Here is a 57,671-nt window from a genome sequence, read left to right on the forward strand (position 1 = left end):
CCGCGCCTCCGGATCGCGGATCGAGCGGTAGCCGGGCAGCTGGTCGGCCTTCTGCCCGTGCTCGCGACCGCCCTGGCCGTTGCCCTGCCCGGTGAGGGTGCCGTAGCCGGAGCCCGGCCGCCCGACCAACCCGAGCACGAGCGCGAGGTTGATCGCGGCGGTCGCGGTGTCGGTGCCGTCCACGTGCTGCTCGACCCCGCGGCCGGTCAGCACGAAGGCGCGACCGGTGGCGAGGCGGCGGGCGGTGCGGCGGAGCAGCTCGGCCGGCACGCCCGTGACGGAGGCGGTGCGCTCCGGCCACCAGGACGCGACGCTCCTGCGCACCGCGTCGAACCCGGTCGTGCGCGCGGCGAGGTAGTCGCGGTCGGCCAGCTCCTCAGCGAGGACGAGGTGGGTGAGGCCGAGCAGCAGCGCGAGGTCGGTGCCGGGCGCGGGCTGCAGGTGCAGTCCGGCACCGTCCTCGGTGAGCCGGGCGGTGGCGGAGCGGCGCGGATCGACGACGATCAGCCCGCCGCGCGAGCGCGCCCCGGCCAGGTGCGCCAGGAACGGCGGCATGGTCGCCGCGACGTTCGAGCCGAGCAGCAGGATCGAGTCGGCCTCGTCGAGGTCGGTCACCGGGAACGGCAGCCCGCGGTCGACGCCGAAGGCCCGGTTGCCGGCGGCGGCGGCCGAGGACATGCAGAACCGGCCGTTGTAGTCGATCCGCGAGGTGCCGAGCGCGATCCGGGCGAACTTCCCCAGCTGGTAGGCCTTCTCGTTGGTCAGCCCGCCGCCGCCGAAGACCGCGACCGCGTCCGCTCCGTGCCGTTCCTGGGTCTTCGTGACGGCCGCTGCGACCGCGTCGAGCGCCTCCGCCCAGGTGACCTCGGTGAAGGTGCCGTCCGACCCGCGCATCAGCGGCGCGCGCAGTCGCTGCCCGCTCGCGAGCAGCTCCGCGGCCGTCCAGCCCTTCGCGCAGAGCCCGCCCCGGTTGGTCGGGAACTCCCGCCCCGCGATGCTCACCGGCGTCGGGCCGTCGACCCGGGTCAGCGTCATCGCGCACTGCAGGGCGCAGTACGGGCAGTGCGAGTCGGTCGGGGCGGGAGCGGCGGTCATCGTCAGATCCGGGTCCCGGTCTTCGCGGCCAGGCGGAGGTAGACGCCCGCCGTGATCGCGAGCATCACGGCGTAGGCCGCGACGAACCAGCCGAGCGCCGTCGTGTAGTCGCCGAAGGTCGTCTTCGAGTAGCCGAGCAGCTGCGGGATGACGAAGCCGCCGTAGGCGCCGATCGCCGAGATCAGGCCGAGGGCCGCGGCCGCGGTGCGCTGTGCGCCGACTCCGTCGTCGCCCTTCTGCCGGGCGCGCAGGGCGAAGACGGTCGGGATCATCCGGTAGGTCGCGCCGTTGCCGATGCCCGCCGAGGCGAACAGCACGAGGAAGCCGACGAGGAAGAGCCAGAAGCTGCCGAGCGGCAGCGTCGCGATGACGAAGAGGATGCCGGCGCCCATGGCGACGAACGCGGCGATCGTCACGGGTGCGCCGCCGAAGCGGTCGGCGAGCCGGCCGCCGTAGGGCCGCGAGAGCGAACCGACCAGGGCGCCGAGGAAGGCGAGCGTCAGCGTCGCGGAACCGACGGAGAACTGCGAGAACTCGGGGAAGGTGTCGGCGATGAGCTTGGGGAAGACGCCCGCGAAGCCGATGAACGAGCCGAAGGTGCCGATGTAGAGCACCGCCAGCAGCCAGAGGTGCGGCTCGCGCAGCGCGGCGAGGGAGGCGGCGACGTCGGCCTTCGCGGTCGAGAGGTTGTCCATCCGCTTCCAGGCCCCGATCATCGCGACGATGATCAGCGGCACCCAGATGAGGCCGGCGAGCGGCAGGTTCACCGTCGCCGCGGCGCCGATCGTGACGGCGATCGGCACGATCAGCTGCGCCACCGAGGCGCCGAGGTTGCCGCCCGCGGCGTTCAGGCCGAGTGCGTAGCCCTTCTGGGCGTGCGGGTAGAAGAAGGTGATGTTGGCCATCGAGCTGGCGAAGTTGCCGCCGCCGAAGCCGGCCAGCGCCGCGACCAGGAGCATCACGCCGAAGGGCGTGTCCGGGTTCCCCACCGCGAGCGCGAGTCCGATGCTCGGGATGAGCAGCAGGCCGGCCGAGACGATCGTCCAGTTCCGCCCGCCGAAGCGGGGGACCATGAAGGTGTACGGGATCCGCAGCGTCGCGCCGACGAGGCTCGGCATCGAGATCAGCCAGAAGATCTCGCCGGTGCTGAAGTCGAAGCCCGCCGCGGGCAGCTGGACGACCACGACCGACCAGAGCTGCCAGACGACGAAGCCGAGGAACTCGGCGAAGATCGACCAGCGCAGGTTGCGGCCGGCGACCTGTCGCCCCTCCGCCTGCCACTGCGCGGGGTCCTCGGGGTTCCAGCCGTCGATCCAGCGGCCGGGGCGGCGGGTGAGGCCCGACGGGGCGGTCGTCGCGGGGCCGGTGGTGGCGGGGGCGGTGGTGGGCGGTGCAGCAGTCATCGGATCCTCCGGGGAGTGGGCGCGGGCGCGCCGAAGAGAGTGCGGGGCGAGAGAGCGGGGAGCGTGCGGGGAGAGAAGGACAGAGAGAAGGTCGAGCGGCCGGGCGCTTACGCGCTGCGGCCGAAGAGCTCGGAGACGATGTCGACCAGCTCGCGCGCGGGCGGGTCGACGGCGGTGAGCAGCGGGGCGGTGGCGAGGTCGGCTCCCGCCGAGGCGGCGAGCGAGGCGAAGTAGCCGGGGGCGAGGAGGTAGGTGGAGACGAGCACGCGGGCGCCGGGGTGGGCGGCGCGCTCGGCGGCCACCGCCTCCGGGACGCGCGGCTCGGCGGCCGAGATGAAGGAGACGGCGACGTCGCGGCCGAGCTCGGCGGCCAGGAGGCGGCCGGTGGCCCAGCAGTCGGCGACCGCGCCGGAATCGCTCGAGCCGGCCGCGGCCAGCACGACGCGGTCGCCGTCGGCGAGACCGGCCTCGCGCAGGCGGCGGGCGAGGACGCGGGCGAGCCGCGGGTCCGGGCCGAGGGCGCCGGTGACGCGGACGGGACGGTCCGCCTCCGCCGCGGCCTCGGCGAGGTCGACGTGCACGTGGTAGCCGGCCGAGAGCAGCAGCGGCACGACGACGGCCGGGCGGTCGGGCTCGAGCGTGCCGAGGGAGGCCGGCACGTCGGGCTGCTGCACGTCGACGAAGGAGTCGAGGACTTCGGCCGCGGGGTTCGCCTCGCGGACCGCCTGGACCAGCGCGGCGACCGCGGTGCGGCCGTCGTCGTCGGAGGTGCCGTGCGAGGCGCAGACCAGCGCTGTCCGCTGGGCGACCTCGATCACTCCGCCCGTCTCCCGCACGCTCCAGGTGGCGAGGTGAAGCCGCGGCGAGGTGTAGCAGACGCCCGTCTCGAGGTCGAAGACGTCCTTGTGCAGGGGCGAGGCGATCGTCGCCCGCTGCACGCCGTCGACCGCGCGGGAGCCGACGATGCCGCGGGAGAGGACGGCCGCGCCGGTCGCCGGGTCGAGGTTCGAGACGGCGAAGACGCGGCCGTCGGGGAGGAGGAACAGCGCGAGCTGCACGCCGCCGACGAGCGCGGCCTCGCCCCAGAGCGGCTCCAGCTCGAGCCGGTTGCAGACGGGGACCCAGGTCGCGGCCGGCGCGGTGCCGGCCGGAGCGCTGCGGGCCGTCGTGGGGCCGGCGGTGACCTGCTGATCGAGGAGGGTCATCGTCCCGCCTTCCGAGGAGGAGTGCTGCCCGCGGCCGGTCGGCGGCGGTGAGGCCCACGGTAGAGAGCCCACGTTTCGCGGGAGCACCCCTCCGGAGTCACGGGCGTAACGAAGCCCTCACGATGCCGGTCCGCTGTCGTGAGAGGTCGGTCACACGACGTTACGCAGGGGCAACGGGGGCGAAACCGCGCCTGCCTACGGTGGAGCCCATGACATCCCGAGGTGCGTTCCCCACCGGCCCCCGACGCGTGCTCGTCGTCGGCGCCGGCCCCGCCGCCCACCGCCTGGTCGACGCGCTCGTCGCCCGGGCCGGCGCCACCGCCCTCGAGATCACCGTCTTCGGCGAGGAGGCGCACCACCCCTACGACCGCGTCGCGCTCTCGAAGCGCCTCGAGGGCGCGACCGACCTCACTCTCGGCGACGGCTCGCTCTGGGAGTCGGCGACCCTCGTCACCTCCTCCCGCGTCGTGGCCCTCGACCCCGAGCACTGCCGCGTGCAGCTCGCCGACGGCCGCTGGTTCGAGGGCGACGAGATCGTGCTGGCCACCGGCTCCTCCGCCACCGTGCCGCCGATCGAGGGCGCCGAGCACGGCCGCGTCTACCGCACCCTCGAGGACGTCGACGGCCTCGTCGCCGACCTCGCCGCCTTCCGCGCTCGCCGCGGCCGCCCGGCGAGCGTGGTCGTCGTCGGCGGCGGACTGCTCGGCCTCGAGGCCGCGGGCGGCGCGCACCGGCTCGGCGCGCGCACCGCGCTGATCCACTCCGGCCGCTGGCTGATGAGCGCCCAGCTCGACGAGGGCGCGGGGCAGGCGCTCGGCCGCATCATCGCGGCGCAGGGCGTCACCCTGCACCTCGGCAACCGCCCCACCGCCGTCCTCACCTCGCCGCAGGGCACCGTGCTCGGCGTCACGATGACCGACGGCACCAGCATCGGCGCCGACATGGTCGTCTTCTCGATCGGCATCACGGCGCGCGACGAGCTCGCCCGCGCGGTCGGGATCGAGGTCGCGCCCCGCGGCGGCGTCGTCGTCGACGAGGCCTGCCGCACCAGCCGCCCGCACGTCTGGGCGATCGGCGAGGTCGCCGCGATCGACGGCCGCACCGTCGGCCTCGTCGCCCCGGCCAACGCGATGGCCGAGGTCGTCGCCGACCGCCTGCTGGGCGGCGACGCCACCTTCCCGGGCGTGGACGACGCGACCAAGCTCAAGCTCTCCGGGGTCGAGGTCGCGAGCTTCGGCGACGCGCTCGGCGCGGGGGAGGGGGCGCTCGAGGTCGTCTACGCCGACCCCGCCCGCGGGCTCTACCAGAAGATCGTCGTCTCGGACGACGCGCGCACCCTGCTCGGCGGCATGTTCGTCGGCGACGCCGGTCCCTACTCCTCGCTCCGCCCGCTGCTCGGCCGCGAGCTGCCCGCGGAGCCCAGCGCCTACCTCGCGGCGGCCGGCGGCGAGGCGCCCTCGGGCGACCTGCCCGACGACGCGCAGCTCTGCTCCTGCAACAACGTCTCGGTGGGCGACGTCCGTCACGCGATCGGCGAGGGCTGCACCGAGCTCGGCCCGCTGAAGGCCTGCACCCGCGCCGGCACCCAGTGCGGCTCGTGCGTGCCGCTGGTGAAGAAGCTGCTCGACACCGAGCTGACCCGCGCCGGCGTCGAGGTGTCGCGCGCGCTCTGCGAGCACGTCTCGCTCAGCCGGAGCGAGCTGTTCGAGTCCGTCCGGATCCTCGGCCTGTCCTCGGCCGAGCAGGTGATGGAGCGCTTCGGCTCGGGCCTGGGCTGCGACGTCTGCAAGCCGGTGATCGCCTCCGTGCTCGCGACCCAGACCAACGGCTACATCCTCGACGCCGGCCAGGCGCCGCTCCAGGACACCAACGACCGCGCGCTCGCCAACATGCAGAAGGACGGCACCTACTCCGTCGTCCCGCGGGTGCCGGGCGGCGAGATCACGCCGGCGAAGCTCAAAGTGATCGCGGAGGTCGCCGAGCAGTACGGCCTCTACACGAAGATCACCGGCGGCCAGCGGATCGACATGTTCGGCGCCCGCCTCGAGCAGCTCCCCGAGATCTGGCGCATCCTCGTCGACGCCGGCATGGAGTCGGGCCAGGCCTACGGCAAGTCGCTGCGCACCGTGAAGTCCTGCGTCGGCTCGACCTGGTGCCGCTACGGCGTGCAGGACGCGGTCGGCATGGCGATCTTCCTGGAGGAGCGCTACCGCGGCCTGCGCTCGCCGCACAAGTTCAAGCTCGGGGTCAGCGGCTGCGCCCGGGAGTGCGCCGAGGCGCGCGGGAAGGACATCGGCGTGATCGCGACCGACACCGGCTGGAACCTCTACGTCGGCGGCAACGGCGGCTACCAGCCCGCCCACGCGCAGCTGCTCGCGCAGGACCTCGATGACGAGACCCTGGTCCGCTACATCGACCGCTACGTCATGTACTACGTCCGCACCGCCGAGCGCCTGCAGCGGACGGCGCGCTGGCAGGAGGACCTGCCCGGCGGCCTCGACCACGTCAAGGAGGTGGTCTGCGAGGACTCGCTCGGGATCGCGGCCGAGCTGGAGGCGGCGATGGCGACCCACGTCGACACCTACGTGGACGAGTGGGCGGCGACGCTCGCGGACCCGGACCGGCTGCGCCGCTTCCGCTCCTTCGTCAACGCGCCCGACACCGCGGATCCGCGGGTGAGCACCGTGCGCGAGCGCGGGCAGAGCCGTCCGGCGGGGCGCGACGAGCGCTCGGACGGGCCGGTGCTCGTGGCCGGGACGTCGATCCCGATCGGGCCGGGCGCGGTGTCGGTCGTGGGGCCGTCGGCGTCGGTGCCGGCACCCGCGACGCTCGCGCCGTTCGCTCCCTCCGTCTCCTCCGGGTCCGCCGCCTCCGCCGCCTCCGCCGCCTCCGCGATGCCCGGATCGGAGGCGTGATGCAGCTCTCCGTCGATCTCACCGGCCGCCGCGTCCTCGTCGTCGGCAGCGTCGTCGGCACCCGCCGCGTCCTCGCCCGCTACCGCGCGGCCGGCGCCCTCGTGGAGCGCTGGTACCCGGACGACGCGCTGTGCCTGCGCCTCGCCTCCGCGTCGCTCCTGCCCGCGGCCCGCCCCGCCCTGCTCGCCTGGGTCGAGGGCGCAGCGTCCCTCCGCGCGGCCGCGGCCGCGGAGGCCGCCCGGCACGGCGTCTGGGTCGTCGACGAGGCGCCCGCCGCGCACCGCGGCGTCGGGCACGTGAGCATCGTCGGCGGCGGACCCGGCGACCCCGAGCTGATGACGCTCGCCGCGCACCGGGCCCTCCGCGAGGCCGACGTCGTGCTGTTCGACCGCCTCGGCCCGCACGACGGCCTCGCCGACTGGGCGCCCGGCGCCGAGCTGATCGACGTCGGCAAGACCCCCGGCCACCACGCCGTCCCGCAGCACGAGATCGAGCGGCTGATGGTCTCCCGCGCGCTCGACGGGCTCGACGTCGTCCGGCTGAAGGGCGGCGACCCGTTCGTCTTCGGCCGCGGGTCGGAGGAGGTGCGCGCCTGCCGCGTCGCCGGCGTGCCGTTCACGATCGTCCCCGGTGTCACGAGCGCGATCTCGGTCCCCGCCGCCGCCGGCATCCCGGTCACCCACCGCGAGGTCAGCCGCGCGTTCACCGTGGTCTCGGGCCACGCACCCTTCAGCGAGGAGGAGCTGGGGCACCTGGCCGGGCTGGGCGGGACGCTGGTCGTGCTGATGGGCGTGAACACGCTCCCGCACCTCGTCGCGGGGCTGCAGCGCGCCGGGATGGCCGCCGGCATGCCGCTGGCGATCGTCGAGCGCGGCTGGTCGCACGCCCAGCGCACCACGATCTCCTCCGTCGGCGGGGTGCTCGGCCTGCTCGCCGAGCTGGCGCCGCGCTCGCCCGCGGTCATCGTGATCGGCGAGGTGGTGCGCCAGGCGGCGTGCGATGATGCTCGGGATCCCGAGAGCATCGCCCGCGCGGTCGATGCACTCACCCTGTGACTGCCCGAGGGGGCCGCTGATGACCGGCACCGAGGCGAGCGGTTTCGAGGCGACCGGCGGGAGTGCGGCCGGTGCTGAGGCGACCGGTGCCGTCAGGACCGCGAGCGCCGGGCCCGGCGCCGACGGGCCCGATCCCGACGCCGCCTCGCCCGGCTTCCGGCCCGACCAGCTCGTCGGCTTCCGGATCGGCGTCACCTCCGACCGCCGCTCCGAGGACCTGATCGCCGCCTTCGAGCGCCGCGGCGCCGACGTCACCCACGCGCCCACCATCCGGATGCGCGGCGTCGACACCGAGGGTGTCCTCGAGGCGGAGACCCGCGCGATCGTCGCGGCCCGGCCCGACGTGCTGCTCGCGACCACCTCCTACGGCATGCGCCGCTGGCTCGAGGCGGCCGACGCCGCCGGCCTCGGCGACGACCTGACCGACGCGCTCTCGGACGCCCGGATCCTCGTCCGCGGCCCGAAGGCGCGCGGGGCCGTCCGCGCCGCCGGCCTCGACGACCACGGCATGAGCGAGCGCGAGACCACCACCTCCCTCGTCGACCTCGCCCTGCGCGAGGGCGCCGCCGGCCGCACCGTCGCCGTCCAGCTGCACGGCTTCACCGACCCGGCGCAGCTGCAGCGCCTCACCGACGCCGGCGCGACCGTCCTCACCGCCGCCCCCTACCGCTGGAGCGCGCACGAGGACTCGGCCCGCGTCCTCCGCCTGATCGAGGCGATCTGCTGCGGCGGCCTCGACGCCGTCACCTTCACCAGCGCGCCCGCCGTCGAGGCGCTGTTCACCGTCGCGGAGGCGGCCGGCCGGCTGGACGAGCTCCAGGCCGCCTTCCGCGAGACCGTCGTCGCGGCCGCCGTCGGCCCGGTCACCGCCGCCCCGCTCGTCGAGGCGCAGATCCTGCCGATCGTCCCCGACCGCTTCCGGATGGGCGCGCTCATCCGCCTTACCTGCGAGCACCTCGAGCAGTCCGCCCCCCGCATCGACACCGACTACGGCCCCCTCGAGCTGCGCGGCCGGCACGCGGTGCTCGCCGGAACGCGCGTCGCCCTCACCCCCGTCGCCCTCGCCCTCTTCCGCACCCTGGTCGCCGCCGAGGGCGCCACCGTCGCGCGCTCCGTCCTCGCCGCCGCCGCCCCCGAGCCCCTCGACGACCACGCCGTCGACGTCGCCATCAGCCGCCTCCGCCAGGCCCTGCCCGAGCCGCGCCTGGTCGCCACGGTGATCAAGCGCGGCTTCCGCCTGTCCACCCCCACGTAGGCCCGCGGACCTCCGCACGGCGATCCGCGGCGTTGTCGTCGGTTGCGATACCGCCGGTATCGCGCCCTCCTCCGCCTTGCGGCTCACCGCGCGGAGACCCGCGGGCGGTTCGGCTTCCGCACGGCCGCCTGCGGCGTTGTCGTCGGTTGCGATACCGCCGGTATCGCGCCCTCCTCCGCCTTGCGGCTCACCGCGCGGAGACCCGCGGGAGGTTCGCCGGAGCGCGGCCCCTGCGGCTCGAGCCTGGGCCGCGTCCGCGGCCATCCGGCGCGCGATGGGGTCTGAGCGTCCGCCCACGCCCCGTTCGGGTCCATTCGCGTGGGCCGGGGCCGTCGAGTGGACGCGTGCGGGGGTGTGCGCACGAGGCGGACCCCATGTCGCGTCTCTTCGAGGAGGCGGCTGCGGATCGATCCGCGAGTGGACGCATGCCGGGGCGTGCGCGAGTGGCGGCCCCCTGTTCGTGTCCTCTCGTGCGGCGCGTGGCAGGCGAGTGGACGCAGAACGGGCTGTGCGCGCGAGCCGGAGCCCGTTCGGCGTCTGTTCGTGAAGCCGCTGGCGAGTCGGTCTGCGAGTGGAGGCGGCGCGACGAGTGCAGTCAGCGCAACGGGCGCCAGCCGCCGGCCACCAGGGCGCGGCGGACGCGGTCCGTGCAGCCGGAGAGGTCCGCGTCGAAGGAGGCGGAGGCGACGCGCACGACGGTCCACCCCGCGGCGGCGAGGCGCTCGTAGCGGATCAGATCGCGGTCCCACTGCGCGCGGTCGGTGCGATGGTGGTCGCCCTCGTACTCGACGACCACCCGCCATCGGCGGAACAGCAGATCGACCCGCCCGATCCTCCCGTCGGCGTCGACGAGCTCCGCCTGCAGCTCGGGCTCGGGGAGACCGGCGGCCGCGAGCGCGAGGCGCAGGAGGGTCTCGCGGCGCGACTCCGCACCCTCGCGGACGAGCTCCAGCGCATGTCGGACCGCGCGGGCCCCGCGTCCCTCGTGACCTCGACCCGCCTCCGCAGCTCGCGCAGCGGAACCCACGGCCGCCCCGGCGGAGGCCGGACAGGGGCCAGCACCAGCGCGTCCCCGACGGCGACGAGGTCCTCCAACGACAGCATCGAGGCGAGCTGGAGGAAGAGACTCGCTCCGTCCGCGAGGAGGAGCCCGCCGCGGCGGACGGCGCGCAGCCGGGGGTCGCCGAGGGAGTGGCCGACGAGACCGCGTCCGCGCGGCGCATGGGCCGGCGGCCGCACCGCGACGTGCAGCGGCTCGCCGGGCGGTTCCCGCGGCAGATCGAGCGGCCACAGCCGGGCAGCGGTGATGCCGCAGAAGACCGATCCGTCCATGACGGTCGCGTAGGCGCGAGCGCGCTGCACCACGGTCACGGCCTGGCCTCGGGGAACGCGGACTCCCCGGAACGGCGCCTCGAGATCACTCGCGCGCAGCCGCTCGATCCCGACCCCTGCGGCCAGCGCTTCCTGCACCGAGAACGCCCGCCCCGCGAGCGCGGGAGGGAGGGGTGCGGGCCGCGGCATCGCGCCATCCTGCCCGAGGGCTGGAGATACCCGCTCTCGTTCTCCACAGGAGGCGAGCGAATGGCCGCGGAAGGGGTCCTGGGTCACGCGCAGACCCCATCGAGCGTCCATTCGCGGTCTGTTCGGGGCCGGGCGCGCCGCTGCCAGACTGGAGCGCATGAGCAGCGGAGCCCGCAGAGTGATCATCGCGCCCGACTCCTTCAAGGGGTCGGCGACCGCCGTCGAGGTGGCGGAGGCGCTCGCCGAGGGCTGGCGCGGTGTGCGGCCGGACGACGAGCTGGTGCTCGCTCCGATGGCCGACGGCGGCGAGGGCACGGTCGACGCGTTCGCGGTCGCGGTGCCGGAGGCGCAGCGCCGCACGCTCACCGTGGTCGGGCCCGACGACCGCCCCGTCGAGACGGCCTGGCTGCTGCTGCCGGACGGCACCGCTGTGGTCGAGCTCGCCTCCGCGAGCGGCATCACGCTGCTCGATCCACTGCGCCCGCTCACCGCGCACACCCGCGGCTTCGGCCGGGCGATCGCCGCCGCGCTCGACGCCGGCGCCCGCGCGCTGCTGCTGGCGATCGGCGGCAGCTCGTCGACCGACGGCGGCGTCGGGGCGCTGCGCGAGCTCGGCGCGCGCTTCCTCACCGTCTCCGGGCACGACCTCGGCGACGGCGGCGGCGCGCTGCACGAGCTCGCGGTCGTCGACCGGCACGCCCTGCGGCCCGTCCCCGCGGGCGGCGCTCGCATCCTCAGCGACGTCACCAACCCGCTGCTCGGCGACTCCGGAGCCGCGCACGTCTTCGGGCCGCAGAAGGGCGCGACCCTCGACGACGTGCTCCGCCTCGACGACGGCCTGCGCCACCTCGCGGCGCATCTCGACGCGGATCCGGAAGAGGCCGGCACCGGCGCGGCCGGCGGCACCGGCTTCGGCCTGCTCGCCTGGGGCGCGCGCCTGGCCCCCGGCTCGGCCGCGGTCGGCGAGGCGCTCGGACTCCCGGCCCTCGTTGCGGGCGCGGACGTCGTGCTCACGGGCGAGGGGCGCTTCGACGCGCAGTCCATGGCCGGCAAGGTCCCCTCCTACCTGCTCGGGCTCGCGGAGGCGGCGGGCGCCCGCACGATGCTGATCGCCGGGGCGATCCAGGCGCCGACCACCGCGTTCGCCGCGGCGGGCTCGCTCACCGTGGCGGCGGGGTCGGCGGCCGCCGCGATCGCCGACCCGCTGCCGCACCTGCGGACCGTTGCGGCGGAGCTGGCGCGCCGCGCGTCCTGACGGCGCGCGGCGGCGGGTGTCGGCCCTGCCGGTGCGGCTGCCCGAGTGCCCGTGGTGGTGCGTGAGGGCTGCGCGGAGGCCCCGCCGAGGCCGCCCCGGCGGCGCCTGTCCGCACCCGCGGGTGTCGGTGGTCGGCCGTAGCGTCGAGCCATGGACCTCGCAGCACGCCGACCCCTAGATGTAGTGGTCGACGTGCGCTCCGGCACCCGCATGTCGGGCATGCCGACACGCCGGGGAGCGTTGTACCCAGGGAACGGATCGCGACTGTCCACAGCGGTGGATAACTCGGGAAGATCCGCGTCCTTCCGCGGGTCCGCGGGCCCCGGCCTGTGGATGGATCGGGGGAGGACCGGTGGATAACTACACGGATGTAACTACTACTCCTAGTGGGCTGCCGCCGGGCCGCCCACTATATGTAGTATTGCTGAGCAGGTCGGGCTGAGAGGCCCACCGGCACCGCCGCCCGGTCTCCGAGCGCCCCGCACCACTCCACATCAGAACTCCCCACGACCGCCTCCCCGCCCGCCCGGACCCCGGCGCGGCACCGGATCCGGCCCTCGGGACACCTCCTTCCGAAAGGACGACACCCATGGCTGTGACGGTCTACACCAAGCCCTCCTGCGTGCAGTGCACCGCGACCTACCGGGCCCTCGACAGCAAGGGCATCGACTACGAGATCTTCGACCTCTCCGTCGACGAGAAGGCCCTCGACGCCGTCAAGGCCCTCGGCTACCTCCAGGCGCCGGTCGTCATCACGGACGACGATCACTGGTCCGGCTTCCGCCCCGACAAGATCTCCGCTCTCTGAGGCCCACGGGCGGCGATTCGCGGCGTTGTCGTCAGTCGCCGTAGCGCCGCTACAGCTCCTTCCTCCGCCTTGCGACTCACCACCCGTGGACCTCAGAGAGGTCCGGTGGAGTGAGGGCTGAGCTGGTCAGGAGCACACAGCTTCGCCGGTCCGGGTGCGCAGGTTCTGCCCCGGGCCGGCGGAGGATCCGCGGGAGCGGGTCCGCAAGCGCCCGCGAGGGCGGACGACGGAAGGACGGGGGAGGCGCGCGATGAGCGGACTCGTGTACTTCTCGAGCAGCTCGGGCAACACCCACCGCTTCATGCAGAAGCTCGGGCGGCCCGCACAGCAGATCCCCCTGCACTCCCGGCGGGACGGCGCCGCGGTCGACACGCTCCACGTCGACGAGCCGTACGTGCTCGTCCTCCCCACCTACGGCGGGGGCAACGGCGGGGGAGCGGTCCCCAAGCAGGTCATCCGCTTCCTGAACGTCCCGCGCAACCGCGCCCTGCTCCGCGGCGTCATCGGCGCGGGCAACACCAACTTCGGCGAGGCCTACTGCCTCGCCGGCGACATCATCGCCCGCAAGTGCGAGGTGCCGCATCTCTACCGTTTCGAAGTATTCGGCACACCCGACGACGTCCGCGCCGTCGACGAAGGATTGGACTCGTTTTGGACGCAGCAGTGATCGACGCCCCCCGGGACGCCGCGCAGATGGACTACCACTCGCTCAACGCGATGCTGAACCTGTACGGCCCGAACGGGGAGATCCAGTTCGACAAGGACCGCGAGGCGGCGCGCGAGTACTTCCTGCAGCACGTCAACCAGAACACCGTCTTCTTCCACTCCCTCAAGGAGCGCCTCGACTACCTGGTCGAGAAGGAGTACTACGAGAAGGCCGTCCTCGACCAGTACTCGTTCGACTTCATCCAGGAGCTGAACGACCTCGCCTACTCGAAGAAGTTCCGCTTCGCGACCTTCCTCGGCGCCTTCAAGTACTACACGTCGTACACGCTGAAGACCTTCGACGGGAAGCGCTACCTCGAGCGCTTCGAGGACCGCGTCGTCATGTCCGCCCTCGGCCTCGCCCAGGGCGACGAGAAGCTCGCGATCGCCCTCGTCGAGGAGATCGTCGCCGGCCGCTTCCAGCCCGCGACCCCCACCTTCCTCAACACGGGCAAGGCGCAGCGCGGCGAGCTCGTCTCCTGCTTCCTCCTCCGCATCGAGGACAACATGGAGTCGATCGCCCGCGGCATCAACTCCGCGCTGCAGCTCTCCAAGCGCGGCGGCGGCGTCGCCCTCTCGCTCTCCAACATCCGCGAGGCCGGCGCGCCGATCAAGCAGATCGAGAACCAGTCCTCGGGCATCATCCCCGTGATGAAGCTCCTCGAGGACAGCTTCAGCTACGCGAACCAGCTCGGCGCCCGCCAGGGTGCGGGAGCGGTGTACCTCTCGGCGCACCACCCGGACATCCTGCGCTTCCTCGACACCAAGCGCGAGAACGCCGACGAGAAGATCCGCATCAAGACGCTCTCCCTCGGCGTCGTCGTGCCCGACATCACGTTCGAGCTCGCGAAGAACAACGAGGACATGTACCTCTTCTCGCCGTACGACGTCGAGCGCGTCTACGGCCTGCCCTTCGGCGACATCTCGATCTCCGAGAAGTACCGCGAGATGGTCGACGACCCGCGCATCAAGAAGACCAAGATCTCGGCGCGCGAGTTCTTCCAGACCATCGCGGAGATCCAGTTCGAGTCGGGCTACCCCTACATCGTGTTCGAGGACACGGTGAACAAGGCGAACCCGATCAAGGGCCGCATCAACATGTCCAACCTGTGCTCCGAGATCCTCCAGGTCAACACCCCCACGACCTACAACGAGGACCTCTCCTACAACAGCATCGGCAAGGACATCTCCTGCAACCTCGGCTCGCTGAACATCGCGCTGACGATGGACTCGCCCGACTTCGGCCGCACCATCGAGACCGCGATCCGCGGCCTCACCTCGGTGTCCGACCAGTCGCACATCACCTCGGTGCGCTCCATCGAGGACGGCAACGACAAGTCGCACGCCATCGGCCTCGGCCAGATGAACCTGCACGGCTACCTCGCCCGCGAGCGGATCCACTACGGATCCGAGGAGGGCATCGACTTCACCAACATCTACTTCTACTCGGTGCTCTTCCACGCCCTGCGCGCGTCGAACAGCATCTCGATCGAGCGCGGCACGACCTTCGAGGGCTTCGCCGACTCGAAGTACGCGTCGGGCGAGTTCTTCGACACCTACACCGAGAAGGAGTGGGCGCCCGCCACCGAGCGCGTCTCCCGCCTCTTCTCCGAGGCCGGCATCGCCGTGCCCACCCAGGACGACTGGCGCGCGCTCAAGGCCTCGGTCATGGAGCACGGCATCTACAACCAGAACCTGCAGGCCGTCCCGCCGACCGGCTCGATCTCGTACATCAACAACTCGACGTCCTCGATCCACCCGATCGCGTCGAAGATCGAGATCCGCAAGGAGGGCAAGCTCGGCCGCGTCTACTACCCGGCGCCGTTCATGACGAACGACAACCTGGAGTACTACCAGGACGCGTACGAGATCGGCTACGAGAAGATCATCGACACCTACGCCGCGGCGACGCAGCACGTCGACCAGGGCCTCTCGCTGACGCTGTTCTTCAAGGACACCGCGACCACCCGCGACATCAACCGCGCGCAGATCTACGCCTGGCGCAAGGGCATCAAGACGATCTACTACATCCGTCTCCGCCAGCTCGCGCTGGAGGGCACGGAGGTCGACGGCTGCGTCAGCTGCATGCTGTAACGTCCCCCGTCGATCCCCCGACAGTCTCGAACGACCTATCCGCACGAAGAAGAGATCATGACTCCCCCTGAGAAGCTCAAGCTGGTCAGCCACGTCGACGCCATCAACTGGAACCGCATCCAGGACGACAAGGACGTGGAGGTCTGGAACCGCCTGACGAGCAACTTCTGGCTGCCCGAGAAGGTCCCGCTGTCCAACGACATCCAGTCGTGGAACACGCTGACCCACGACGAGCAGCAGCTCACGATGCGCGTGTTCACGGGCCTGACCCTGCTCGACACCATCCAGGGCACGGTCGGCGCCGTCTCGCTGATCCCCGATGCGCTCACCCCGCACGAGGAGGCCGTCTACACGAACATCGCGTTCATGGAGTCGGTGCACGCGAAGTCGTACTCCTCGGTGTTCTCGACCCTGTCGAACACCCAGGACATCGACGAGGCGTTCCGCTGGTCGGTCGAGAACCCGAACCTGCAGAAGAAGGCGTCCATCGTCATGGACTACTACCGCGGCGACGACCCGCTGAAGCGGAAGGTCGCCTCGACGCTGCTCGAGTCGTTCCTCTTCTACTCGGGCTTCTACCTGCCGATGTACTGGTCCTCGCGCGCCAAGCTCACCAACACCGCGGACCTGGTGCGCCTGATCATCCGCGACGAGGCCGTGCACGGCTACTACATCGGCTACAAGTTCCAGAAGGGACTCGAGCTGGTCGACCAGGCCAAGCGCGACGAGATCAAGGACTACACGTTCTCGCTGCTCTACGAGCTCTACGACAACGAGGCGCAGTACACCCAGGACCTCTACGACCAGCTCGGCCTGACCGAGGACGTCAAGAAGTTCCTGCACTACAACGCCAACAAGGCCCTGATGAACCTCGGCTACGAGCCGATGTTCCCCAAGCAGGTCACCGATGTGAACCCCGCGATCCTGTCGGCCCTCTCGCCCAACGCGGACGAGAACCACGACTTCTTCTCGGGCTCCGGCTCCTCCTACGTGATCGGCAAGGCCGTGAACACCGAGGACGAGGACTGGGACTTCTAGGCGTCGACACCACGTCCCGGCCTCCACGGCGAACGGCTCCTCCCCTCCCGGGTGAGGAGCCGTTCCTCGTTCCCGGGATCACTCAGTGGTCAGAGCTTGAGGAGCGCCGAGCGGATCGCGGTGAGCAGTGCGGGGGCGTGGACGGTGATCGTCGCCCAGAGGCGATCGTTGTCGAGGGCGGCGTAGTTGTGTGCGGCGATGTTCCTCGTCGCTCGCAGGCCTGCGACGTCCTGCGCGGGCAGCTGCCCGATAACCTCCGAGGGCAGATCGCGGTGGACGAGATCGGCGAGATTGATCAGCGCTAGAGCGCCGATGTCGCGTCCGTCCGAGTCCGCCGCGAGGAACTCGTCACGGCCGTCGCGTGCGGCCCTCTCCATCCTGGAGCTGAGGCGATCGACTTCGGCGACCAGGCGCTGAGTCTTTCCGTCGTCGTCGTCGGGACGTCGCGGACGTGCGCTGAAGCCGCTCACAGCGCTACCGCCTCTTCTCGGATCGCCCGGACGACGTCGTTGTCGGAGTCGTCGACGACCACGTCGACGGGGAAGCCGAGCAGCTCCTCCGCCCGGCCGCGGAAAGCTGCGAGTCCGAGGTAGTCGACCGCGAGATCGGCGGTGACGAGCAGGTCGACGTCGCTGCGCTCGTGATCGGTGCCGCGGACCGTGGAGCCGAAGACGCGGACGTCGTGCAGTCCGTGCTCGCCGGCGAGGTCCCGGACCTGGTCCGCGAGCAGCTCGAGAGCCAGCGAAGGACGCAGCTGGGCGGCCTGCAGGATGCGGGCGAGCAGTTCCGGGCCGGCACGCCGCGCACCTGTCTCGATCGCGGCGAGATTCGACTGCTGGAGCCCTGAGGCTCGCGCGAGCGCGCTCTGCGACATGCCGATGTCCTCGCGGGCGCGGCGGACCACGGAGGCGGTGTCGAGCGAGTTCGTCTGCACGAGGTGATGCTAGCAAAGCGATATCACTCTGATATCACGTCGCGTCAATCGAGCGGCAGCCGCATCAGCACGCGCGGGAAGCCGTTCAGCACGGAGGTGGTGTCCGCCGCCTGCGAGAAGCCGGCCTTCTCGAAGAGGGCGCGGGTGCCGACGTAGGCCATCGTCTGCTCGACCTTCGCGTCGGCGTTGTCGACGGGGTAGCCCTCGATCGCCGGGGCGCCGTGCGCGCGAACGAAGTCGACGGCGCCCGCGAGCAGGGCGTGCGAGATCCCGCGCCTGCGGAAGCCGGGGCGGACCCGGATGCACCAGACGCTCCAGACGTCGAGGTCGTCGACGTGCGGGATCCTGCGGTTCTTCGCGTAGCTGGTGTCGGCGCGGCGGTGCACGGCGGCCCAGCCCGCCACCTCGCCGCCGTCGTAGGCGAGGACGCCGGGCGGGGGATCCTCGGCGACGAGCTCGCGCATCCGCTCGCCGCGGGCCGTACCCCGCAAGGCGTTGTTCTCGGTGGAGGAGAGCAGCCGGTAGCTCAGGCACCAGCACACACTCGCGTCGGGCCGCTTCGGGCCGTTCATCGTCGCCAGGTCGTCGAAGACGGTGGCCGGACGCACCTCGATCGTCATGGCGGCAGCCTCCCACCGCGGCCTCTCCCCGGCAAGGCGCGCGATTCACCACTCCGGCGCATGAATCGCACCAGCACCCCCTGTTGGACGGCGCACAGGCGGCGCCCGTACCGTGGTCGAGGTATCCAACGAAGGAGCACTCCCTTGAAGCACGTCCCCCTCGGCGCCTCCGGCCTCGACTCCCCGAACGTCGTCCTCGGCCTCATGCGCATCCCCGACATGACCGACGACGCCATCCGCGACCTCGTCCGCACCGCCCGTGACTCCGGCATCGACTTCTTCGATCACGCCGACGTCTACGGCGGCGAGCTGCACCGCTGCGAGGAGCGCTTCGCCGAGGCGCTGGCGCTCACTCCGTCCGAGCGCGAGCAGGTCGTCCTGCAGACCAAGGCAGGCATCGTCGGCGACGGCCCGTACTTCGACTTCTCCTACGAGCACCTGATGCAGTCGGTCGAGGGCTCGCTGAAGGCGCTGCGCACCGACTACATCGACGTGCTCCTGCTGCACCGTCCCGACGCGCTGGTCGAGCCCGACGAGGTCGCCCGCGCCTTCGACGAGCTGCACGCCTCCGGCAAGGTCAAGCACTTCGGCGTTTCCAACCAGACGCCGTACCAGATCGAGCTGCTGAAGAAGTCACTGAACCAGCCGATCGTCGCGAACCAGCTGCAGCTGTCGATCACGCACTCGCCGATGATCGCGCAGGGCGTGGCCTCGAACATGATCGCCGAGGACCAGTCGGTGATGCGCGACGCGGGCATCCTCGACTACTGCCGCCTCAACGACATCACGGTGCAGGCCTGGTCGCCGTTCCAGAGCGGCTTCTTCACCGGCGTCTTCCTCGACAACCCCGAGTACGGCGAGCTGAACGCGGTCCTCGACCGCCTGGCCGCCCAGTACGACGTCCCGCCCCTCGCCGTCGCGACCGCCTGGATCACCCGCCACCCGGCGAAGATGCAGGTCGTCCTCGGCACGACGAACGAGCAGCGCGTGCGCGATGCAGCCCTCGGCTCCGACCTGCCGCTCACGCGGCCGGAGTGGTACGAGCTGTTCCGCGCCGCGGGCCACATCGTCCCCTAGAGCTCCCACCCCGGAGAAACGCGCGTCGGCGCACAGGGAGGCACGGACCGGACAGGGTCCGTGCCTCCTCTTCGTCTGCCCCCTCCGCGAGATGCCACTTGTGCACGCGACACGCCGCAGAAGGCGTGCACAAGTGGCATCTCGCGGGAGGGAATAGGGGAGGGGCCCCTGCGTTGAACTTGAGTGCAAGTGACTCAACTCTTTCAGGAGGACTGGTGCCCGACAACTTCAACGAGGCCGGAGCGAGCTCGTTCGACGACTTCCTCGCCCGCTACCTCGACGGTGAGCGCGCCCGCGCGGCGCGGTCCATCGACCTCAGCCGCTTCCTCAGCGCACGCACCCAGAGCATCCTGCAGTCCGCAGGGCGCTTCGCCCTCGAGCGCGGCCAGACCGAGCTCGACGCCCTGCACGTGCTGCGGGTCCTCGTCGACGACGAGGCCGTGTCGCAGGCGGTCCGCCGCATCGGCGTCGACCCCGGCGCCATCGCGACCGCCACGGAGGCGCGCCTGCCGCAGGCGAGCGAGGCCCCGGCCTCGCAGAACGCGGCGACCATCACCCCGAGCGCCCAGCGCGCGCTCTTCCACTCCTACCAGGTCGCCCGCTCCAGCGGCTCGACCTACATCGACCCCGAGCACCTCTTCTTCGCGCTCGTGCTCGGCCAGGACGCGCCCGCCGGGCAGGTCCTCGCCCGTGCAGGCGTGACCGCGGAGGCGCTCACCCAGGGCCTGCGCGATACCGTCGCCGGCGAGCAGACCGTCCCCGAGCAGGGGGCGCCCGCGTCCGAGACCCCGATGCTCGACAAGTTCGGCACCGACCTCACCGAGCTCGCCCGCGAGGGCCGGCTCGACCCGGTGATCGGCCGCTCCGACGAGATCGAGCAGGCCGTCGAGATCCTCAGCCGCCGCACCAAGAACAACCCGGTGCTCGTCGGCGAGGCCGGCGTCGGCAAGACCGCGGTCGTCGAGGGCTTGGCCCGCGCGATCGTGGCCGGCGAGGTCCCGGAGCAGCTGCGCGACAAGCGCGTCGTCTCGCTCGACCTGCCCGCCATGCTCGCGGGCACCCGCTACCGCGGCGACTTCGAGGAGCGCCTCACCACGACGATGGACGAGATCGCGGCCCACTCGGGCGAGCTGATCGTCTTCATCGACGAGGTGCACACCGTCGTCGGCGCCGGTGGCGCGGGCGAGGGCGGCATGGACGCGGGGAACATCCTCAAGCCCCGGCTGGCCCGCGGCGAGCTGCACCTGATCGGTGCGACCACGCTCAAGGAGTACCGCACCATCGAGAAGGACCCGGCCCTCGAGCGCCGCTTCCAGCCGGTGCGCATCGGCGAGCCGAGCATCGAGGACGCCGTGGCGATCCTGCACGGACTCCGCGGCGCCTACGAGGAGCACCACCGCGTCGCCTTCACCGACGACGCCCTGCGCGCCTCCGTCGAGCTCTCCGCCCGCTACCTGCCCGACCGGGTGCTGCCCGACAAGGCGATCGACCTGATCGACCAGGCCGGCGCGCGGCTGCGCCTGAAGCTCGGCGCGGGGGTCGACACCGACGCGCTGCTCGCGCGGCTCGCCACCCTCGAGGGCGACAAGAACGCGGCCGTCTCGGCCGAGCACTACGAGGAGGCGTCGCGCCTGCGCGACGAGATCACCGCGGTCCAGGCGTCGCTCGACGCGGCGACCGCCGACGGAGCCGTCTCGCAGGAGGCGGTCGTCGGCGAGGCCGAGATCGCCGCGGTCGTCGCCCGTGCCACCGGCATCCCGGTGTCGCGGCTGACCGAGGGGGAGCGCGACCGTCTCGCGCAGCTCGAGACCGAGCTGCACCGGCGCGTCATCGGCCAGGACGCCGCGGTCGCCGCGGTCGCCCGCGCCGTCCGCCGCAGCCGGACCGGGATGGGCGACTCCTCGCGGCCCGTCGGCTCGTTCCTCTTCCTCGGCCCGACCGGCGTCGGCAAGACCGAGCTGGCCCGCACCCTCGCGGGCTCGCTCTTCGCCGACGAGCAGTCGGTGATCCGGTTCGACATGAGCGAGTTCGGCGAGCGGCACACCGTCTCGCGGCTGGTCGGCTCCCCTCCCGGGTACGTCGGCTACGACGAGGCCGGTCAGCTGACCGAGCGCGTGCGCCGGAACCCGTACTCGGTCGTGCTCTTCGACGAGATCGAGAAGGCCCACCCGGACGTCTTCAACCTGCTGCTGCAGGTTCTCGACGACGGTCGCCTGACCGACGGTCAGGGCCGCACGGTCGACTTCCGGAACACGGTGATCATCATGACCTCGAACCTGGGGTCGGAGTTCCTCGCCTCGCGCTCCGGTGCGCTCGGCTTCGTCGCGCAGAGCGACGAGTCGGCCGAGGGCTTCGCCTCGGAGAAGGACCTGCACGACCGCGTGATGGGCCGGCTCCGCGAGGCGATGCGGCCGGAGTTCCTCAACCGGATCGACGAGATCGTGCTGTTCCGCCGGCTCGGCCGCGCGCAGCTGCGTGAGATCGTCGGGCTGGTGCTCGAGGCCAGCCGTGCGCGCCTCGCCTCGCGCGACGTCTCGCTCGAGGTCACCGAGGCCGCGGTCGACTGGCTCGCCGAGCACGGCTACGAGCCGCAGTACGGCGCCCGGCCGCTCCGCCGCCTGGTGCAGCGCTGGGTCGACGACCGCATCGCCGACCTGTTCGTCTCCGGCGACGTGACCGACGGCGGCGCCGTCCGCGTCGACGCCCTCGCCGACGACCTCGTCGTGACCTCGAAGGCGACCCTCCCCCTGGCGGCCTGACCCCGCACCGTCTGGTGAGCGGACGCCCCCGGCGTCCCTCCCGCGAGATGCCACTTGTGCACGCTTTTCACGGCGTGTCGCGTGCACAAGTGGCGTCTCGCGGAGGTGAGGCCGGGGGTTTCGTGCGTCCGGGGGCGGTGCGGGGGCGGCTGTCGAGTGGTTGCGGGGGGTGGCGCGGGTGGGTAGACACGAGGGACGAGAACCGGAGGCACGATGACGAACCCGCGCTACTACGACCCGGTCGGCAAGGCGGTCCGCGCGCTCCTGGTCATCAGCTTCGTCTGCTTCGGGCTCGCGGTCGGCTTCTTCGCCCTCGACATCGTGATGCCCGGCAGCATGACCGACGCGCACCGCCCCTGGTCGGAGGCGAGCGGCGGCCTGGCCTGCTTCGGGATCGCGGCGCTGATCGTGCACTACGCGACGGTCGCCATCGTCGGCGCGCTGCGCGGCCGCGGGTGACGCCCCCTCCTCTGCCGATCGAGTAGCCCGCGCAGCGGGTGCCTCGAGATCGACCAGCGTCAGAAGCTGAGTCTGCAGACCCGCCCTGCTGACGACGGTGGGTCTCGATACGCCCCTGCGGGGCTACTCGACCAGCAGGGGGCACGCGGAAACGGCTCCGGCTCGCGGGAACCGAGGGGTTCTGCGAGCCGGAGGCGGATTCACGTGCCGGAGGTGGGGGCTAAGGGCACTTCTTGGCGGTGATGGCGACACGGAGGGTGGCGTCGGGGGAGACGCCGGTGCCGCCCGCGGGGTCCTGGCCGGTGACCTGGCCGGCGTCGGGGGCGTTGCCGTTCTCGGTGCAGGACAGGGTGATCTTCGAGAAGCCGGCTGAGGCGAACGCGGCCTTGGCGGTCTCGAGGTCCTGGCCGACGACGTTCGGCACCGTCTGCTGACCAGCCGCGGGGGCGGCCGGAGCGGCGGGTTCCGCGGTCGGGGCGGGGGCGGGCGCCGGGCCCGAGCTCGGGACGATCGTCACCGTGGTGCCGCGGGTCGCGGTGCCGGAGGGGCTCTGGCGGACGACGGTGCCCGACGCGGCGGAGTTCGCCTCGGCGGCGCCCTCGCTCACGCTGAAGCCGGCCGACTCGAGCTTCGCCCGGGCGTCACCGACCGAGAGGCCGGTCACGTCGGGGACGTTGACGCGCGGCACGACCTGCAGCGAGCCGTCTGCCTCGGGGAAGGCCGTGCCGCCGTAGCGAGCATCGGCGGCGCGCATCACGACCGGCCAGATGCGGTGGCGAGCCGTCGCCGCGGAGCCGGAGTCGAACGAGAAGCGGCCGAGGCGGAGGTTCGCGTCGCCCTTGATGTTGAAGACGCCGACCGCGGTCGCGACGCGTGTGCTGGCACCGGTCATCCAGGTGGCCATCGCGTCATCGGTCGTACCGGTCTTGCCGATCAGCGGGACGCCGTCACCGGTGCGCGAGGCGACCGCCGTGCCACCGCCGGAGAACGTCGACTGCAGGGCGATCGCCGCCGTCGCGGCGACGTTGCGGTCGATCGACTGGCGGCAGTTCGCTGCAGGGACGGGCTGCTCGGCTCCGGTCGCGTCGACGATCTTGTCGATCGCGATCGAGTCGCAGGTCGATCCGCCGGACGCAATGGTGGCGAAGGCGCCGGCCATCGAGAGCGGGGACACGTAGTTGGTCCCGAGCACGGACGACGGGTTGTGCTCGAGCTCCTCGCCGTTGCCCCGCTTCACGCCCATGTCCGCCGCCGTGTTGCGGATGGCGCACAGGTCGAGCTCGCGGGCCATGCCGACGAAGCCCGTGTTGAGCGAGGTCTTGGTGAAGTCGACGGCGGTGCCGACCTGGCCGTTACCGCCCTCGTCGTTCTTGGCGCTGGTCGAGCCTGCGTAGTTGGTGCCGCCGGGTGCGCACGAGTCCTCGAAGCTGCCCCAGATCGCCTTCCGCGTCCCGTCCACGGACTCGTTGATGCTGTGCCCCTCCTTCAGCCATTCCACCAGGGTGAAGAGCTTGTAGGTCGAGCCGGGCTGGATGCCCGAGGAACCGCCGTAGGCCTGATCGGTGCTGAGATTGATCGCGCTGTAGGAGGGGTCGGCCGCGAGGACGTCAGGGTCCTGCGAGTACTTCTTGTTCTGCGTCATCGCGAGGACGCGGCCGGAGCCGACCTCGACGCTGACGGAGACCGCTCCGACATCGAAGTTCCAGGTCTGCGGGACCTGCGCATCGACGGCGGCGACGGCCGCGTTCTGCAGGTCGACGTCGAGCGTCGTGTAGACGTCGAGGCCACCGCGGCGGAAGTTCGTCCAGCGGGTGTCCTCGTCGTCGCCGAACACCGGGTCGTTCTTGAGGATGTTGGTGACGTAGTCGCAGAAGTAGCCCGCGTCGCCGGCGGTGGAGCAGCCGGTGCTCGGCTCGGTGATCTGCGGCTCGATCGGCGACGCGATGGCGGCGTCGTGATCCTCCTGCGAGATCTTCCCCTCCTCCAGCATCTTGCCGATGATGTAGTCGCGGCGGTCCTTGTTGCGCAGGTAGCCGTTCGCGGCGCCGTTGTCGGGGTTGTCCGGCTGGTCGAGGCGGAGCACGGCCGGGTTGTTCACGATCGCGATGAGGCTCGCGGCCTGGGCGACGGTGAGGTTCGCGGCGGTGGTGTTGTAGTAGTAGTTGGCGGCGGTCTCGATGCCGTAGGTGGTGCCGCCGAAGAAGGCGATGTTCAGGTAGCCCTGAAGGATCTGGTCCTTCGAGTACTCCTTCTCGAGGCCGATCGCGAGCTTCATCTCGCGGAGCTTGCGCTCGGGGGAGGTGCGCGTCGCGGCGTCGATGGCGGCGGCGCGCTCGGCCTCGTCGGTGATGTTGCGGACGGCCTTCTCGACCAGCACGTTCTTCACGTACTGCTGGGTGATGGAGGAGCCGCCCTGGGTGTCGTTGCCGAGGACGTAGGTCTGCGCGACGGCGCGCAGGGTGCCGGGGAGGTCGACTCCGCCGTGCTCGTAGAAGCGGGGGTCCTCGCCGGAGACGGCGGCGTCCTTGGCGAATTGCGAGATCTGGTCCAGCGGGACCTCGATGCGGTTCTCGACGTAGAAGGAGGCGAGCAGCTGCGGGGAGCCGTCCGCACGGGTCGCGTAGATGTTGCTCTTCTCGGAGAGCTTGTCGACCTCGAGGTACTCGGGGAGGCCGTCGAACACTCCGATGGACTGGTTCGCGGCGACGCCGGCGATCGCCACGGCAGGAGTGACGGTGGCGGTCACGAGGACTCCTGCCACGACACTCATGCCGAGGAAGCCCACGACCGCCTTGATCACGCCACCGGTTGTCCTGCTGTCGGACGCCAAACCTTCTCCTTCGGGTCACCCCCGATCATCGCGACGGCCGCCACCGACGCCCCGGACGCCCATCTGCGCCGGGTCAACCCCGACAGACTAACCCGAGACCCCGGAATGACGAAGGGCCGGTCCGGGGCCTGAAAAGGGCCTGTGCGCGGGCGACGACGGTGCGGAGCGTCACCGGAGCCCGCGCGGACGCCCGGATCGGTGCTCCGATTGCGGACGTCAGCCGGTGACCGGCCAGACGTAGTCGAGCCCGGGCGGGGTGTCCGGGAAGAGCGGCGCGTAGTGCTCCGGGTCCTTCTCCACCAGCTTCGAGCGGTGCGAGAGATGCACGTCGTCGCGGCCGAACCAGGGCGGCAGCTCGATCTCTCCGGCGCGATACAGCGCCAGGTCGGCGCGCTGCGTCGCCAGCGCCGCCTCGGTCTTCTCGAGGCAGGTGTCGGCGTAGCCGCGGTCGGTCCAGGCGTCGCAGGTCTCGCGCTGGTAGGCCATCACCGCCGGCCGGTAGCCGCGCCACATCCGCACGGCGGGGTGGTGCTGCCAGCCGTAGCCGGGCACGGTGAGCGCGCGCATGATCTGCAGCGTCTCGATCCGCTGCTTCCCGAGCCGCTTGCTGTCGAGGGCCCGGGCGCTCGCGCGGAGGTCAGGGACGGGGAGGAAGGTCTGCACCCGCCCCATCCAAGACGACGCGGATGCTCCCCGGCTGAGTCCGTCCGGACGCCGCCCGGTCACCGGACCGTCACGCCGATGTCGCCTGCGCGGCGTACCGTGCGGCGCATGACCGGTCTCCCCCTCCTCGCCACCGACGACGTCCAGCTGCGCTGGGCGCGCCCCGAGGTGCTCGACTCCGCCCGGCACCGGATGCTCCGGCTGCTCACCCTCGCCGAGCGCCTGCGCTACGAGGCGACCGGCCGCCGCGAGGTGCGCGACGGCTTCCTCCTCGGCCGGGTGCTGGTCCGCGAGCTGGCCGCCGAGACGCTCGGGATCGATCCGCTCGACGTCCGCGTCGACGCGCGCTGCGGGCAGTGCAGCGGACCGCACGGCCGCCCGGTGCTGGGCGGCGACCACCCGGCGCTCGAGCGGATGCGGATCAGCATCGCCCACTGCGACGGCGCGGTCGTGGCCGCGCTCGCCACCGGTCGCGAGATCGGCATCGCCGCCGCCCGGAGCCGCGCGGTGCGCGAGCGGATCGCCTCGGGGAGCGCGAGCGCGGAGCAGGTGCTGCAGGAGCTGCGGACCCGCGCCGTGAGGAAGGCCGACGGACGCGGGGCGTCGAGCGGCGATCCGGTCCTCTTCCGCACTCGCGAGGGGGCGACGGAGGCGTGGATCGAGGGCTCCGAGGGCTACCTCGCCGTCTCGGAGCCGGTGGTGCACTCGGCGCTCGTCGTCACGGTCGCGGTCGCGCAGGACTGAGGGCGCGTCGTCCTGCGCGGTGCTGGACGCGGAGCGCGAGCCCCGGCTCACTCGAAGAGCGAGAGGGTGAGCGTCGAGCGGTAGGAGCCGGCGGCGACGGTCGGCTCGGTGGCGAGGAGCAGGTCCGCGGTGGCGGACCAGGATCCCGATCCCGCGGGGGAGTCGTCGGCGGCACTGAGGAGCACCGCGTCGTGCACGCCCGAGCCGCCGTCGAGGACACCTGCGACGCGGGGGCCCGCGGAGACCGCACCGCCGGGGCCGGTGAGCTCCGGGGTCCAGCCGAGGTGCGCGGCGCCGATCGAGCCGCCGCTCGCCCTGGTGAAGTCGCTCGCGGAGCCGAGCACGTACCAGCCGGAGACGGCCGGGCCCGCCGCGGAGCCGCGGGTGTCCGCGACCGTGACGGTGGGCAGGGCGCCGAGGAACTGCCGGCGCACCGCGGTGGAGCCGGACTCGACCAGAGTGGACGCCGATCCGGCGACGGTCATCGACAGGGCTCCGGGGGCGGTCGGCGGGTCGATGCTGACGCCCACGTCGACGCCGCCGGCGTCCTGTTGCTCGGGGAGGCGCTCGGGGTCCTGGGGTGCGGGAGTCGCGGCCGGGGTGGTGCCGTCGGGGGAGACGTCCGCGCTGTCGTCCTCCGGAGGTGCGGCGGCGGCGGACTCCGCCGGGGGGACCGTGCAGCAGGCGGTCGCGGGGTCGGTGTCGGAGCCGCGACCGCTGCGCGTCGCGGACGACGGCCAGGGCAGCGCCGTCGGCGAGGCGGACGACGTGGCGACGGGCACGGGCGCGGCCGTCGGCGTCCTCTCCGGCGCGGTGACCGCCTCCGGAGCGACAGCCGCCGAGGCGAAGACCAGGCTGAGCGCGAGGGCGGTGGAGGGGACCGCGGTCGCGAGGACGGCGCGGGTGGTGCGGATCACTGAGGTTCCCGTTCTGCCGGAAGCGGCGATGCACCGGCCTGAGATTCCTATCAGTGGCGGGCGGGCGGGGGAGACCCCGCTTCCGGGTGCAGTGGGTGGGTGGGTCTCGATACGCCGCGTGCCGCGGCTACTCGACCAGCATGCAGAGGAGGGGCTGCGGTTCGGCAGGCGAGGGCTGCGCTCCATGCTGATCGAGTAGCCCGCGCAGCGGGCGTATCGAGATCCACGGCGTCAGAAGGACGAGTCTGCAGACCTGCCTGCTGAGGACGGTGGGTCTCGATACGCCGCTGCGCGGCTACTCGACCAGCATGGACGGGGCCGCTGCGCGGCTACTCGACCAGCATGGACGGGGCCGCTGCGCGGCTACTCGACCAGCATGGAAGGGCCGGGTCAGCAGGTGCGGGCCGGGTAGCTCACCTTCTGCTCGAGGGTGGACGGGCCGGACGTCGCGGTGACGTGCACCTCGCCGGCCGGCATCGACGCCTGGCGCGTGGTCCAGCTGTGCGTGGCGTTCGCGCCGGCCGCGACGCTCGCGAAGGCCTTCTGCCCGTATGCGGACGAGACGGTGACGCCGATCGGCGCGGTCTCGCCGTTGGTGGCCGTCACCGACAGCACGGCCTTGCCGGCGATGCAGCGCGAGGACACGACGGCCGGGACCTTCAGAGCGGGAGCGGCCGCCTCGGGCACGACGATCTCGGTGATCTTCAGGTACGAGTTCGGCGTCGAGAAGCTGAGCTTCAGCCCCGTGGCGTCGACCGCGGTGAAGGGGATCGTCGTCAGCGCGCCGTTCGCCGCCGGAGCGACGTTCTGCGCGGACGTCGGGCGCCAGACGCCGTCGGTGCCGCGGTAGGCGATGCTCACCGAGGCGAGCGTGCCCTCGGTGTTCGTGAACGACAGCCCGGCGACGCGGTGCGCCTCGGTGTTGGTCAGCGTGAAGTCCGCACTGCCGGCGAACGCCTGGTCGGTCCAAGTCGACCACGCCGTCGCGACGTTCCCGTCGCAGGCGTTGCCGGCGGGCAGGGTCGCCCACTTCGTCTGACTGAAGGACGCCGAGACGGCGGCGCCCTTCACCCGGCAGACGTTCACCGGCGGCGCGGTGCCCCAGATCTGCACCTCGGCGATCGACTGCCAGGTGTTCGCGGCGCTCGTCAGGTGCAGGCGGAGGCCGGTGGTGTCCGGCAGCGAGGACAGGTCGAGCGCGACCGTCGGTGCGGCGTCGGTCGCGGCCTGCGAGAGGGTCGCGGCGACGGTGCTCGTGGTCCAGGCGCCGTTCACCTGGTACTCGACCTCGATGCGCGAGGGCCAGGTGGCCGTCGCGCCGTCCTTGAAGGCGTGCACCGTCACCGAGTCGAGGTTCTGCGGGCTGCTCCAGGAGAAGGCCAGCCGGCTGTCGCGGGGGTAGCCGGTGCCGGTCCAGTCGTCCCAGCCCTTCGCCTTCACGTTCCCGTCGATCAGCGTCGGCGCGAGGTCGGTGCGGCTCGAGACCGTGAGCGAGGCGCCGGGCGCGAGGTTGGCGATCCCGGGCTCCGCGACCTCGATGGTGCGGGTGAAGGTGCGTCCGCGCGCGAACTCGGAGTCGGCGGCGAGCGTACCCGTCACCGTCAGCGTGCCGAGGAGCGCGGGGCCGGTCGGCGCCCAGGTGACGGCGACGTCGCGGGTGGCGGTGTCGGTCTTCACCGAGACCGTGGCGGGCAGGACCGCGGCGACGTCGGCGTTCCGGCGCACCGCGTCGGGGAGGCGGTCGTCGACGACCGACCAGGTGCCGGCTCCGACGCCCTTGTCGTCCCAGTAGGACTCGTTCCAGCCCGCGGCCCAGCGCGCCGGGTCCTCGACGGCCGGGTTCCGCATCTCGAGCCGGCCGTTCTCGCCGATGGTCATCGGCAGCCAGACGTAGTTCGAGTTCGACTCGCCGTCGGCCCAGCGGTCGCCCATGTAGACGTACTTCCCGGGCGCGAGGGTCAGCACGTTGGTCGACTGCGAGCCGAAGGTGGTCTTCCGGGTGTCGCCGACGGAGAGGAGCCCGTCGCCGCCCTCGGGGATCGCGTTGTAGGCGACGTTCTCGTTGACGTCGCCCTTCTCCACTCCGCGGATCCACGAGCCGAGGATCGAGTCGGCCGTGTAGTAGGTCTGCGGGTTGGGCGCCCAGCCGGTCGCTCCGGAGGCGATCGTGTAGTACTTCCCGCCGTTCGCGAAGATGGCGGGCGCCTCGAGGTGGCCGCACTCCTTCACGATCTGGAAGTCGGTGCCGCGGACCGGCGCTCCGGCCTTCCCGTCGGCGAAGACGTAGGGATACGTGCCGTCGGCCGAGTACTGGCCGGCGTCGAGGGTGTCCGTCGTGGTCGTGCGCTCGACGTTCGTGTAGTCGGCGTCGAGCTTCGCGATGTAGAGGGAGTAGTTCTCCTCGGAGGAGTAGGAGATGTACGCGGTGCCGTCCTCGTCCTGGAAGACGGTCATGTCGCGCGCCTGGCCGGGGACCGCCGAGGTGGTGCAGGCCTGATAGTCCGAGCGGTTGTAGAGCCGGTAGACGCCCTGCATCGTGAAGGGGCCGGTCGGGCTGTCGGAGGTCGCGACTCCCGCCATCGACCGGGCGTAGGTGCTGCCGCCGGGGGTGATCCGGCCGTCGGAGTGCCACCACATGACCCACTTGCCGTTCTTCTCGTTGAAGAGCACCTTCGGTCGCTCGAAGATCGCGGTGTTCGGCGAGGCCTGGGTGGTGTCGAGGTGGTAGTCGAGCTCGGCGATGCGGTCGGCGCGGGGCTGGCCGGCGTCGTCGACGGTGTCGTAGAGGGCGTCGAAGTAGGGGTCCTGCAGATCCTCGGGCGCGGCGACGCTGCGCAGCGCGACGCCCTTGTTCTCCCAGTTGTGGCCGTCGGTCGAGCGGTAGACGGCGACGCCGGGGCTGCTCCAGTAGCCCTTGGTGCGGTCCTCGCCGTACCAGTACTGCACCTCCTGGCCGTTCTCCTGCGTGGTGACGATCTGGCCGCCGTGCGCCTGGATGTGGCGCCCGTCGGTGTCGTACCAGGAGGGCTGGAAGTAGCCCGCCGCGCTGCGGCCCGGGTCCTGGATCGCGGGGTAGTCGGTGTAGACGGGCGGCGGACTCGTCCGCGGGACGCCGTCGTTCGGGTCGGTGACCACGCCGGAGGGGGCGGCCGCCGCGGGCGACACTCCCGCTCCGAGGAGGACGGCCGCGAGGACGGCCGCCACTCCCGCCGCCACGGATCGCTGTCGAGGACTCATGCTGTGCTCCTTTGCACGCCGGACCGATGTTCACGCAAACATCGCACCTCGACCGTACATGGCGACGTCAACATTAAGCGAGGGGTCCGTGCTGCTCCGCTGGTCGACGCGGGTCTCGAGACGCCGCTGCGGGGCTGCTCGACCAGCACGCGGGCGCGTCTCGGGGTCCGCCGGTCGCGCGGTGGGCAGTCCATGCTGATCGAGTAGGCCGCGGAGCGGGCGTGTCGAGATCCACCACCGTTCGGAGTCAGGTCTGCAGGCCCGGCCTACTGAGGATGGTGGGTCTCGATACGCCCCTGCGGGGCTACTCGACCAGCAGGGAGCGCGGGGCGCGCAGCTGCGCGAGCGGGCCTTCGTGCAGCGGCTCCGTCTTCCAGCGCGACGTGAAGGTGCCGGCGGTGGGGTCGAGCGCGAGGTGCAGGCGGTGCGGCGTCTCGAGGAAGATCACGTCGACCAGGAGGGCCCCGCCCTCGCCGGCGCCGGCGCTCGCCGCGAACGCGCCCGTGACGGTCCACTCGCCGGAGCCGGGGGCGAGCAGCAGCCGCTCCTCGCCCTCGATCAGCGCGAGGGTCCAGCCGGCGGTGTCGCCCGCGATCTCCAGCGCGGTCAGCGAGCGGATCGCCGACCCGGGCGCGGGCGAGAAGCGCCCGGGTTCCGGCGCCGCGGACAGCGCGGGGAGCGGCGCGAGCCCGAGCGAGCCGAGGCGCTCGAGCAGCCGGGCGTCGGCCTCGGCCGTCGAGCCGCGGCCGACCGCCGGCAGCAGGTGCTCCCAGACCGCGGCGAGGAGTGCGCCCGTGTCGGTGCTCTGCCCGGTGATCGCGACCACGAGGTCGTGCTCGGGCAGGATCAGGCTGAACTGCCCGTAGGCGCCGTCGGCGCGGTAGCCGTGCAGCGAGCGCCAGAACTGGAAGCCGTAGCCCTGCTCCCAGTCGGGGGAGTCGGCCGGGGGAGTGTCGACGTGGGCGGTCGACGCCTCGGCGACCCACTCCGGTGAGAGGACCGCGGTCTCGTCCCAGCGCCCCTCCTGCAGATAGAGCTGCCCGAGCGCGGCGGCCGCCTCCGTCGTGGTGTGCAGCCCGCTGAAGCCGATCTCGCGGTCGGAGGCGTCGCGGATCCAGGCGACCTCGCCGATCCCGAGCGGGTCGAGCAGCCGCGGACGGAGGTACTCGGTCAGTGGCAGGCCGCTCACGCGCTGCACGATCGCCGCGGCGGCGAAGGTGCAGGGCTGGTTGTAGGCGAAGACGCTGCCCGGCTCCTGCTCCGGCGGCAGCAGCAGGAAGCCGCGCACCATGTCGACGGGATCGAGCTCTCGCGCCCGGTCGATGGTCTCGGCGGAGTGGCCGCTGGCCATCGCGAGGACGTCGCGGACGCGGATGGCCCGCGAGCGCGCATCCGTCACCTCGGCGTCGAGCTCGGGGAAGAAGGAGAGGACGGTCGCGTCGAGATCGACCAGCCCCTCGCCCACCGCGAGGCCGACCGCCGCGGCGGTGAAGCTCTTGCTGAGCGAGTAGAGCAGGTGCAGCCGCTCGGCCGAGTACGGCGCCCACCAGCCCTCGGCGACCACGGCGCCGGCGTGCACGACCATCAGGCCGTGCAGCTCGACGCCGGGAGCGGCCTCGATCGCGTCGAGCAGATCGAGGACGCCACCGGCGTCGAGGGAGTGGGTGGAGGGGGAGCTTCTCGGCAGTGAGCGCGTCATGCCTCGATGCTACGCAGGCGCGCTCACCGCCGAGGCGGGGTCGCTGCCGCCGACGGTCTCGTCGTCAGCGGCCTTCGCCTCCAGGGCTCGTGTCAGCCCGCTGCCGGTCCCGTCGGCAGGGTGAGGGTGCCGGTGAAGGGGGTGGAGTAGCGGGTGCCGAGGGGGGTGGTGCCGGAGAAGGTGCGGCTGAAGGTGATGCTCCCGGCGTCGAGGTCGGCCTGGGTGACCTGGGCTCGGACCTGGTAAGCGGGGGCGGGCTGGCCGGGGGTGAGCACCATGGTCGTGTCGTTGATGGCGCGGAGTTCGACGTCGCCGGTGTTCACGGGGCGGACGATCCAGGTGATCCGGGTGCCCACCTTCACGGTTTCGTCGTTCTTGAGTTCGAGGTGTCCCTCGAACTCTCCGGAGAGCCTGGGGCGCTCGGCGGGGGCGGGCAGGGCCATCGTCCCGGTGATGGCATCGGAGGTGTAACGGGTGCCGGCGATGGTGGTGGCGTCGTAGGTCTTGCTGAAGCTGACGCTGCCGGCGTCGAGGTCGGCCTGGGTGACCTGGCGCCTCCAGGAGAAGTGGTCGGTGGTCTCGCCGGGGGCGAGGTCGACGTCGATGCCGTCGATGGTGCTCAGCTCGACGTCGCCGGTGTTGGCGAGCTCGGCGGTCCAGGTGATCCAGGCGCCGGCGGTGACGGGTTCGCCGTCCTTGGTGTCGAGGACGCCGGTGAAGTGCCCGTCGATGCCGGGGTGCTGGACCGGGAGGGTGAGGGTGCCGTGGAGGGTGGGTGAGGTGTAGGGGGCGCCGTCGGGGGTGGTGGCGGAGAGGCCAGCGGTGAAGGTGGCGGTGCCGGCGTCGATCTCTTCCTGGGTGAGCTTGGTCTGCCAGAACAGGTGGGTGGTGGTCTCGCCGGGAGCGAGGTCGGTGTGGCTGCCGTTCAAGTCCTTGAGGGTGACGTCGCCGGTGTTGGTGGCCTCGATGCGCCAGGTGACCGTGGTGCTGGTGGTGGCGGGTTCGCCGTCCTTCTTGTCGAGGGTGCCGACGAGGCGTGCGCTGACGCCGGGGTGCTCGACGGGGAGGGTGAGGGTGCCGTGGAGGGTGGGTGAGGTGTAGGGGGCGCCGTCGGGGGTGGTGGCGGAGAGGCCAGCGGTGAAGGTGGCGGTGCCGGCGTCGATCTCTTCCTGGGTGAGCTTGGTCTGCCAGAACAGGTGGGTGGTGGTCTCGCCGGGAGCGAGGTCGGTGTGGCTGCCGTTCAAGTCCTTGAGGGTGACGTCGCCGGTGTTGGTGGCCTCGATGCGCCAGGTGACCGTGGTGCTTGTGCTGGCGGGTTCGCCGTCCTTCTTGTCGAGGGTGCCGACGAGGCGTGCGCTGACGCCGGGGTGCTGGACCGGGACGGTCGCGGGCGACGGGGTCGCAGTGTGCGCGGTGACGGTCGCCGTCCCCGGCGACGGCTCATCGGCGTGCGCGGCGGTCGCGGCGCCGCCGAGGAGGACGAGGGACAGCGCTGCCGAAACCGTCATGTCGAGGGCCCGTGCGGTGTGACGGCGGCCGGAGGTGGGTCTGCGGGAACTGTGTCGCGGGGTCATGGCGCTCCTTGACGTGAGGGTGAACAGAGGATGTGAAACATTGTCACATCCGCTGTCGACCCGGATCGCGCCCGTCGTTCCCTGTGGCGCGAGACGCGCCTCTCAGCCGGCCGAGGTGGGGAACGGCCCGAGGTCGAGCAGGAAGCGGAGGATCTCGCCGGCCGGGGCGCGGACGGCGGGGCCGGAGCCGAGCGACCAGGAGGCGTCGGTCGGCACGAGGGAGCTGCCGCGGGCCGCGGCGCGGATGGCCAGCGGGGCGCGGAGGGAGCGGTCCAGCGCCACGGCGCCGCTCACTTTCTCGGGGAGCACGGTCTCGGGGGCGAGGGCGAGCTCGACCCGGACCGCTTCGACCAGCTCGGCGACGCCGGTGGGGCCGCGACCGGCGCGGCGGGCGGTGGCGAGGGCGGTGAGCGCCGCCGGCAGCGCTGCCGGGGCGGGGGGATCGGCGGCCTCGCGAGCGCCGAGGCGGGAGGCGAGCCGCTGCGTCGTGCTGCTGGAGAGCCGCACGACGAGGGCGCCGAGAAGAGGGGTGGAGACGGCACTGGCCGCCCCGCCCTCCGCGAAGGAGGGGGAGGCGGCCAGGACGGCGAGCCGGTCGAGCCGATCCGCGACGAGCGGGCGCCAGTCGTTGCTGACCCCCGACTCGTCGACCGAGGCTCCGGAGCTGAGCGGCAGGAACCGCGACCAGTCGGCCACGACCGGAGCGGCTAGCGTCCGCCGGAGCGGCGCTTGTTGTAGACGTCGAAGGCGACCGCGAGCAGGAGCACGAGGCCCTTGACCGCCTGCTGCCACTCGATGCCGATGCCCATGATCGACATGCCGTTGTTCAGGACGCCGATGATCAGACCACCGAGGATCGCGCCGCCGATGGTGCCGACGCCGCCCTGGACGGCCGCGCCGCCGATGAACGCGGCCGAGATGGCCTCGAGCTCGAAGCCGTCGCCGGCCTTCGGGCCCGCCAGGTTGAGGCGGGCGGTGAAGACGAGGCCGGCCAGCGCCGCGAGGACGCCCATGTTGACGAACAGCCAGAAGGTGACGTTGCGCGTCTTGATGCCCGAGAGCTCCGCGGCGTGCAGGTTGCCGCCGATGGCGTAGACGTGGCGGCCGAAGACCGAGCGGTTCATCACGACGCCGTAGACGAGGACGAGGACGGCCAGGACGATCAGGGTCACCGGGATGCCCTTGAACGACGAGAGCGCGAAGGCGAACGCGGCGACGACGACGGCGATGAGGACGAGCTTGGTGACGAACCAGGCGCCGGGCTCGACGCCCTGGTTGTACTTCTGGCGGCCGCGGCGGGTGCGCACCGACTGGACGGTGAACGCGACGATCGCGAGCGCGCCGACACCGAGCGACAGCGGGTCGAGACCGGTGGTCTCGCCGAACAGGTCGGTGAGGAAGCCGTTGCCCAGGGCGCGGTACTCGATCGGGAAGGAGCCGATGTTCGCGTTACCGAGGACGACGAGCGCCAGGCCGCGGAAGATCAGCATGCCCGCCAAGGTCACGATGAACGCGGGTATCCCCACGAACGCGATCCAGAAGCCCTGCCAGGCGCCCACCAGAGCTCCGATGAGCAGCGAGAGCACGATCGAGACGAACCACGGCAGGCCCATGTTGACGGCGAAGACGCCGGACATGGCGCCGACGAACGCGGCGATCGAGCCGACCGAGAGGTCGATGTGCCCGGCCACGATGACCATCACCATGCCGATGGCGAGGATGAGGATGTAGCCGTTCTGGACGATCAGGTTCGAGATGTTCTGCGGACGCAGGAGGATCCCGTTGGTCATGATCTGGAACAGCAGCACCACCACGATCAGGGCGATGAAGATGCCGTTCTTGCCCAGGTCGCCCAGCACGTGGCTGAGGCGCTTGGTGAACGCGTTCTCGGTGGGGTTCACCTGCGCTCCCGCCGCCGTCGGCGGGGTGTTCTGCAGATCGGTCATCGTTGCTTCTCCTGGGTCATGAGGGTGAGGACGGCCTCGGGCGTGGCCTCGGCGATGGGCAGCTCGCCCGTGATGCGGCCCTCCGACAGCGCGTAGACGCGGTCGCAGATGCCGAGCAGCTCGGGCAGCTCGGAGGAGATGACGATGATCCCCTTACCCTCCGCCGCGAGCTTGTTGATGATGGTGTAGATCTCGTACTTCGCACCCACGTCGATGCCGCGGGTGGGCTCGTCGAGGATCAGGACGTCCGGGTCGGAGTAGATCCACTTCGAGAGGACGACCTTCTGCTGGTTGCCGCCGGAGAGCTTCCCGGTCTTGGCGAGCACGGTCGGCGACTTGATGTTCATGCTGCCGCGGTACTCGTTGGCGACCTCGAACTCGCGGTTGTCGTCGACGAGTCCGGCGCTGGACACCTTGGGCAGCGACGCGAGCGAGATGTTCCGCTTGATGTCGTCGATCAGGTTGAGGCCGTAGTGCTTGCGGTCCTCGGTGGCGTAGGCGAGGCCGTGGGCGATCGCCTCCGACACGTTGCGCATCCTGATCTCCTTGCCGGCCTTGAAGACCTGGCCGGAGATGCGGCTGCCGTAGGAGCGGCCGAAGAGGCTCATCGCGAACTCGGTGCGGCCGGCGCCCATCAGGCCCGCGATGCCGACGATCTCGCCGCGGTGCACGGTGAGGTTCACCTTGTCGACCATGACGCGGGTCGGGTCCTGCGGGTGGTGCGCGGTCCAGTCGACGACGCGGAGGATCTCCTCGCCGATGTGCGGCGTGTGGTCCGGGTAGCGGTGGTCGAGGTCGCGGCCGACCATGTCCTTGATGATCCGGTCCTCGGTCACGTCGTCGTGCGCGATCGTCTCGATCGTCTTGCCGTCCCGGATGACCGTGACGGTGTCGGCGATCTTCTTGATCTCGTTGAGCTTGTGGCTGATGATCAGCGAGGTGATGCCCTGCTCCTTGAGGTGCAGGATCAGGTCGAGCAGGTGGTCGGAGTCCTCGTCGTTGAGCGCCGCGGTGGGCTCGTCGAGGATGAGCAGCTTGACCCGCTTGGAGAGCGCCTTGGCGATCTCGACGAGCTGCTGCTTGCCGACTCCGATGTCCTGGATCTTGGTGGTGGGGTTCTCCTTCAGGCCGACCCGGGCGAGCAGCGAGGCCGCCTCCTGGTTGGTCTTGTTCCAGTCGATCAGACCGGCGAAGCCGCGGACCTCGTTGCCGAGGAAGATGTTCTCCGCGATGGAGAGGTAGGGGCTGAGGGCCAGCTCCTGGTGGATGATGACGATGCCCTTCGCCTCCGAGTCGCGGATGCTGGCGAACTGCATCACCTCGTCCTCGAAGACGATGTCGCCCTCGTACGTGCCGTGCGGGTACACGCCCGACAGCACCTTCATCAGCGTCGACTTGCCGGCGCCGTTCTCTCCGCAGATCGCGTGGACTTCGCCGCGCTCGGCGTTCAACGTGACGTCCTGGAGCGCCTTCACGCCCGGGAACGTCTTGGTGATGCCGCGCATCTCGAGGATGTTCGTGGTCACGCGTGCCTCCCTTCCTTCGTAGTGGGGGAGGGCGCCCGATGGGCGCCCTCCCGGGGTCGTGCTGTCGTCAGTGGAAGTGAGGCTTAGCCGTTGACTTCCGCGTCGGTGTAGTAGCCGCCGTCGACCAGCACGGACTGGATCTGGTCCTTGGTGACGATGACCGGCTCGAGCAGGAAGGAGGGGACGACCTTCTCGCCGTTGTCGTAGGTCTCGGTGTCGTTGACCTCGGGCTCGGTGCCCTCGAGGACGGCCTGGGCCATGGAGACGGCCTCCTTGGCGAGCTCGCGGGTGTCCTTGTAGATGGTCGCGTACTGCTCACCCGAGATGATCGCCTTGACCGAGTCGAGCTCGGCGTCCTGACCGGTGATGATCGGGAAGTCGGTGCCCACGGTGTAGCCGGCGTCCGTCAGCGCGGAGATGATGCCGCGGCTGAGGCCGTCGTAGGGCGAGAGGACGCCCTGGATCTTCGAGCCGTCGGAGTACGTCTTGGTGATGATGTCCTCCATGCGGCTCTGGGCGACCTCGGGGTCCCAGCGCAGCGTGGCGACGGTGTTGAACTCGGTCTCGCCCGACTTCACGACGAGGGTGCCCGCGTCGATGAACGGCTTGAGGGTGTCCATCGCGCCGTTGAAGAAGAACGTGGCGTTGTTGTCGTCGGGGCTGCCGGCGAAGAGCTCGATGTTGAAGGGGCCGGCCGGGGCGCTCGCCGCGGCAGTGCCCTCGAGGTCGGTCAGGCCGAGGCCCGCGAGGAGCGAGGTGGCCTGCTGGACGCCGACCTTGTAGTTGTCGAACGTGGCGTAGTAGTCGACGTTCGGCGAGTCGCGGATGAGGCGGTCGTAGGCGATGACGGGGATGTCGTTGGCCTTGGCCTCCTCCAGCACGCTGGTGAGGGTGGTGCCGTCGATCGAGGCGACGATCAGGGCCTTGGCGCCCTTGGTGATCATGTTCTCGAGCTGCGAGACCTGGGTGGGGATGTCGTCCTCGGCGTACTGCAGGTCGACCTGGTAGCCGGCGTCCTCGAGCTGCGACTTGACGTTGTTGCCGTCGGCGATCCAGCGCTCGGAGGACTTGGTCGGCATCGCGACGCCGACGAGGCCGCCGTCGCCCGAGCCGGAGCCCGAGTCGCCGGAGCCGCTCGAGCAGGCCGCGAGGGAGAGGATCATCGCGCCGCCGGCGAGGCCGGCGATGAGAGCGCGCTTCATTGTGGTCACTGTGATTCCTTCGTCATTGAATGCAGCGGGTGCTGGGCTGCCGCGGGGTGCCAGCGGCGGCGGGACGCTCATGTGAGCGATCACATGGAGTGATGCTAGACCCGCTGGCGGCAATCGTGCCACCACGGATGTCTCGACTCGATAACGGCGCGGATCATCGGTGCGCCGCGCGCACGACGGCCGCGAGCGACCGGGGAACGGCGGTGGAGCCGCGGACCATCAGCTGCGGGTCGATCGGCGGAGACGCCTCGGGGCGCTCGCCCTCGATCAGGCTCAGCAGCGTGGCCACGCAGCGTCGGCCGAGCTCGGCGAAGTCCTGCCGCACGCTCGTCAGCGGCGGCCAGTAGTAGGCGGCCTCGGGGATGTCGTCGAAGCCGATGACGCTGACGTCCTCGGGGACGCGGATCCCGCGCTCGTGGAACGCGCTCATCACGCCGAGCGCCATCTGGTCGTTGGCGGCGAAGACCGCGGTGACGTCGAGGAGGCGGCTGAGCTCGAGGCCGACGTGGTGGCCGCGCTCGGCGCTCCAGTCGCCGAGGATCGGCGGGCGCAGCGGCAGGTTCCGGTCGCCGAGCTCCACCAGGTAGCCGCGCATCCTGGCCTCGGCCTCGATCCAGTCCTGCGGACCGGAGAGGTGCACGATCTCGGTGTGGCCGAGCTCGATCAGGTGCGCGGTCGCCATCCGCGCGCCGGCCATCTGGTCGACGTAGAGCGCGTCGCCGCGCTCGGCGTCGGTGGTCTGCAGGGTGACGTTCGGGATCCGCAGAGCGACGCCGGAGAGGATGTCGAAGACGCGGATCTGCGGGGCGATGACCACGAGACCCTCGACCGCCTGGTTCAGCAGGTGCCGGATCCCGGCCTGGATGGAGTCGCCGTCGGTGCCGTCGACGTTGGCCGTGACGACGAGGTAGCCGGCGTCGCGGGCGGCGACCTCGATGGCCTGGATGCTCGACGCGGGGCCGAACTGCAGGCTCTGCGAGGAGAGCACCCCGATGGTGCGGGTGCGGCTGGTGACCAGGGCGCGGGCGGCGAGATTGGGCCGGTAGTCGAGCTCGGCCATCACGCCGAGCACGCGCTTCTTGGTCTCGGCGCGCAGGCTCGGGTGGTCGTTGAGCACCCGGGAGACGGTCTGGTGCGACACTCCGGCGGCCCGGGCGACGTCGTAGATGCTCGGGGCCCGCGGCGCGGGCTTGTCTTCCGGCATCGGGCACCGTGGCTTCCTGTGATCGGGCGGCGCTTCGTCGCAGGGACGCGGGTGCCGCTGCGATGCGGGGCCCGCCCGTCCGCGGGCGCGTGTGAGCACACCTTACGTCTCCCGCGGGGCGGAACCCCTCTCAGGGGGGACGCGGGGGTGCGCGGAGGTCCGGCTCGCGGGACGGGGCCGGGCTCGCGTACGTGCACGGCTTCCGCGTGCCGAAGGCGGTTTCGCGTGCCCGAGGTGGGGCGGGCGGAGGTTCGGCTCGCGGAACGGAGTCGGGCTCGTCGGATCGCGGGGTACCCGCGTGCCGGGGGTGGTTCCGCGTGCCGGAGGTGGCGCGGACGGAGGCTCAGGCGGGCGGGGTCGGCGCGTCGTCGGGGCCCGTGCCGGGGGCGGCGTGGCGGCCGCGGGTGGCGAGCGCGCCCTCGCTGATGCGGAGGACGCGGTCGGCCGAGGCCTGGACGGAGGCGTCGTGGGTGGCGATCAGGGCGGTCGCCGACTCGGCGTGCACGACCGCGCGGATGAGGTCCATGATCGCCGCGCCCGTCGCCGCGTCGAGCTGGCCGGTCGGCTCGTCCGCGATCAGGAGCCGCGGCGAGGCGGCGAGGGCGCGGGCGATCGCGACGCGCTGCTGCTGGCCGCCGGAGAGCTCACCCGGGCGGGAGCGGCCGCGGCCGGCGAGCCCGACCAGGTCGAGGAGGTGGGCGACGCGCTCGTCCCGGCGGGCCGGCTCCTCGCGGCGCAGGCGCAGCGGGAGGCCGACGTTCTCGGCGATCGTCAGGTGCGGCAGGAGCCCGAAGGTCTGGAAGACGAAGGCCAGGGAGTCGCGGCGCAGGCGGGTGCGGGCCGCTTCGTCGAGGCCGGTGACCGGCTCGCCGTCGAGCAGGACGGTGCCGGAGGTGGGCACGTCGAGGCCGCTGATGCAGTTCAGCAGCGTCGTCTTGCCGGAGCCGGAGCGGCCGGAGAGGGCGACGATCTGGCCGCGCGGGATGCGGAACGAGACGTCGTGCAGGGCGGTCACGTCGCCGGCCGGGGTGCGGAAGGTGCGGGTGAGGGACTCGACCACGAGCACGTCGGTCATCGCGGGGGCTCCTCGGGGGCGGAGTCGGCGGCCGGGTGGATCTCGCGGCGCTCGGGCCAGACGCCGACGTGGTCGCCCTCGAGCGTCAGCCGCACCCGGTCCTCGAGCTTCAGCGCGTCGCGGTACTCGGCGGGCAGTTGCAGCCGGCCGACCCGGTCGAGGACGGCGAACTCCTCCTCGGAGGTGGTGGTGCCGCCGCTCGCGTCGAGCTCGTCGCGGCGGAGGGTCTCGGAGGAGATCCGGCCGTCGCGGATCGCGACCGCGCGCTGCACCTGGCCGGCGACCGTCGGGTCGTGGGTGACGATCAGGATCGTGCAGCCGAGCGACTCGTTCACCGCGCGGAGGGCGGCGAAGACCTCGTCGCCGGTGCGGGCGTCGAGCTGGCCGGTGGGCTCGTCGGCGAGCAGGACGCGCGGCGAGCCGGCCAGGGCGACGGCGATGGAGACGCGCTGCTGCTCGCCGCCCGAGAGCGCGGCGGGCCGGCGGTCGGCCTTCTCGGCCAGGCCGAGCATCCCGAGCAGCTCGTGCGCCCTCGCCGCCCGCTCGCGCCGGCCGCGCCCCGCCAGGGCGAGCGGCAGGGCGACGTTCTCGGCGGCGGTGAGCGCGGGCAGCAGGTTCCTCGCGGACTGCTGACGGACGAAGCCGACGCTCGAGCGGCGGTAGCGGACCAGCTCGGCGCCGCGGAGGGCGGAGAGGTCGTGGCCGTCGAGGCGGGCGCGGCCGGCGGTGGGGGCGTCGAGTCCGGAGAGGATGCCGAGCAGGGTCGACTTGCCGGAGCCGGACGCGCCCACGATCGCCAGGACCTCGCCCGCGCCGACGAGCAGGTCGAGGCCCTGCAGCGCCTGCACCTCGACGCCGCCGGCGCGGAAGACCCGGACGAGGGCGTCGCAGACGATCAGCGCCTCGGCGCCGAACTCGCCGGTGCGCGTCTGCAGCAGAGTGCTGGTGGGGCCGGGCGCGCCGGCAGCTGCTGATCCGGGTGCGCCACCGGGGAGGTCCGCTCTCGGCGTCCTCGCTGCGCTGCTGGGGCTCATGATTCCTCTCCGGATCTCAGGATGTCGGCTGTGCGCACGCGGCGCGAGAGCGGGGCGTCGACCGCGAGGGCGAGCGCGAGGGCGGCGACGGCCGCGCCGAGCAGGCCGACGGGCAGCGGCCACGGGATCGAGAGGGCCGCGTCGCCGCCGACGAGGGTCTCCACGCCGAACGCCGGCCAGGCTGCGGCGAGGACGACGGCCGCGGCGACCGCTCCGCCGACCACTCCGCTCAGCACCGCCGGGACCAGCTCGCCGGCCGCCAGGACGAGCCGCGCGCGACCGGGGACGCCGAGCGCGCTGAGCAGGGCGAGGGTCCCACCGCGCCGTCGTGCGCCGAGGACCGTGGTGACCAGGAGGGCGAGGACGGCGAGCGCGGCGGTGGCCAGGAGGGAGAGTCCGGTCGCATCCGCGACGCCGGCGACGAGGGCGGAATCGCGCTGCCGTTCCAGCACGTCGGAGCGGAGGATCGTGCCGTCCGGGAGGGCCGCGCGGTCGACTGCGCCGACGGCGAGGACCGTGCCGGGCGGTGCGGGGGAGTCGCCGCCCGCGGCGGTGACGGCGGCGGTCAGGGCGTCGCGGTCGACCACGACGACGGAGGTGTCGATCCGGTCCGGGCCCGCCACCGGCTCCCCGGTGACCACCGCCTGCAGCAGTGCGCCGTCCACCTCGAGCCCGAACGGCGCGGTGCCGAGGGAGGCGGCGAGTCGCGCGTCGACCAGGACGGGCACCGGTTCGGCGGGGCCGGTGGCGACGAGGGAGCGGACGGCCTCGGCGGAGGCGTGCTGCGGCTGGTCGTCGGGCAGCGCGGCGAGCAGGTCGGCGTAGTCGTCGTCGACGCTGAGCACGGTCGCGGTGAGGGAGGCGGTGGGGCTGCGGACCTCCACGGCGTCGAGGGCGCCGATCGCGGCGGCGACCGCGCCGCCGTCGGCGAGGCTCGCGGCGAGCGCGGGACCGTCGGCGGCGTCGTCGACCCGGACGTCCGCGCCGACGGTACGCCAGGACAGCGACTCCTGACCCGCCGCGACGGTCTGCAGCAGCACCAGCGAGGTGAGGGCGGTGCTCGCCGCGAGCACCAGGGTCGCGAGGGTGAGCAGCGAGCGGCCCTCCTGCGCGCCGGCGCCGGCGAGCAGCGGACCGGGGCCGCGCGTGCCGGCGGCCGCCCGGCGCAGCGGGGCGAGCAGCGCGGCGGGCAGGGGCGCCAGCGCCAGCGCGATCACCGCCGCGCAGAGCACAGGGGCGACCAGGGCGAGCGGGTCGACGCCGCCGCCGCTCGAGCGCGCCCCGCCGCGCAGGGCGGCGACCGCGGTGACGGCCAGTGCCAGGAGGAGGCCGGCCCCGGCGAGGCGGAGGACGCGGATCCGGCGCGGCGGGCGGAGCAGCGGGCGCAGCACTGCGACGACGGGCGCGACCACGAGGACGGCGGCGACGGCGATCAGCAGGCCGGGCGACTCCGGCGGGGCACCGAGCGCGGCGGCGGTCGCGAGCCCGAGCGCGATGCCGAGGGCGGTGACGATCAGCGCCTCGAGGCCCGCGTGGCTCCCGAGCAGGCCGAGGGAGGCGCCGTGCGAGCGCAGCAGCGCGATCTCGGGGCGCCGCCGCCGGGCGAGCGCGGTACCGGCGAGACCGGTGACCAGCACCGCGACGCCGAGCAGCCCGGCGGCGAGGGTGGACAGCTGCCTGGTGGCGGCCGCGGCGGCCGGTGGGAGCGCGGCGAGGGCCTCCTCGTAGCCGGACTCCGCGGCGACGCTGAGAGGCGCGCCCTCGGTGATCGTCGAGGTCGACGTCTCGAGCGCGTCGATCTCGCGGCGCACGGTCTCGGTCCGCGCCAGGTCGAAGCGCGCGGGATCGACGCTGAAGCGGATCGTGCCCACGGCCGGTTCTTGAAGCAGCAGGCCGATCCGGTCGAAGACGACGGGACTCGTGAGGGCGACGACGACGGGCTGCGGCTCGCCGCCGCTGCTGCCGGAGGTGCCGGGCTGCCAGAGGCCGGGCAGGTCGGTCCAGGCAGCGGCGGACGGGTCGACGGGCTCGATGACGCCGGTGATGCGGAGCGAGGGGCCGCCGCCGCGGGAGGCGCCGTCGATCGCGTCGCCCACCGAGAGCCCGGCGGCGGCGGCGCTCGCCGAGGAGACGACGACCGGGGCGGGGTCGCCCGGGTCCTCCTCAGCGGGCAGCTCGCCGGCGACCAGCCGGACGCCGTCGGCCGCGGCCGGATCGAGGACGCCGACGCGGACGACGGCGTCGCCGGCGGGGATCCGCACGGGCTCCTCCGGACCGAGGATGGCGGTGTCGATGCTCCGGACGACGTCGAGCAGCGGCGCGGGCAGGCGCTCGGGGAGCTCGTCGGCGAGGGTGAGCAGGCGCTCGGAGGTGGTGGTGTCGTAGCCGGAGACGTCGGCGACGGTGCTGAGGAGGCGGAGGTCGGCGTCGCTCCCGGCAGCACCGACCGCCTCGACCGCGGCGGAGTCGAGGGTGCTGCGCAGCTGGTGGGGGACGGCGGCGGCGAGGGCGGCGGTCAGGGCGGTGAGCACGAGGATCCCGAGCAGGGCGACGAGGTCGCGGCGGGCGCGGCGGGCGATGAGGAAGGCGGCGGTGCCGACGGCGCGCAGGCCGTCGCCGCGGCGGACGGGGGCGGCGGTCGCCTGCGCCGGACGGGCGGCGGCGCTCGGGCGCCCGGACGCGGTCATCCGTCGGCCCCCTGCCGGAGCAGCTCGGACAGCGGCAGCCGCCGCTGGACGAGGGCGAGGGCCGCCGAGACGGCGGCGAGCGCGAGCAGCAGGGCCAGCGGCAGGAGCGAGACGGCCTGCCACGGCACCACCAGCTCGACCGGGCGGCCGCTCGCGCCCGCGGCGAGGCGGCTGCCGGTGAGCGCCAGCACGGCCCAGCCGCCCGCGAGTCCGACGAGCACGCCGGCCAGCGCGGTCGCGGCGGTGTCGGCCGAGAGGACGGCGAGCATCCCGCGCCGGGAGAGACCGATCGCTCGCAGCTGCGCCGCCTCGAGGCGCCGCGCGCGGGCGACGGCGGCGGCCCGGGCCGAGAAGCCGGCGAGCGCGAGCAGCAGGCTCGCCCAGACGACGACCGCGGAGGCGGCGGGGATCTCGGCGCGCAGCGGCGCCTCCTGCATCCGGCGGGCGAGGGATGCTGCGGTGACGGTCTCGGGCTCGTCCGCGGTGGTCGCGCCCGCCGTGTCAGGAGCCTCCGCCGACCAGTACTCGTCCACCAGGCTGCCGAAGGCGTCGGCCTGCACCAGCCGGTGCGCGAGCGCGCGGCCGTCGACCACGATCGTGGAGTCGGACCGCGGGCTGGACGGCAGCCCGGCGGCGAGCGACGCCAGGTCGTCGGAGGTCGCGGCCCCGGGCACCTCCGGAGTGTCGCCGACCATGCGCAGCGAAACGGGGGTGCCCGCGACGAAGGCGGTGACCGCGGCCCCCGCCAGGACGTCGAGGTCGTCGGCGAGCGCCTCGGGCAGGACCGCGCCGACCGGCTCCTCCGGGTCCCAGCCGACGGCGCCGTAGGTGGTCGGCGCGGAGGAGAGCTGGGTCAGGATCGAGAGCCGCACCCCGGTCGCGGTGACCGCGACCTCGGGCGGTCGGCGGCCGGTGTCCTGGCGCGAGCCGGCCCACTCGGCGGCGTCGGTCAGCGCGAGCGGAACCGGCGTGTCGGAGCCCGCGGACAGCGTGGCGAGCGACTCGAGCGAGACGTCGATGGTGACGAAGGTGTCCGTCTCGACGTCGCGCAGGGTCGCGGTCAGGGCGACGAGGCGGAGCGACGCGGCCGGATCGATCGCTCCCTCCGCGGTGGCCAGCGTCACCGGCTCGGTCGGCGAGGTCAGCGCGCCGAGCGGCAGGATGTCGATCCGCCCGCGCTCGTCCTCCACGGCGGCCGAGACCTCGACCGCGAGGCCCTCCGGCGCGTCGAGGGCGGCGAGCAGCTGCAGGCCCGTGGTCCCGCCGGGGAGCGCGGGGCCGGTGTCGACGCGGTCCTCGGCGCGCAGCTCCCGGGCGATGTCGGCGCCGCCCGCGCGCGGGACCGGACCCGCTCCGGTGCCGAGCAGCTGCCGGGCGCGGGCGTCGAGGGCGAGGATCTGCGCCGCCGCGCCGGGTCCCTCGCTCGCGAGACCGGGCGGGGCCTCCTTCGCCACCAGGCTCTGCCGGCGGAGCACGGGCGCGCCGTCGGCCGAGACCGACGACCGGGCGGGAGCGCCGAGGGCGACCGCGGCCTCGTCGCGGACGCCCTGCTGCCAGGTCGCGCTCGCACCGAGTGCCACGACCGAGGCGCCGACGGTGAGCGCGACGAGCACGATGCCGGTCGAGCGGCCGCTTCCGCGTGCGGCGAACCAGCCGGCGAGCGGAGCGACGGCGCCGCGGGAGCGGACGGCGACGGCCGCGACCGGCAGCGCGGCCAGCTCCGCCAGACGCGCGCCGACCACGGCGATCGCGCCGAGCAGCAGTGCGGGGGTGAGGGTGAGCAGGAGGTCGCCGCGCTCGATGCCGCCGGTCGCGGCACGCCAGACCAGCACGGCCGCGACGACGACGAGGACCGTCTGCCCGGCCGCGGCGAGTGGGCCCCTGCCTGCGGCCGGCGCAGGCGGCAGGGCGACGAGGACGCCGACGACGAGCGCCACCGCGGCGGCGCAGAGCAGCGCGGCGGCGTCCGGCGGCACCCAACGGGGGAGGCCCGCGGCGTCGAGCGGCGGTGCGGAGACGACCAGCGCGTGCAGCAGGACCCCGCCCCACGGGCTGAGGGCGGCGATCACCGCGGCGACCGCGAGGCCGTCGACGGCCACCGCGCCCACCCGCTGCAGGGGAGTCGCGCCGCGCTCGCGCAGCCGCTCGATCTCCTCCCGGCGCGCCTCGGCGAGCAGACCGGTGACGGCCCGCGCGCAGACCACGAGCACGACGACCAGCAGCAGCGCGACGACGAGGGCGGCGGCGCGGGAGCCGGCGAGGCCGTCCGCCACGTCGTCGAGGGCGGCGGGCAGCTCGGTGTCGACGAACAGCGAGCCGTTCGGATGCGGGACGGCGCGGGCGATCTCGAGGTCCGCGTCCCCGGCCGCGGCGCGCAGCTCGGCGAGGCCCTCGACTCCGGTGCTCGGGAACTCCGGGCTCTCGACGGCCTCGAGTTGCGCAGGGACGAGGCCGGAGGCGTCCAGTCCGCCCGGCGCGGTGATCAGTGGACCGACGGCGTGGACGGGGTTGTAGAAGGAGCGGTTCGGCTCGGCGAAGTCCTGCACGTCGCCCTGCGCGAGGAGCGGGTCGTTCTCCCAGTAGGCGGTGGAGTCGCGGGAGGCGGAGTAGAGGCCGTCGATCCGGAGGGGGGCTTCGTCGCCGAGGGTGATCGAGTCGCCGACGGCGAGACCCAGGGAGCGGGCGGCGATCTCGGGGAGGGCGACGCCGGGCGCGGCCGTCGGCCAGGCGCCCGCGGTGAGGACGGCGTCGGCGGCCGGGTCGTCGAGCTCGACGAGGTAGGAGTAGACGCCCTCCGCGGTCGTCGCCCACTCGGAGCTCGCCCAGCCGCTGCTCGTCCAGGCGGCTCCGCCTCCGTAGGCCTCGCGGGTCGCGGTGTCGGCCGCCTCGCGCGCCGCCGTGACGGGGCTGCCGGGGCCGAGGACGCGCACGGTGACGTCGACGCGCTCCGAGCCGAGGGAGGTCAGCGCTCCGCTGACGCCGGCCTGCTCGGACGAGCGGACGAGCAGGAGCGCCCCGCAGAGCACGGAGCCGGCGAGGACCGCGACGGCGACGACGAGCGCGAAGAGCCGGGAGTGGCTGCGCCAGCGGCGCACCGCCAGCGACCCGGCCCAGGCGGGCAGCGAGCCGGACGCGGTGACGACCGTGCACCTCCATCGGTGAAGCAGGACCAGCGGACGGGACCGCCAGCCGAGTCTAGGGCGGCGGTGCGGTCGCGGGGGAGCACGGAATGGTAGGCCCTCGGAGGCGGGTTGGCCAGCACCTCGCCCGCGGAGCAGAGGTGGACCGACGATGAGGAGGCGGGCGGGACGCGGACCCTCCAGCACGACCGGAGTCGCGGCCCGCCGATCCGCACCGCTCCGCATCACCGCGGGCACCGACGAGAGGACGACCGATGGGCTTCTGGGGACAGGACGACGACGACTCGCACGGCAGGCCGCGACCGGTCGACGAGCCGCTGGGCGAGCTGGAGCTCGTGCACGAGTTCCCCGACGGGCCGATGCCGACGGGTGTGAGCGTGTCGCACACGGGCCGGATCTTCGTGAACTTCCCGAAGTGGGGCGACGAGGTGCCGGCGACGGTCGTGGAGCTGCGGGACGGCGTCGCGGTGCCGTTCCCGGACGAGGCGTGGAACTCGCCCGACGGGGACGACGACGCGGGGGCGCTGGTCTCGGTGCAGAGCATCGTGGTCGATCCGGCCGACCGGCTGTGGATCCTGGACACGGGCAGCCCGCTGTTCCAGCCGACGAAGCGCGGCGGGCCGAAGCTCGTCTGCGTCGACCTGGCGACGGACACGGTCGAGAAGGTGATCGTCCTCGAGCCGGACGTCGCGCTGCCGACGACCTACCTGAACGACATCCGCTTCGATCTGCGGCGCGGGATCGCCTACATCACCGACTCGGCCGACTCCGGGCCGAACGGGATCATCGTCGTGGACCTCGAGTCCGGCACTGCTTGGCGCCGCCTGCACGAGCACCCCAGCACCAAGGCGCTGACGCCGCCCGAGCTCGTGCCGATGGCCGAGGGGCGGGTGCTGATGAAGCGGCCGGCCGACGGCGACCCCGAGCCCGTGACGATGGGCGCGGACGGCATCGCGATCTCGGCCGACGGCGAGCGGCTCTGGTACTGCCCGCTCGCCTCGCGGCGCTGGTACAGCGTGGCGACCGACGCTCTGGTCGACCGCGGCGTCTCCGACGAGGACGTCGCCGCGACGGTCGTCGACGAGGGCGACAAGGGCGGCGGCGCGGACGGACTCGAGACGGACGACCGGGGCCGCTTCTACGCGACGAGCTACGAGAACAACGCGATCGTGCGCCGCCGCACCGACGGCACCATCGAGACCATCGTGCACGACGAGCGCCTGCTCTGGCCCGACACGATGTCGCTCGCGACCGACGGGCACCTCTACGTCACCGCCAACCAGCTGCACCGGCAGGCCGACTACCAGGGCGGGACGGACCTGCGGACCTACCCGTACTCGCTGTTCCGCCTCGCGGTCGACGCAGGGCCGGTCTTGCTGCGCTGAGCGGCGATGCGTGCCGGTCGCGGACAGGACCACGCCGGTCGTGCGCCAAGACATGCTCGTCGCGCGCCGAAACATGCTGGTCGTGCGCCGAAACATGCTGGTCGAGTAGCCGTCCGCGGGACGGCGTATCGAGACCCCGCGTCTGCAGAACGGCGGATCCACTCAATGGAGGCGCCCGCAGACATGCTGGTCGAGTAGCCCCCAAGGGGCGTATCGAGACCCTGCGTCCCCCGAAGGGTGGATCTCGATACGCCCGCTGCGCGGGCTACTCGATCAGCATGAGCCGTCAGGCGACGCCGGCCGCGCGGCGCACGAGCTCGGCGACGGCGGCGCGGGTCGCGTCGTCGGCCGCGGTGAGCGCGTAGGCCGTCGGCCAGATCGTGCCGTCGTCGAGCTGCGCGCCGTCCTGGAAGCCGAGGGTCGAGTAGCGGGTGCCGAACTTCGCGCCCGGCTGGAAGAAGACGATCGCCTTGCCGTCGGCGCGCGCGTAGGCGGGGAAGCCGTACCAGGTCTTCGGCAGCAGCTCGGGCGCCTCAGCGGCCACGACCTCGTGCAGCATCTGCGCGATCGGGCGCTCGACGTCCGTCATCGCGGCGATCGCCGCCTCCGCGTCGGCCTTCTCCGCGGCGGTCTTGTCGGCGCTCTTCTGCCGCTTCGCCTCCTCGCGCAGCTCGGCGGCGCGCTGCTTCATCGCGGCGCGCTCCTCTTTCGTGAAGCCGTCAGCCATGGGAGTCTCCTTCGCGCGGGCCCGGGCGGTCCGTCGGGGCTCATCGTGGCAGTCGGGGGCGGTCGCGGCAACGGCGGAGACGGCCGTCCGCTCGGCAGCCGTGTCGGCGGCCGCCGGTAGCGTGGACGGATGCGCCTCCTCCTGATCCGCCACGGCCAGACCCCCTCCAACGTCGACGGCATCCTCGACACCCGCATCCCCGGACCCGGGCTCACCGAGCTCGGCCGCAGCCAGGCGGCGGCCCTGCCGACGACGCTCGCCGACGAGCCGATCGGCGCGCTCTTCGTCTCGACGATGAAGCGCACCCACGAGACGGCCGCGCCCCTGGCCGCCGCGCTCGGGCTCGAACCGGTCGAGCGCGCGGGCATCCGCGAGATCGCGGCCGCGGGCCTGGAGATGCGCGGCGACGAGGCCGCGGTCGAGGAGTACATGGGCACGGTCTTCCGCTGGGCGGGTGGCGAGACCTCGCTGCGGCTGGCCGGCGGTGAGACGGGCGACGAGTTCGCCGCCCGCTACGACGCGGTGGTGGCGGAGGCGGAGGCGACCGGCCACGACGTCGTCGCGCTGGTCAGCCACGGCGCCGCCATCCGCTGCTGGGCCGGGCTCCGCTCGCTCGACCTCGACGCGGACTTCATCGCCGACCACCTGCTCGACAACACCGGCATCGTTGTCCTCGAAGGCTCGGGCTCGGAGTGGTCGCTCGTCTCCTGGGAGGGCGAGCCGGTCAGCGGCGTCGGCGTCGCGGCCCCGTCCGGGCCGGCGGGCGAGACGACGGACTGACGGCGGGGGATCTCGATACGCCCGCTGCGCGGGCTACTCGATCAGCATGAGCGGTCCGCTTCGCGGGCTGCTCGATCAGCATGAGAGGTCCGCTGCGCGGGCCGCTCGACCGACCGGGCGCAAGCGGGCAACCGCGGGTAACGATCGGGCAACGGCACGGAAATCGGCCCTGACCAGCACCGACGCCGCCGCATAGCCCGGCTCTGCATCGTTGCAGAGCCCCTGATGCGGGGCTCTCCGTTTGTCCGGACGGGCACCCGCGGCTACCGTGGACGGCGGTCCTCGAGACCCCGATGAATCGGTCCGCGCTCGTGCGGCGTCCTCCCCGACGTGCCGCGAGCGTACGGTCAACGGGTGCGCGAGGCGGCCCCGTGGCCGCCTCCCGGACGAACCGGAATCGCCTCCGCGCCCCCTCCGCTCACCGCGGCGGGACGCCCGCTGTGGCTGGAGAGACGGCGTCCCCCGCACCCGACCCGGCACCACGAGATGAGAGTGCAGGGATGCGTCCCTGCGCGCCGACGGAGTGCACGTGCAGCAGAATCAGCAGGACATCAGCGAGCCCGGGAACGGAGCCGGAGCCGCCACAGCGACCCTCGAGCGGGAGGGTCCGGCCCTCGAGGCGAGGAACCTCTTCAAGGTCTTCGGGCGCCGGCCCGAGGAGGTCGTGCGGCGGCTGCGCGAGGGCGCCGACCGCGCCGACCTCGCGGGCCAGGGCACCGCGGCGGTGATCGACTCCTCCTTCGAGGTGCGCCGCGGCGAGATCTTCGTCGTGATGGGGCTGTCCGGCTCCGGCAAGTCGACGCTCATCCGCATGCTCAACGGCCTGCAGGAGCCGACCGCGGGCGAGGTGCTGATCGAGGGCACCACGATCACCGGCGTCTCCGACAAGGAGCTCCGCCGCGTGCGCCGCTCCTCGATCTCGATGGTCTTCCAGCACTTCGCGCTGCTCCCGCACCGCACCGTGCTCGACAACGTGGCCTACCCGCTCGAGATCCAGGGCGTGCCGGCGGCCGAGCGCCGCGAGCGCGCGCTGCTCGCGGTCGAGCGGGCCGGCCTCGCCGGCTGGCACGAGAAGATACCGGACGAGCTGTCCGGCGGCATGCGCCAGCGGGTCGGACTGGCCCGGGCGCTCGCCGCCGACACCGACATCGTGCTGATGGACGAGGCGTTCTCGGCGCTCGACCCGCTCATCCGCCGCGAGATGCAGGAGCAGCTGATCGAGCTGCAGCACGAGCTCGGCAAGACCATCGTCTTCATCACCCACGACCTCAACGAGGCCATGCTCCTCGGCGACCGGATCGCGGTCATGCGCGACGGCCGGATCGTCCAGATCGGCACCCCGGAGGAGATCCTCACCGACCCGGCGAACGACTACGTCGCGCAGTTCGTGCAGGACGTCGACCGCGCCCGCGTGCTCACCGCGTCCGCCGTGATGGAGCCCGCGCGCTCCGTCGTGACGCTCGCCGCCGGCCCCCGCGCCGCCCTGCGCACCATGCGCGACCAGCAGACCGCGGCGGCCTTCGTCGTGGGTGCCGGGCGGCGCCTCCTCGGCACCGTCCGCGACCGCGACGTGATCGAGCAGGTCCGCGCGGGCACCACCGACCTCTCGCTCGTCGTCACCGAGGCCGTCGTCAGCGTCGGCCCGGACACCGCGCTCAGCGAGATCATCGAGCCGGCGGTCGAGTCCGCGCTGCCGGTCGCCGTCGTCGACGAGGCGGGGCGGCTCCTCGGCGCGATCCCGCGCGTGACGCTGCTCGCGGCCCTCGGCAATCTCGGCCCGCAGGCCGGCGGCCTGCCGCTTGTCGAACCGCCCGCGACCCTCCCCACCGAGATGGTCACCGCGACCCTGCACGCCACCGGCGGCCCCGTCGACGACGCCGTGCTCGCGAGCGAGGGGGGCGTGCGATGAACCCGGACCTCCGCCTCCCGCTCGGCGCTGCCGCCGAGGGCGTCGTCGACGTGCTGACGCAGACCTTCCAGCCCGTCTTCGACCTGCTCCGCACGGTCTTCGGCGCCGCCTACACCGGCGTCGACTTCGTGCTGGCGACCCCGCCGTTCTGGGTCGTCATCGCCCTGATCGCGGTGCTCGCCTACGCGGCGCGCGGCTGGGTCTTCGGGCTCGGCTCCGCGGTCGGGCTCCTGCTGATCGCGAGCGTGGACCAGTGGGACAACGCGATGGACTCGCTCGCCCTGGTGCTCGTCGCCTCCGCCGTGGCGATCGCGCTGAGCGTGCCGCTCGGGATCCTCGCGGCCCGCAACCGGACCGCCTCGACGATCCTGCGCCCGGTCCTCGACTTCATGCAGACGATGCCGGCGTTCGTGTACCTGATTCCGGCGCTGATCCTCTTCCGCGTCGGCGTCGTGCCCGGCATCGTCGCGACGATCGTCTTCGCGATGGCGCCCGGTGTCCGGCTCACCGAGCTGGGCGTCCGCGGTGTCGACTCCGAGCTGGTCGAGGCGGGCGAGTCGTTCGGCTCGTCGAAGTGGCGCATCCTCCGCCAGATCCAGCTGCCGCTCGCGCTGCCGTCGATCCTGGCCGGCCTCAACCAGGTCATCATGCTGTCGCTCTCCATGGTCGTCATCGCGGGCATGGTCGGCGCGGGCGGTCTCGGCGGGGACGTCGTGGCCAGCATCGGCCGGATCGACGTGGCGCTCGGCTTCGAAGCGGGCATCGCGGTGGTGATCCTGGCGATCATCCTCGACCGGATGACGAGCGCCCTCGGCGCCCCGTCGCCGGCCCGCGTCGCCCGGGCGAGCAGCCGCAAGGCCGTCGTCGCGACCCGCACAGCCATCGCCGCGGTGTCCGTCGGCGTCGTCGCCTCACTCGGCGCCTCGGCCGTCGCCGGACCGGCGACCACCGCGTCCGTCGACAACGGCGACCGCACCGACGTCACCCTGGCCGTCTTCCAGGGCTGGGACGAGGGCATCGCCGCGTCGCGGCTCTGGGGCGCGGTGCTCGAGGAGGAGGGCTACGACGTGACGCTGCAGAGCATCGACGTGGCGCCCGGCTTCTCGGGACTCGCCAGCGGCGACTACGACCTCGCGCTCGACACCTGGCTGCCGGTCACCCACGGCGACTACCTCGACGAGTACAGCGACCGCATCGTCGACCTCGGCGCCTGGAACGACGACGCCAAGCTCACCATCGCGGTGAACGAGGACGCGCCGATCGACACCCTCGAGGAGCTCGCGGCGAACCCCGAGGTGGTCGGCAACCGCCTCGTCGGCATCGAGCCCGGCTCGGGGCTCAACGGGATCACGACCGACGCGGTCATCCCCGGCTACGGCCTCGAGGGGATGGAGTACCTGACCTCGTCGACGCCCGCGATGCTGCAGGAGCTCTCCAGTGCGACGGCGGCCGGCGAGAACATCGCAGTGACGCTGTGGCGCCCGCACTGGGCCTACGACGCGTTCCCGGTGAAGGACCTCGAGGACCCGAAGGGACTGCTCGGCGAGGCCGAGGGGATCCACGCCTTCGGCTCCGCGTCGTTCGACAGCGAGTTCCCGACGCTGAGCAGCTGGCTGCGCGACTTCCGGATGGACTCGGACACGCTGTACTCGCTCGAGAACGCGCTGTTCAACGAGGGCGCCGACGACCAGGACGCGGCCCTCGAGTCGTGGCTGGCGGAGAACCGGGAGTACGTCGACGGCCTGACGAGCTGACGGCGGGATCTCGATACGGGCGCTGCGCGCCCTACTCGATCAGCATGAAACGGAGGACGCCCGATGGGCGGCAGCTCTCTCCTCATGCTGGTCGAGGAGCGCGCAGCGCGTATCGAGACCCACGTCCTGCAGAGGGGTGGATCTCGATACGCCCGCTCCGCGGGCTACTCGATCAGCATGGAGGACGCCCGTCGGGCGGCTGCCTCCTCATGCTGGTCGAGTAGCGCGCAGCGCGTATCGAGACCCGCCCTCTGCACGCGGGTCAGGCGCGGGCCGCCGCGTACTGCTCGCGGATGACCGGGCGGTGGTCCGGCGTCGGCTCGGCGAGGGAGGTGACCTCCCAGGTCGGGCGCGCGCCGGTCAGCGCCCAAGCGGCCTGCACCGCGGCGCCGTCGGCGACGTACTCGCCCGGCGTCGGCACGACCACGGGCACGTCGAAGACCTGCGAGGCCGCGAGCTGCACCGCGCCGTTCTGCGCCGCCCCGCCGATCAGCAGGATGCGCCGGGCCTCGACGCCCTGCGCCCGCACGGCGTCCAGGCCGTCGGCGAGGCCGCAGAGCATGCCCTCGATCGCCGCGCGCGCCAGGTTCGGCCGCGTGGTCGACGCGATCGTCATCCCGTGCAGGCTCGCCGTCGCGTCGGGCAGGTTCGGCGTCCGCTCGCCCTCGAAGTAGGGGACGAGCACGAGGCCGCCGGAGCCCGGCTCCGCCTCGAGCGCGAGCGCCGAGAAGGCGTCGAAGTCGCTCCCGAGCAGCCCGGCGGTCGAGGCCAGCACCCGGGCCGCGTTCAGTGTCGCGACCAGCGGCAGGAACCGCCCGCTCGCGTCCGCGAAGCCCGCGACCGTGCCCGAGGCGTCGCGCACCGGGTCGTCGGTCACCGCGAAGACCGTGCCGCTGGTGCCGATGCTCACCACGACGTCGCCGGGCCCAGCGCCCAGGCCGAGCGCCGCGCCGGCGTTGTCGCCCGCGCCGGGACCGACGACGAGACCGCTCTCGGTCGTGCCCGCCTGCTCCGAGGGTCCGAGCACGCGGGGGAGGAGCGCCCGGTGCCCGAGCGCGCGCTCGAGCAGGTCGAGGTCGTAGCCGTCGGCGCCCCAGTAGGACGTGCCGGAGGCGTCGGAGCGGTCGGTCGTCAGCGCGTCCAGCTGCGGTCCGCGCGCGGAGTCGGGGCCGTAGCCGAGCAGGCGCCAGGTCAGCCAGTCGTGCGGGAGCGCCACGGCCGCGACGCGCGCGGCGTTCTCCGGCTCGGCGTCGCGCAGCCAGCGCAGCTTGGTGGCGGTGAAGGAGGCGACCGGGACGCTGCCGGTGCGCTGGGCCCACGCCTCCGCGCCGAGCTCCTCGATCAGCTCGCGCGCCGCGCCGGCGCTGCGGGTGTCGTTCCAGAGCAGCGCGGGCCGGATCACCTGCCCGTCCGCGTCGAGGACGACCATGCCGTGCTGCTGCCCGCCGACCGAGATCGCGGCGACGTCGTCGAGTCCGCCTGCGTCCGCGAGCGCGACCTGCAGCGCGTCCCACCAGGCGGCCGGGTCGACCTCGGTCCCGTCCGGGTGCGAGGCGCGGCCGGTGCGGACCACGGCTCCGGTGTCGAGGTCGCGGACGACCACCTTGCAGCTCTGGGTGGACGAGTCGATCCCTGCGACGAGCGTCATCGCCGTCTCCGTTCGTTGTGGCGGGTGCGGAGGCGCGGCCTCCGCTGAAGTCGGGGTGCGGAGGCGGCGCCTCCGTCGAGTGGAAGGGCGGGGGCCATGCCTCCGCGGAGGAGAGGCGGGGGAGGGCCGGAGCCGTCACCCCGGCATGCGAGAACGGACGAGACCCCCTGCCGAGGCAGAGGATCCCGTCCGTCTCAGGACGACCCGCGGCGCACCGCGGGAGCGGCCGGGTGGGTCAGCCGCGCGCGCCGAGCAGGTGCTCGGTCGCGAGCTGCTGCAGGCGGACGAAGCCGAAGCCCTTGCCGCCGAGGTACGCGTCGGTGTCGAACGACTCGTAGGACGCGGTGTCCGCGAGCAGGTCGTCGTAGGACTCGCCCTCGTTCAGCGTCGGGGTCGACAGCTCGCCGACCTTCGACGCCGCGAGCGCCTCCTGGACCTCGGGGTCGGCGCGGAAGGCCGCCGCGCGCTCCTTGAGCAGCAGGTAGGTGCGCATGTTGGCCGCGGCCGAGTCCCAGACGCCGGTCTCGTCCTCGGTGCGCGAGGGCTTGTAGTCGAAGTGGCGCGGGCCGTCGTAGGCCGGGACGCCGCCGGGGCCGCCGTTCTCCAGCAGGTCGACGAGCGAGAACGCGTTGTGCAGGTCGCCGTGACCGAAGACGAGGTCCTGGTCGTACTTGATGCCGCGCTGGCCGTTGAGGTCGATGTGGAAGAGCTTGCCGTGGTACAGCGCCTGGGCGATGCCGGCCGTGAAGTTCAGGCCCGCCATCTGCTCGTGACCGACCTCGGGGTTCACGCCGACGAGCTCGGGGCGCTCGAGCGAGTCGATGAACGCGATCGCGTGGCCGAGGGTCGGCAGCAGGATGTCGCCGCGGGGCTCGTTGGGCTTGGGCTCGATCGCGAAGCGGATGTCGTAGCCCTTGTCGGTGACGTAGTCGCCGAGCAGGTTGACGGCCTCGCGGTAGCGCTCGAGGGCCGCGCGGATGTCCTTGGCGGAGTCGTACTCGGCGCCCTCGCGGCCGCCCCACATCACGAAGGTCTGCGCGCCGAGCTCGGCGGCGAGGTCGATGTTGCGGAGGACCTTGCGCAGCGCGAAGCGGCGCACGTCGCGGTCGTTCGAGGTGAAGCCGCCGTCCTTGAAGACCGGGGCGCTGAAGAGGTTGGTGGTCACCATCGGGACGATCAGGCCGGTGGACTCGAGCGCGCCCTTGAGGCGGTCGATCTCGGTCTGGCGCTCGGCGTCGGTCGAGCCGAACGCGAAGAGGTCGTCGTCGTGGAAGGTGAGGCCGTAGGCGCCGAGCTCGCTCAGCTTCTCGACCGCGTGCACGGTGTCGAGGGGCTTGCGGGTCGGGCCGCCGAACGGGTCCGTCCCGTTGTAGCCGATGGTCCAGAGGCCGAACGAGAACTTGTCGGCGCGGGTGGGGGTCAGGGACATTGATCCGAATCCTTTCCGGCGGCGTCGCCGAATTGTTGTTGCGCCCAACATATCGATCGGGGGCGTGCGGCGCAACGGTCGTCGCGACGTGGCGCGCGGTGGTGCTCCTCGATCGACGCGATGTCTCGCGTCGATATGTGGAGTCGCCCGACGAATTCCTTGCGGAAGCGTTTCGACTGTGCGTACAGTGCTCAGCAGCAACCCGGTCGAAGCGTTTCGAAGCACTGCTCTCCCGAGCAGGGCGGAGCGGCCGGGCACCGACGACGAGGTCCGGCAGGAGGAACGATGGCGAGCATCCACGACGTCGCCCGCGTGGCCGGGGTCTCGATCAGCACCGTCTCCTACGCCCTCTCC

At 72.7% G+C, this 57,671-nt stretch carries 42 protein-coding genes (2 of these 42 cut by a window edge); 17 read left to right on the top strand and 25 right to left on the bottom strand.

Annotated elements, in window-relative coordinates:
* The 3 genes from MT350_RS09965 to nirD all read right to left on the bottom strand — a co-directional run.
* On the bottom strand, nucleotides 1-1,095 hold the 5' portion of the coding sequence (locus MT350_RS09965; protein ID WP_243598387.1) for a molybdopterin oxidoreductase family protein. Its footprint begins 996 nt before the window's first position; the window shows 1,095 of its 2,091 coding nt (coding positions 1-1,095); the start codon lies at nucleotides 1,093-1,095; the stop codon falls past the left edge of the window.
* A gap of 2 nt (nucleotides 1,096-1,097) precedes the next feature.
* Nucleotides 1,098-2,498, bottom strand: a complete 1,401-nt coding sequence (locus MT350_RS09970; protein ID WP_243615845.1) for an MFS transporter — start codon at nucleotides 2,496-2,498, stop codon at nucleotides 1,098-1,100.
* Nucleotides 2,499-2,605: 107 nt separating this feature from the next.
* On the bottom strand, nucleotides 2,606-3,703 hold the full coding sequence (gene nirD / locus MT350_RS09975; protein ID WP_243598389.1) for a nitrite reductase small subunit NirD: 1,098 nt from the start codon (nucleotides 3,701-3,703) through the stop codon (nucleotides 2,606-2,608).
* Nucleotides 3,704-3,912: 209 nt separating this feature from the next.
* Here nirD and nirB point away from each other — a divergent pair, with 209 nt between their 5' ends.
* Genes nirB through MT350_RS09990 form a run of 3 tightly spaced genes read left to right on the top strand, consistent with a single transcriptional unit; the run spans nucleotide 3,913 to nucleotide 8,928 of the window.
* Nucleotides 3,913-6,618 (top strand): nitrite reductase large subunit NirB, encoded by a 2,706-nt coding sequence (nirB, locus tag MT350_RS09980; RefSeq protein ID WP_243615846.1) that lies wholly within the window; start codon nucleotides 3,913-3,915, stop codon nucleotides 6,616-6,618.
* Nucleotides 6,618-7,673 carry a uroporphyrinogen-III C-methyltransferase gene (cobA, locus tag MT350_RS09985; protein ID WP_243615942.1) on the top strand — a complete coding sequence of 352 codons (1,056 nt, stop codon included), beginning with the start codon at nucleotides 6,618-6,620 and terminating at the stop codon, nucleotides 7,671-7,673. The genes nirB and cobA overlap by 1 nt, the downstream gene beginning before the upstream one ends.
* A gap of 19 nt (nucleotides 7,674-7,692) precedes the next feature.
* A complete protein-coding gene (locus tag MT350_RS09990; RefSeq protein ID WP_243615847.1) occupies nucleotides 7,693-8,928 on the top strand; it encodes a uroporphyrinogen-III synthase in 1,236 nt (411 codons plus the stop codon).
* A gap of 595 nt (nucleotides 8,929-9,523) precedes the next feature.
* Here the strand turns inward: MT350_RS09990 and MT350_RS20440 are convergent.
* Nucleotides 9,524-9,955, bottom strand: a complete 432-nt coding sequence (locus MT350_RS20440) for a DUF559 domain-containing protein (RefSeq protein WP_243615848.1) — start codon at nucleotides 9,953-9,955, stop codon at nucleotides 9,524-9,526.
* 651 nt (nucleotides 9,956-10,606) lie between these two features.
* Between MT350_RS20440 and MT350_RS10000 the strand changes: the two genes are divergently transcribed.
* The 5 genes from MT350_RS10000 to nrdF all read left to right on the top strand — a co-directional run bounded on the left by MT350_RS10000 (nucleotide 10,607) and on the right by nrdF (nucleotide 16,349).
* A complete protein-coding gene (locus MT350_RS10000; RefSeq protein ID WP_243615849.1) occupies nucleotides 10,607-11,704 on the top strand; it encodes a glycerate kinase in 1,098 nt (365 codons plus the stop codon).
* Between the two features lie 589 nt (nucleotides 11,705-12,293).
* Nucleotides 12,294-12,512, top strand: coding sequence for a glutaredoxin-like protein NrdH (nrdH, locus tag MT350_RS10005; protein ID WP_123447771.1), 219 nt, complete (start codon nucleotides 12,294-12,296; stop codon nucleotides 12,510-12,512).
* A 250-nt stretch (nucleotides 12,513-12,762) separates the two neighbouring features.
* Nucleotides 12,763-13,179 (top strand): class Ib ribonucleoside-diphosphate reductase assembly flavoprotein NrdI, encoded by a 417-nt coding sequence (gene nrdI / locus MT350_RS10010; protein WP_123447770.1) that lies wholly within the window; start codon nucleotides 12,763-12,765, stop codon nucleotides 13,177-13,179.
* A 26-nt stretch (nucleotides 13,180-13,205) separates the two neighbouring features.
* On the top strand, nucleotides 13,206-15,311 hold the full coding sequence (gene nrdE, locus MT350_RS10015) for a class 1b ribonucleoside-diphosphate reductase subunit alpha (protein WP_123447869.1): 2,106 nt from the start codon (nucleotides 13,206-13,208) through the stop codon (nucleotides 15,309-15,311).
* Nucleotides 15,312-15,368: 57 nt separating this feature from the next.
* Nucleotides 15,369-16,349 carry a class 1b ribonucleoside-diphosphate reductase subunit beta gene (gene nrdF / locus MT350_RS10020; protein WP_123447769.1) on the top strand — a complete coding sequence of 327 codons (981 nt, stop codon included), beginning with the start codon at nucleotides 15,369-15,371 and terminating at the stop codon, nucleotides 16,347-16,349.
* An 89-nt stretch (nucleotides 16,350-16,438) separates the two neighbouring features.
* On the opposite strand, the gene MT350_RS10025 is transcribed toward nrdF, so the two are convergent.
* The 3 genes from MT350_RS10025 to MT350_RS10035 form a co-directional block, all read right to left on the bottom strand.
* Nucleotides 16,439-16,726 (bottom strand): HepT-like ribonuclease domain-containing protein, encoded by a 288-nt coding sequence (locus MT350_RS10025; protein ID WP_243598395.1) that lies wholly within the window; start codon nucleotides 16,724-16,726, stop codon nucleotides 16,439-16,441.
* Nucleotides 16,727-16,815: 89 nt separating this feature from the next.
* Nucleotides 16,816-17,283 (bottom strand): XRE family transcriptional regulator, encoded by a 468-nt coding sequence (locus tag MT350_RS20445; protein ID WP_243598396.1) that lies wholly within the window; start codon nucleotides 17,281-17,283, stop codon nucleotides 16,816-16,818.
* Nucleotides 17,284-17,327: 44 nt separating this feature from the next.
* Complete coding sequence (locus MT350_RS10035) at nucleotides 17,328-17,903, bottom strand: GNAT family N-acetyltransferase (protein WP_243615850.1); 576 nt, start codon at nucleotides 17,901-17,903, stop codon at nucleotides 17,328-17,330.
* Between the two features lie 144 nt (nucleotides 17,904-18,047).
* On the opposite strand from MT350_RS10035, the gene MT350_RS10040 reads away from it, so the two are divergent.
* The 3 genes from MT350_RS10040 to MT350_RS10050 all read left to right on the top strand — a co-directional run bounded on the left by MT350_RS10040 (nucleotide 18,048) and on the right by MT350_RS10050 (nucleotide 22,198).
* Nucleotides 18,048-18,980, top strand: a complete 933-nt coding sequence (locus MT350_RS10040) for an aldo/keto reductase (RefSeq protein ID WP_279396344.1) — start codon at nucleotides 18,048-18,050, stop codon at nucleotides 18,978-18,980.
* A 215-nt stretch (nucleotides 18,981-19,195) separates the two neighbouring features.
* Entirely contained in the window at nucleotides 19,196-21,739 is a 2,544-nt protein-coding gene (locus MT350_RS10045; protein WP_243615851.1) for an ATP-dependent Clp protease ATP-binding subunit, read from the top strand.
* A gap of 213 nt (nucleotides 21,740-21,952) precedes the next feature.
* Entirely contained in the window at nucleotides 21,953-22,198 is a 246-nt protein-coding gene (locus MT350_RS10050; protein ID WP_123447765.1) for a hypothetical protein, read from the top strand.
* Between the two features lie 220 nt (nucleotides 22,199-22,418).
* Here the strand turns inward: MT350_RS10050 and MT350_RS10055 are convergent, their stop codons facing one another.
* Entirely contained in the window at nucleotides 22,419-25,028 is a 2,610-nt protein-coding gene (locus MT350_RS10055; protein WP_243598399.1) for a transglycosylase domain-containing protein, read from the bottom strand.
* A gap of 216 nt (nucleotides 25,029-25,244) precedes the next feature.
* Entirely contained in the window at nucleotides 25,245-25,700 is a 456-nt protein-coding gene (locus MT350_RS10060; protein WP_243598400.1) for an MSMEG_6728 family protein, read from the bottom strand.
* Between the two features lie 99 nt (nucleotides 25,701-25,799).
* Between MT350_RS10060 and MT350_RS10065 the strand changes: the two genes are divergently transcribed.
* A complete protein-coding gene (locus tag MT350_RS10065) occupies nucleotides 25,800-26,435 on the top strand; it encodes a 4'-phosphopantetheinyl transferase superfamily protein (protein ID WP_243598401.1) in 636 nt (211 codons plus the stop codon).
* Nucleotides 26,436-26,482: 47 nt separating this feature from the next.
* Here MT350_RS10065 and MT350_RS10070 read toward each other — a convergent pair whose 3' ends face one another.
* From MT350_RS10070 to MT350_RS10130, 13 genes are all read right to left on the bottom strand, one after another.
* Nucleotides 26,483-27,352, bottom strand: coding sequence for a hypothetical protein (locus tag MT350_RS10070; protein WP_243615852.1), 870 nt, complete (start codon nucleotides 27,350-27,352; stop codon nucleotides 26,483-26,485).
* 390 nt (nucleotides 27,353-27,742) lie between these two features.
* On the bottom strand, nucleotides 27,743-30,589 hold the full coding sequence (locus MT350_RS10075; RefSeq protein ID WP_243615853.1) for a glycoside hydrolase family 43 protein: 2,847 nt from the start codon (nucleotides 30,587-30,589) through the stop codon (nucleotides 27,743-27,745).
* Between the two features lie 304 nt (nucleotides 30,590-30,893).
* The gene (locus tag MT350_RS10080; RefSeq protein WP_243615854.1) at nucleotides 30,894-32,288 is read right to left on the bottom strand and encodes a serine hydrolase; all 1,395 of its coding nucleotides are present in this window, start codon (nucleotides 32,286-32,288) and stop codon (nucleotides 30,894-30,896) included.
* Nucleotides 32,289-32,380: 92 nt separating this feature from the next.
* Nucleotides 32,381-33,796 (bottom strand): hypothetical protein, encoded by a 1,416-nt coding sequence (locus tag MT350_RS10085; RefSeq protein ID WP_243598405.1) that lies wholly within the window; start codon nucleotides 33,794-33,796, stop codon nucleotides 32,381-32,383.
* A gap of 168 nt (nucleotides 33,797-33,964) precedes the next feature.
* On the bottom strand, nucleotides 33,965-34,558 hold the full coding sequence (locus MT350_RS10090) for a hypothetical protein (protein ID WP_243598406.1): 594 nt from the start codon (nucleotides 34,556-34,558) through the stop codon (nucleotides 33,965-33,967).
* A gap of 11 nt (nucleotides 34,559-34,569) precedes the next feature.
* Nucleotides 34,570-35,808 carry a multiple monosaccharide ABC transporter permease gene (gene mmsB, locus MT350_RS10095; RefSeq protein WP_123447756.1) on the bottom strand — a complete coding sequence of 413 codons (1,239 nt, stop codon included), beginning with the start codon at nucleotides 35,806-35,808 and terminating at the stop codon, nucleotides 34,570-34,572.
* A complete protein-coding gene (gene mmsA, locus MT350_RS10100) occupies nucleotides 35,805-37,334 on the bottom strand; it encodes a multiple monosaccharide ABC transporter ATP-binding protein (RefSeq protein WP_123447755.1) in 1,530 nt (509 codons plus the stop codon). Before mmsA ends, mmsB begins: the two co-directional genes overlap by 4 nt.
* Nucleotides 37,335-37,417: 83 nt before the next feature.
* Nucleotides 37,418-38,536, bottom strand: coding sequence for a multiple monosaccharide ABC transporter substrate-binding protein (chvE, locus tag MT350_RS10105; protein ID WP_132437646.1), 1,119 nt, complete (start codon nucleotides 38,534-38,536; stop codon nucleotides 37,418-37,420).
* A 163-nt stretch (nucleotides 38,537-38,699) separates the two neighbouring features.
* The gene (locus MT350_RS10110) at nucleotides 38,700-39,749 is read right to left on the bottom strand and encodes a LacI family DNA-binding transcriptional regulator (RefSeq protein ID WP_123705241.1); all 1,050 of its coding nucleotides are present in this window, start codon (nucleotides 39,747-39,749) and stop codon (nucleotides 38,700-38,702) included.
* A 343-nt stretch (nucleotides 39,750-40,092) separates the two neighbouring features.
* Nucleotides 40,093-40,824 carry an ABC transporter ATP-binding protein gene (locus tag MT350_RS10115; protein ID WP_243598407.1) on the bottom strand — a complete coding sequence of 244 codons (732 nt, stop codon included), beginning with the start codon at nucleotides 40,822-40,824 and terminating at the stop codon, nucleotides 40,093-40,095.
* Nucleotides 40,821-41,858, bottom strand: a complete 1,038-nt coding sequence (locus MT350_RS10120) for an ABC transporter ATP-binding protein (protein WP_243598408.1) — start codon at nucleotides 41,856-41,858, stop codon at nucleotides 40,821-40,823. Before MT350_RS10120 ends, MT350_RS10115 begins: the two co-directional genes overlap by 4 nt.
* Complete coding sequence (locus tag MT350_RS10125; protein WP_243598409.1) at nucleotides 41,855-44,545, bottom strand: hypothetical protein; 2,691 nt, start codon at nucleotides 44,543-44,545, stop codon at nucleotides 41,855-41,857. Before MT350_RS10125 ends, MT350_RS10120 begins: the two co-directional genes overlap by 4 nt.
* Nucleotides 44,542-47,640: an ABC transporter permease gene (locus MT350_RS10130; protein ID WP_243598410.1), complete on the bottom strand. Its 3,099-nt coding sequence runs from the start codon at nucleotides 47,638-47,640 to the stop codon at nucleotides 44,542-44,544. The genes MT350_RS10125 and MT350_RS10130 overlap by 4 nt, the downstream gene beginning before the upstream one ends.
* A gap of 299 nt (nucleotides 47,641-47,939) precedes the next feature.
* Here MT350_RS10130 and MT350_RS10135 point away from each other — a divergent pair, with 299 nt between their 5' ends.
* A complete protein-coding gene (locus MT350_RS10135; protein ID WP_243598411.1) occupies nucleotides 47,940-49,070 on the top strand; it encodes a major royal jelly family protein in 1,131 nt (376 codons plus the stop codon).
* Nucleotides 49,071-49,356: 286 nt separating this feature from the next.
* Here the strand turns inward: MT350_RS10135 and MT350_RS10140 are convergent, their stop codons facing one another.
* The gene (locus MT350_RS10140; RefSeq protein WP_243598412.1) at nucleotides 49,357-49,797 is read right to left on the bottom strand and encodes a hypothetical protein; all 441 of its coding nucleotides are present in this window, start codon (nucleotides 49,795-49,797) and stop codon (nucleotides 49,357-49,359) included.
* Nucleotides 49,798-49,926: 129 nt separating this feature from the next.
* On the opposite strand from MT350_RS10140, the gene MT350_RS10145 reads away from it, so the two are divergent.
* From MT350_RS10145 to MT350_RS20450, 3 genes are all read left to right on the top strand, one after another.
* Nucleotides 49,927-50,577: a histidine phosphatase family protein gene (locus MT350_RS10145; RefSeq protein ID WP_243598413.1), complete on the top strand. Its 651-nt coding sequence runs from the start codon at nucleotides 49,927-49,929 to the stop codon at nucleotides 50,575-50,577.
* 664 nt (nucleotides 50,578-51,241) lie between these two features.
* Entirely contained in the window at nucleotides 51,242-52,486 is a 1,245-nt protein-coding gene (locus tag MT350_RS10150; protein ID WP_374206638.1) for a glycine betaine/L-proline ABC transporter ATP-binding protein, read from the top strand.
* Entirely contained in the window at nucleotides 52,483-54,240 is a 1,758-nt protein-coding gene (locus MT350_RS20450) for an ABC transporter permease/substrate binding protein (RefSeq protein WP_308197472.1), read from the top strand. Before MT350_RS10150 ends, MT350_RS20450 begins: the two co-directional genes overlap by 4 nt.
* A 262-nt stretch (nucleotides 54,241-54,502) precedes the next feature.
* Here MT350_RS20450 and xylB read toward each other — a convergent pair whose 3' ends face one another.
* Together xylB and xylA are read right to left on the bottom strand one after the other, a co-directional pair.
* The gene (gene xylB / locus MT350_RS10165) at nucleotides 54,503-55,888 is read right to left on the bottom strand and encodes a xylulokinase (RefSeq protein ID WP_243615855.1); all 1,386 of its coding nucleotides are present in this window, start codon (nucleotides 55,886-55,888) and stop codon (nucleotides 54,503-54,505) included.
* Nucleotides 55,889-56,123: 235 nt separating this feature from the next.
* Entirely contained in the window at nucleotides 56,124-57,317 is a 1,194-nt protein-coding gene (gene xylA / locus MT350_RS10170) for a xylose isomerase (protein ID WP_123447721.1), read from the bottom strand.
* Nucleotides 57,318-57,602: 285 nt separating this feature from the next.
* Here xylA and MT350_RS10175 point away from each other — a divergent pair, with 285 nt between their 5' ends.
* Nucleotides 57,603-57,671, top strand: partial view of a LacI family DNA-binding transcriptional regulator gene (locus tag MT350_RS10175; protein WP_243598416.1) — the 5' portion only. 960 nt of this gene lie beyond the right edge of the window; only the first 69 of its 1,029 coding nucleotides appear in the window; its start codon is at nucleotides 57,603-57,605; its stop codon lies beyond the right edge, outside the window.

It is taken from the genome of Rathayibacter sp. VKM Ac-2928 (genome assembly GCF_022815545.1).
Classification (GTDB): Bacteria; Actinomycetota; Actinomycetes; order Actinomycetales; family Microbacteriaceae; genus Rathayibacter; species Rathayibacter festucae.

Bases quoted from the DNA above. Each gene is read 5' to 3' on its own strand.
- nrdF (WP_123447769.1), top strand. From the start codon at position 15,369: ATGACTCCCCCTGAGAAGCTCAAGCTGGTCAGCCACGTCGACGCCATC.
- MT350_RS10145 (WP_243598413.1), top strand. From the start codon at position 49,927: ATGCGCCTCCTCCTGATCCGCCACGGCCAGACCCCCTCCAACGTCGAC.
- MT350_RS10085 (WP_243598405.1), bottom strand. From the start codon at position 33,796: ATGACGGTTTCGGCAGCGCTGTCCCTCGTCCTCCTCGGCGGCGCCGCG.
- MT350_RS10080 (WP_243615854.1), bottom strand. From the start codon at position 32,288: ATGACGCGCTCACTGCCGAGAAGCTCCCCCTCCACCCACTCCCTCGAC.
- nirB (WP_243615846.1), top strand. From the start codon at position 3,913: ATGACATCCCGAGGTGCGTTCCCCACCGGCCCCCGACGCGTGCTCGTC.
- chvE (WP_132437646.1), bottom strand. From the start codon at position 38,536: ATGAAGCGCGCTCTCATCGCCGGCCTCGCCGGCGGCGCGATGATCCTC.
- nirD (WP_243598389.1), bottom strand. From the start codon at position 3,703: ATGACCCTCCTCGATCAGCAGGTCACCGCCGGCCCCACGACGGCCCGC.
- cobA (WP_243615942.1), top strand. From the start codon at position 6,618: ATGCAGCTCTCCGTCGATCTCACCGGCCGCCGCGTCCTCGTCGTCGGC.
- MT350_RS10000 (WP_243615849.1), top strand. From the start codon at position 10,607: ATGAGCAGCGGAGCCCGCAGAGTGATCATCGCGCCCGACTCCTTCAAG.
- MT350_RS10060 (WP_243598400.1), bottom strand. From the start codon at position 25,700: ATGGGGCGGGTGCAGACCTTCCTCCCCGTCCCTGACCTCCGCGCGAGC.
- nrdH (WP_123447771.1), top strand. From the start codon at position 12,294: ATGGCTGTGACGGTCTACACCAAGCCCTCCTGCGTGCAGTGCACCGCG.
- MT350_RS10065 (WP_243598401.1), top strand. From the start codon at position 25,800: ATGACCGGTCTCCCCCTCCTCGCCACCGACGACGTCCAGCTGCGCTGG.
- MT350_RS10125 (WP_243598409.1), bottom strand. From the start codon at position 44,545: ATGACCGCGTCCGGGCGCCCGAGCGCCGCCGCCCGTCCGGCGCAGGCG.
- MT350_RS10075 (WP_243615853.1), bottom strand. From the start codon at position 30,589: ATGAGTCCTCGACAGCGATCCGTGGCGGCGGGAGTGGCGGCCGTCCTC.
- nrdI (WP_123447770.1), top strand. From the start codon at position 12,763: ATGAGCGGACTCGTGTACTTCTCGAGCAGCTCGGGCAACACCCACCGC.
- MT350_RS09990 (WP_243615847.1), top strand. From the start codon at position 7,693: ATGACCGGCACCGAGGCGAGCGGTTTCGAGGCGACCGGCGGGAGTGCG.
- MT350_RS09970 (WP_243615845.1), bottom strand. From the start codon at position 2,498: ATGACTGCTGCACCGCCCACCACCGCCCCCGCCACCACCGGCCCCGCG.
- MT350_RS10035 (WP_243615850.1), bottom strand. From the start codon at position 17,903: ATGACGATCGAGGTGCGTCCGGCCACCGTCTTCGACGACCTGGCGACG.
- xylB (WP_243615855.1), bottom strand. From the start codon at position 55,888: ATGACGCTCGTCGCAGGGATCGACTCGTCCACCCAGAGCTGCAAGGTG.
- MT350_RS10140 (WP_243598412.1), bottom strand. From the start codon at position 49,797: ATGGCTGACGGCTTCACGAAAGAGGAGCGCGCCGCGATGAAGCAGCGC.
- nrdE (WP_123447869.1), top strand. From the start codon at position 13,206: ATGGACTACCACTCGCTCAACGCGATGCTGAACCTGTACGGCCCGAAC.
- MT350_RS20450 (WP_308197472.1), top strand. From the start codon at position 52,483: ATGAACCCGGACCTCCGCCTCCCGCTCGGCGCTGCCGCCGAGGGCGTC.
- MT350_RS10050 (WP_123447765.1), top strand. From the start codon at position 21,953: ATGACGAACCCGCGCTACTACGACCCGGTCGGCAAGGCGGTCCGCGCG.
- xylA (WP_123447721.1), bottom strand. From the start codon at position 57,317: ATGTCCCTGACCCCCACCCGCGCCGACAAGTTCTCGTTCGGCCTCTGG.
- MT350_RS10115 (WP_243598407.1), bottom strand. From the start codon at position 40,824: ATGACCGACGTGCTCGTGGTCGAGTCCCTCACCCGCACCTTCCGCACC.
- MT350_RS10135 (WP_243598411.1), top strand. From the start codon at position 47,940: ATGGGCTTCTGGGGACAGGACGACGACGACTCGCACGGCAGGCCGCGA.
- mmsB (WP_123447756.1), bottom strand. From the start codon at position 35,808: ATGACCGATCTGCAGAACACCCCGCCGACGGCGGCGGGAGCGCAGGTG.
- MT350_RS10120 (WP_243598408.1), bottom strand. From the start codon at position 41,858: ATGAGCCCCAGCAGCGCAGCGAGGACGCCGAGAGCGGACCTCCCCGGT.
- MT350_RS10025 (WP_243598395.1), bottom strand. From the start codon at position 16,726: ATGGAGAGGGCCGCACGCGACGGCCGTGACGAGTTCCTCGCGGCGGAC.
- MT350_RS10110 (WP_123705241.1), bottom strand. From the start codon at position 39,749: ATGCCGGAAGACAAGCCCGCGCCGCGGGCCCCGAGCATCTACGACGTC.